Origin of the sequence: Micromonospora sp. NPDC050187 (genome assembly GCF_044459745.1) — a bacterium.
In the GTDB taxonomy this organism is placed as follows: Bacteria; Actinomycetota; Actinomycetes; order Mycobacteriales; family Micromonosporaceae; genus Micromonospora.
In genome coordinates this window covers 57,672-114,278 of sequence record NZ_JBITJH010000014.1, presented here as the reverse complement: position 1 = coordinate 114,278, position 56,607 = coordinate 57,672, and the positions used below count along the sequence as shown (strand labels likewise).

At 69.4% G+C, this 56,607-nt stretch carries 51 protein-coding genes and 4 pseudogenes (2 of these 55 running past the window's edge); 30 read left to right on the top strand and 25 right to left on the bottom strand.

Annotated elements, in window-relative coordinates; genetic code table 11:
- The 3 genes from ACIBJE_RS21385 to ACIBJE_RS21375 all read left to right on the top strand — a co-directional run.
- A protein-coding gene (locus ACIBJE_RS21385; RefSeq protein WP_396750904.1) for an ABC transporter ATP-binding protein crosses the window boundary here: on the top strand, positions 1–1,680 show its 3' portion. The gene continues 105 nt to the left of window position 1, outside the view; only the last 1,680 of its 1,785 coding nucleotides appear in the window; the start codon falls outside the window, past its left edge; its stop codon occupies positions 1,678–1,680.
- Positions 1,664–3,478: an ABC transporter ATP-binding protein gene (locus ACIBJE_RS21380; protein WP_396750902.1), complete on the top strand. Its 1,815-nt coding sequence runs from the start codon at positions 1,664–1,666 to the stop codon at positions 3,476–3,478. The genes ACIBJE_RS21385 and ACIBJE_RS21380 overlap by 17 nt, the downstream gene beginning before the upstream one ends.
- 294 nt (positions 3,479–3,772) lie before the next feature.
- Positions 3,773–5,035 carry an IS256 family transposase gene (locus tag ACIBJE_RS21375; RefSeq protein ID WP_396750900.1) on the top strand — a complete coding sequence of 421 codons (1,263 nt, stop codon included), beginning with the start codon at positions 3,773–3,775 and terminating at the stop codon, positions 5,033–5,035.
- Here the strand turns inward: ACIBJE_RS21375 and ACIBJE_RS21370 are convergent.
- The 4 genes and pseudogenes from ACIBJE_RS21370 to ACIBJE_RS21355 form a co-directional block, all read right to left on the bottom strand.
- Positions 5,025–5,503 (bottom strand): annotated as a pseudogene (locus ACIBJE_RS21370) (transposase); the annotation flags it as partial. The gene ACIBJE_RS21375 and the pseudogene ACIBJE_RS21370 sit on opposite strands and share 11 nt — an antisense overlap.
- A gap of 119 nt (positions 5,504–5,622) precedes the next feature.
- Positions 5,623–6,279 carry a response regulator gene (locus ACIBJE_RS21365; RefSeq protein ID WP_396750898.1) on the bottom strand — a complete coding sequence of 219 codons (657 nt, stop codon included), beginning with the start codon at positions 6,277–6,279 and terminating at the stop codon, positions 5,623–5,625.
- Positions 6,276–7,607 (bottom strand): sensor histidine kinase, encoded by a 1,332-nt coding sequence (locus tag ACIBJE_RS21360; RefSeq protein ID WP_396750896.1) that lies wholly within the window; start codon positions 7,605–7,607, stop codon positions 6,276–6,278. Before ACIBJE_RS21360 ends, ACIBJE_RS21365 begins: the two co-directional genes overlap by 4 nt.
- Positions 7,608–7,648: 41 nt before the next feature.
- A complete protein-coding gene (locus tag ACIBJE_RS21355) occupies positions 7,649–9,658 on the bottom strand; it encodes a serine hydrolase domain-containing protein (protein WP_396750894.1) in 2,010 nt (669 codons plus the stop codon).
- 379 nt (positions 9,659–10,037) lie between these two features.
- Between ACIBJE_RS21355 and ACIBJE_RS21350 the strand changes: the two are divergent.
- Positions 10,038–10,847: pseudogene (locus ACIBJE_RS21350) on the top strand (condensation domain-containing protein).
- Here the strand turns inward: ACIBJE_RS21350 and ACIBJE_RS21345 are convergent.
- Positions 10,814–11,710, bottom strand: a complete 897-nt coding sequence (locus ACIBJE_RS21345; protein ID WP_396750892.1) for an MBL fold metallo-hydrolase — start codon at positions 11,708–11,710, stop codon at positions 10,814–10,816. The pseudogene ACIBJE_RS21350 and the gene ACIBJE_RS21345 overlap by 34 nt on opposite strands.
- 6 nt (positions 11,711–11,716) lie before the next feature.
- Positions 11,717–12,958, bottom strand: a complete 1,242-nt coding sequence (locus ACIBJE_RS21340; RefSeq protein ID WP_396750890.1) for an MFS transporter — start codon at positions 12,956–12,958, stop codon at positions 11,717–11,719.
- Positions 12,959–13,051: 93 nt separating this feature from the next.
- Between ACIBJE_RS21340 and ACIBJE_RS21335 the strand changes: the two genes are divergently transcribed.
- The 3 genes from ACIBJE_RS21335 to ACIBJE_RS21325 are packed head-to-tail and all read left to right on the top strand — an operon-like array spanning position 13,052 to position 15,178.
- Positions 13,052–13,267, top strand: coding sequence for a hypothetical protein (locus ACIBJE_RS21335; protein ID WP_088983276.1), 216 nt, complete (start codon positions 13,052–13,054; stop codon positions 13,265–13,267).
- Positions 13,254–14,576 carry an amidase gene (locus tag ACIBJE_RS21330; protein WP_396750887.1) on the top strand — a complete coding sequence of 441 codons (1,323 nt, stop codon included), beginning with the start codon at positions 13,254–13,256 and terminating at the stop codon, positions 14,574–14,576. The genes ACIBJE_RS21335 and ACIBJE_RS21330 overlap by 14 nt, the downstream gene beginning before the upstream one ends.
- 29 nt (positions 14,577–14,605) lie before the next feature.
- Positions 14,606–15,178, top strand: coding sequence for a TetR/AcrR family transcriptional regulator (locus ACIBJE_RS21325; protein ID WP_145835978.1), 573 nt, complete (start codon positions 14,606–14,608; stop codon positions 15,176–15,178).
- A gap of 165 nt (positions 15,179–15,343) precedes the next feature.
- On the opposite strand, the gene ACIBJE_RS21320 is transcribed toward ACIBJE_RS21325, so the two are convergent.
- The 3 genes from ACIBJE_RS21320 to ACIBJE_RS21310 form a co-directional block, all read right to left on the bottom strand.
- A complete protein-coding gene (locus ACIBJE_RS21320; RefSeq protein ID WP_396750885.1) occupies positions 15,344–15,826 on the bottom strand; it encodes a hypothetical protein in 483 nt (160 codons plus the stop codon).
- Positions 15,823–15,966 carry a hypothetical protein gene (locus ACIBJE_RS21315; RefSeq protein WP_396750883.1) on the bottom strand — a complete coding sequence of 48 codons (144 nt, stop codon included), beginning with the start codon at positions 15,964–15,966 and terminating at the stop codon, positions 15,823–15,825. Before ACIBJE_RS21315 ends, ACIBJE_RS21320 begins: the two co-directional genes overlap by 4 nt.
- A 201-nt stretch (positions 15,967–16,167) precedes the next feature.
- The gene (locus ACIBJE_RS21310; protein ID WP_396750881.1) at positions 16,168–17,097 is read right to left on the bottom strand and encodes a hypothetical protein; all 930 of its coding nucleotides are present in this window, start codon (positions 17,095–17,097) and stop codon (positions 16,168–16,170) included.
- A gap of 274 nt (positions 17,098–17,371) precedes the next feature.
- On the opposite strand from ACIBJE_RS21310, the gene ACIBJE_RS21305 reads away from it, so the two are divergent.
- From ACIBJE_RS21305 to ACIBJE_RS21280, 6 genes are all read left to right on the top strand, one after another.
- On the top strand, positions 17,372–18,322 hold the full coding sequence (locus ACIBJE_RS21305; RefSeq protein ID WP_396750879.1) for a lamin tail domain-containing protein: 951 nt from the start codon (positions 17,372–17,374) through the stop codon (positions 18,320–18,322).
- Positions 18,323–18,516: 194 nt separating this feature from the next.
- Positions 18,517–18,732: a hypothetical protein gene (locus ACIBJE_RS21300; RefSeq protein ID WP_396750877.1), complete on the top strand. Its 216-nt coding sequence runs from the start codon at positions 18,517–18,519 to the stop codon at positions 18,730–18,732.
- Between the two features lie 281 nt (positions 18,733–19,013).
- Positions 19,014–20,264: a methyltransferase, FxLD system gene (gene fxlM, locus ACIBJE_RS21295; protein ID WP_396750875.1), complete on the top strand. Its 1,251-nt coding sequence runs from the start codon at positions 19,014–19,016 to the stop codon at positions 20,262–20,264.
- Positions 20,261–20,899, top strand: a complete 639-nt coding sequence (locus ACIBJE_RS21290) for an AAA family ATPase (protein ID WP_396750873.1) — start codon at positions 20,261–20,263, stop codon at positions 20,897–20,899. The genes fxlM and ACIBJE_RS21290 overlap by 4 nt, the downstream gene beginning before the upstream one ends.
- Positions 20,900–21,423: 524 nt before the next feature.
- A complete protein-coding gene (locus ACIBJE_RS21285) occupies positions 21,424–22,545 on the top strand; it encodes an IS630 family transposase (protein WP_396750871.1) in 1,122 nt (373 codons plus the stop codon).
- A gap of 148 nt (positions 22,546–22,693) precedes the next feature.
- Entirely contained in the window at positions 22,694–23,056 is a 363-nt protein-coding gene (locus ACIBJE_RS21280; protein WP_396750869.1) for a hypothetical protein, read from the top strand.
- A 92-nt stretch (positions 23,057–23,148) separates the two neighbouring features.
- Here ACIBJE_RS21280 and ACIBJE_RS21275 read toward each other — a convergent pair whose 3' ends face one another.
- Positions 23,149–23,802, bottom strand: coding sequence for a CGNR zinc finger domain-containing protein (locus tag ACIBJE_RS21275; protein ID WP_396750868.1), 654 nt, complete (start codon positions 23,800–23,802; stop codon positions 23,149–23,151).
- 91 nt (positions 23,803–23,893) lie between these two features.
- On the opposite strand from ACIBJE_RS21275, the gene ACIBJE_RS21270 reads away from it, so the two are divergent.
- The gene (locus ACIBJE_RS21270; protein WP_396750866.1) at positions 23,894–24,640 is read left to right on the top strand and encodes a metallophosphoesterase; all 747 of its coding nucleotides are present in this window, start codon (positions 23,894–23,896) and stop codon (positions 24,638–24,640) included.
- A 2-nt stretch (positions 24,641–24,642) separates the two neighbouring features.
- Positions 24,643–25,293 (top strand): LysE family translocator, encoded by a 651-nt coding sequence (locus ACIBJE_RS21265; protein ID WP_396750864.1) that lies wholly within the window; start codon positions 24,643–24,645, stop codon positions 25,291–25,293.
- 101 nt (positions 25,294–25,394) lie between these two features.
- Here the strand turns inward: ACIBJE_RS21265 and ACIBJE_RS21260 are convergent, their stop codons facing one another.
- Both ACIBJE_RS21260 and ACIBJE_RS21255 read right to left on the bottom strand, forming a co-directional pair.
- On the bottom strand, positions 25,395–26,168 hold the full coding sequence (locus ACIBJE_RS21260; RefSeq protein ID WP_396750862.1) for a hypothetical protein: 774 nt from the start codon (positions 26,166–26,168) through the stop codon (positions 25,395–25,397).
- Positions 26,169–26,210: 42 nt separating this feature from the next.
- Positions 26,211–26,741, bottom strand: coding sequence for a pyridoxamine 5'-phosphate oxidase family protein (locus ACIBJE_RS21255; protein WP_396750860.1), 531 nt, complete (start codon positions 26,739–26,741; stop codon positions 26,211–26,213).
- 337 nt (positions 26,742–27,078) lie between these two features.
- Here ACIBJE_RS21255 and ACIBJE_RS21250 point away from each other — a divergent pair, with 337 nt between their 5' ends.
- Positions 27,079–27,768 carry a hypothetical protein gene (locus ACIBJE_RS21250; protein ID WP_396750858.1) on the top strand — a complete coding sequence of 230 codons (690 nt, stop codon included), beginning with the start codon at positions 27,079–27,081 and terminating at the stop codon, positions 27,766–27,768.
- 369 nt (positions 27,769–28,137) lie between these two features.
- Here the strand turns inward: ACIBJE_RS21250 and ACIBJE_RS21245 are convergent, their stop codons facing one another.
- A complete protein-coding gene (locus ACIBJE_RS21245; protein WP_396750856.1) occupies positions 28,138–28,782 on the bottom strand; it encodes a TetR/AcrR family transcriptional regulator in 645 nt (214 codons plus the stop codon).
- A 166-nt stretch (positions 28,783–28,948) separates the two neighbouring features.
- Here ACIBJE_RS21245 and ACIBJE_RS21240 point away from each other — a divergent pair.
- Positions 28,949–29,729 (top strand): annotated as a pseudogene (locus ACIBJE_RS21240) (transposase family protein).
- Between the two features lie 48 nt (positions 29,730–29,777).
- Here ACIBJE_RS21240 and ACIBJE_RS21235 read toward each other — a convergent pair.
- On the bottom strand, positions 29,778–30,326 hold the full coding sequence (locus ACIBJE_RS21235) for a GNAT family N-acetyltransferase (RefSeq protein ID WP_396750854.1): 549 nt from the start codon (positions 30,324–30,326) through the stop codon (positions 29,778–29,780).
- 122 nt (positions 30,327–30,448) lie between these two features.
- Between ACIBJE_RS21235 and ACIBJE_RS21230 the strand changes: the two are divergent.
- The 3 genes and pseudogenes from ACIBJE_RS21230 to ACIBJE_RS21220 all read left to right on the top strand — a co-directional run.
- Positions 30,449–30,619 (top strand): annotated as a pseudogene (locus ACIBJE_RS21230) (IS5/IS1182 family transposase); the annotation flags it as partial.
- A gap of 26 nt (positions 30,620–30,645) precedes the next feature.
- Entirely contained in the window at positions 30,646–31,476 is an 831-nt protein-coding gene (locus tag ACIBJE_RS21225) for an ABC transporter ATP-binding protein (RefSeq protein WP_396750852.1), read from the top strand.
- Entirely contained in the window at positions 31,469–32,221 is a 753-nt protein-coding gene (locus ACIBJE_RS21220) for an ABC transporter permease (RefSeq protein WP_396750850.1), read from the top strand. The genes ACIBJE_RS21225 and ACIBJE_RS21220 overlap by 8 nt, the downstream gene beginning before the upstream one ends.
- A 64-nt stretch (positions 32,222–32,285) precedes the next feature.
- On the opposite strand, the gene ACIBJE_RS21215 is transcribed toward ACIBJE_RS21220, so the two are convergent.
- The 6 genes from ACIBJE_RS21215 to ACIBJE_RS21190 form a co-directional block, all read right to left on the bottom strand.
- On the bottom strand, positions 32,286–33,461 hold the full coding sequence (locus ACIBJE_RS21215; protein WP_396750848.1) for an Ldh family oxidoreductase: 1,176 nt from the start codon (positions 33,459–33,461) through the stop codon (positions 32,286–32,288).
- A 383-nt stretch (positions 33,462–33,844) separates the two neighbouring features.
- Positions 33,845–34,042, bottom strand: coding sequence for a hypothetical protein (locus ACIBJE_RS21210; RefSeq protein ID WP_396750844.1), 198 nt, complete (start codon positions 34,040–34,042; stop codon positions 33,845–33,847).
- A gap of 25 nt (positions 34,043–34,067) precedes the next feature.
- Positions 34,068–35,705 (bottom strand): ABC transporter permease, encoded by a 1,638-nt coding sequence (locus ACIBJE_RS21205; protein ID WP_396750842.1) that lies wholly within the window; start codon positions 35,703–35,705, stop codon positions 34,068–34,070.
- Positions 35,702–36,592 carry an ATP-binding cassette domain-containing protein gene (locus tag ACIBJE_RS21200; protein WP_396750840.1) on the bottom strand — a complete coding sequence of 297 codons (891 nt, stop codon included), beginning with the start codon at positions 36,590–36,592 and terminating at the stop codon, positions 35,702–35,704. The genes ACIBJE_RS21205 and ACIBJE_RS21200 overlap by 4 nt, the downstream gene beginning before the upstream one ends.
- A gap of 258 nt (positions 36,593–36,850) precedes the next feature.
- A complete protein-coding gene (locus tag ACIBJE_RS21195) occupies positions 36,851–37,630 on the bottom strand; it encodes an ABC transporter permease subunit (RefSeq protein ID WP_396750838.1) in 780 nt (259 codons plus the stop codon).
- Position 37,631: 1 nt separating this feature from the next.
- Positions 37,632–38,534 carry an ATP-binding cassette domain-containing protein gene (locus ACIBJE_RS21190; protein WP_396750836.1) on the bottom strand — a complete coding sequence of 301 codons (903 nt, stop codon included), beginning with the start codon at positions 38,532–38,534 and terminating at the stop codon, positions 37,632–37,634.
- 71 nt (positions 38,535–38,605) lie between these two features.
- Here ACIBJE_RS21190 and ACIBJE_RS21185 point away from each other — a divergent pair, with 71 nt between their 5' ends.
- On the top strand, positions 38,606–39,076 hold the full coding sequence (locus ACIBJE_RS21185) for a GbsR/MarR family transcriptional regulator (protein ID WP_396750834.1): 471 nt from the start codon (positions 38,606–38,608) through the stop codon (positions 39,074–39,076).
- 183 nt (positions 39,077–39,259) lie between these two features.
- Here the strand turns inward: ACIBJE_RS21185 and ACIBJE_RS21180 are convergent, their stop codons facing one another.
- Complete coding sequence (locus tag ACIBJE_RS21180) at positions 39,260–41,134, bottom strand: serine hydrolase (protein ID WP_396750832.1); 1,875 nt, start codon at positions 41,132–41,134, stop codon at positions 39,260–39,262.
- A 10-nt stretch (positions 41,135–41,144) separates the two neighbouring features.
- On the bottom strand, positions 41,145–42,965 hold the full coding sequence (locus ACIBJE_RS21175; RefSeq protein WP_396750830.1) for a glycoside hydrolase family 3 protein: 1,821 nt from the start codon (positions 42,963–42,965) through the stop codon (positions 41,145–41,147).
- A 230-nt stretch (positions 42,966–43,195) separates the two neighbouring features.
- On the opposite strand from ACIBJE_RS21175, the gene ACIBJE_RS21170 reads away from it, so the two are divergent.
- Both ACIBJE_RS21170 and ACIBJE_RS21165 read left to right on the top strand, forming a co-directional pair.
- Positions 43,196–44,026 (top strand): PIG-L family deacetylase, encoded by an 831-nt coding sequence (locus tag ACIBJE_RS21170; RefSeq protein ID WP_396750828.1) that lies wholly within the window; start codon positions 43,196–43,198, stop codon positions 44,024–44,026.
- Positions 44,027–44,462: 436 nt separating this feature from the next.
- Entirely contained in the window at positions 44,463–45,341 is an 879-nt protein-coding gene (locus ACIBJE_RS21165) for an endonuclease/exonuclease/phosphatase family protein (RefSeq protein WP_396750826.1), read from the top strand.
- A gap of 267 nt (positions 45,342–45,608) precedes the next feature.
- Here ACIBJE_RS21165 and ACIBJE_RS21160 read toward each other — a convergent pair whose 3' ends face one another.
- The 3 genes from ACIBJE_RS21160 to ACIBJE_RS21150 form a co-directional block, all read right to left on the bottom strand.
- Positions 45,609–46,901, bottom strand: coding sequence for an exo-beta-N-acetylmuramidase NamZ domain-containing protein (locus ACIBJE_RS21160; protein WP_396750824.1), 1,293 nt, complete (start codon positions 46,899–46,901; stop codon positions 45,609–45,611).
- A 126-nt stretch (positions 46,902–47,027) separates the two neighbouring features.
- The gene (locus ACIBJE_RS21155) at positions 47,028–47,150 is read right to left on the bottom strand and encodes a hypothetical protein (protein ID WP_396750822.1); all 123 of its coding nucleotides are present in this window, start codon (positions 47,148–47,150) and stop codon (positions 47,028–47,030) included.
- Positions 47,151–47,259: 109 nt separating this feature from the next.
- Positions 47,260–48,486, bottom strand: coding sequence for a glycosyltransferase (locus ACIBJE_RS21150; RefSeq protein ID WP_396750820.1), 1,227 nt, complete (start codon positions 48,484–48,486; stop codon positions 47,260–47,262).
- 495 nt (positions 48,487–48,981) lie between these two features.
- Between ACIBJE_RS21150 and ACIBJE_RS21145 the strand changes: the two genes are divergently transcribed.
- From ACIBJE_RS21145 to ACIBJE_RS21115, 7 genes are all read left to right on the top strand, one after another.
- Positions 48,982–49,677 carry a GntR family transcriptional regulator gene (locus tag ACIBJE_RS21145; protein ID WP_396750818.1) on the top strand — a complete coding sequence of 232 codons (696 nt, stop codon included), beginning with the start codon at positions 48,982–48,984 and terminating at the stop codon, positions 49,675–49,677.
- A 446-nt stretch (positions 49,678–50,123) separates the two neighbouring features.
- Complete coding sequence (locus ACIBJE_RS21140; protein WP_396750816.1) at positions 50,124–51,134, top strand: BMP family protein; 1,011 nt, start codon at positions 50,124–50,126, stop codon at positions 51,132–51,134.
- Positions 51,091–52,716: an ABC transporter ATP-binding protein gene (locus ACIBJE_RS21135; RefSeq protein WP_396750814.1), complete on the top strand. Its 1,626-nt coding sequence runs from the start codon at positions 51,091–51,093 to the stop codon at positions 52,714–52,716. Before ACIBJE_RS21140 ends, ACIBJE_RS21135 begins: the two co-directional genes overlap by 44 nt.
- On the top strand, positions 52,716–53,831 hold the full coding sequence (locus tag ACIBJE_RS21130) for an ABC transporter permease (RefSeq protein ID WP_396750812.1): 1,116 nt from the start codon (positions 52,716–52,718) through the stop codon (positions 53,829–53,831). The genes ACIBJE_RS21135 and ACIBJE_RS21130 overlap by 1 nt, the downstream gene beginning before the upstream one ends.
- 1 nt (position 53,832) lies before the next feature.
- Positions 53,833–54,933, top strand: a complete 1,101-nt coding sequence (locus ACIBJE_RS21125; protein ID WP_396750810.1) for an ABC transporter permease — start codon at positions 53,833–53,835, stop codon at positions 54,931–54,933.
- Between the two features lie 2 nt (positions 54,934–54,935).
- Positions 54,936–55,838, top strand: a complete 903-nt coding sequence (locus ACIBJE_RS21120) for an amidohydrolase family protein (protein ID WP_396750808.1) — start codon at positions 54,936–54,938, stop codon at positions 55,836–55,838.
- Positions 55,839–55,857: 19 nt separating this feature from the next.
- Positions 55,858–56,607, top strand: partial view of a cupin domain-containing protein gene (locus ACIBJE_RS21115; RefSeq protein ID WP_396750806.1) — the 5' portion only. The gene runs 3 nt beyond the window's last position; 750 of the gene's 753 nt are visible here — the first part of the coding sequence; it begins with the start codon at positions 55,858–55,860; its stop codon lies off the right edge, out of view.

Here is a 56,607-nt window from a genome sequence, read left to right as displayed (position 1 = left end):
GGGCTGCTGCCGGCGACCCTGGGCGTCTCCCTGGGGCTCCTGGTCGGCGCCGTGCAGCGCGACGATCCGCTGTTGACGCCCCTGCTGGTCGTCGGCACCGCTTTCGTGGTGATGCAGTTGTTGGCACCACTGCACGCCCTGGTCGGGGCCAACCTCGGTGATCAGCTCTCCTGCTGGCTGCACGATCGCCTGCTGGTCGCCACGACCAAGCCCCGGGGCATCGCCCACCTGGAGTCTCGCGAGCTGACCGACAAGCTGACCAGCGCGCGCGACTTCGATCTGGGGATGGCCGGCCCTCCGATGACGCTCTCCGTGGGTTTCATCAGCGGCGGGCTGGTGGAGGCGGTGGCCGGTCTGGCACAGGCGGCGGTGCTCGGCGCGTACCGTTGGTGGGCGCCGCTCGTGATTGGCGGCGCCTGGGCGTCCACGCACTGGCTGCTGCGCGAGAGCAGCTCGTGGGACCGCAACGCTGGCGAGGTGCTCGCCGCGCAGCGACGATCCGAGTACACGTACCGCATGGCCGTCGAGGCGTCGGCAGCCAAGGAGATCAGGGTTTTCGGGCTCAGCGACTGGGTGGTCGACCAGTTCGCAGCGAACCGGCGGCGGCTGGTCGACCTCAAGTGGAAGGCGAACCGGCTGCGGCAACGGCCGCTGAGCCGAGCCATCGCGGTGCTGCTGGTGGCCAACGGCCTCGTGCTGTGGTACCTCGCCCGCGATGCTGTCGAGGGAACCCTGAGCACCGCCGAGGTCGTGGTGTTCGCCCAGGCGATCGTCGGCGCGAGCGCGTTGGCCTTCGGCGGGCTGAACTGGGCCCTACCTCCCGCGGCCCACGCTGCCGCGACGGTGCTCGAACTGGAGTCCACGATGGGCGCGGCCGGTCGCCTGGAGTCCGGCGACCGGCCGGCGGATGGGCTTCCCGCCGCACAGATCCGGCTGCGCGGTGTCGGCTTCGCCTATCCCACCGAGGCCCGGCCGGTGCTCGACGGCCTCGACCTCACCATCGAGGCCGGCACCAGCCTGGCGATCGTCGGCCTCAACGGCGCGGGTAAGACGACGCTGGTCAAGCTCCTGTGCCGGCTCTACGACCCGACATCCGGCACCATCGAGGTCGACGGAGTGGACCTGCGCTGCCTCGACCTCGAATCCTGGCGCAGCCGGGTGACCACCGTCTTCCAGGACTTCGTCCGCTACGAGTTGCCCCTGCGGGACAACGTTGCGCCGCTGGGTGCACCCGATGACGTGATCGAGGCGGCGCTGGCCGACGCGGACGCCGCCGACATCGCCGCGCTGGGCACCGTCATGGCGCGCGGCTACGACGGCGGCACCGACCTCTCCGGGGGACAGTGGCAGCGGGTGGCCGTGGCCCGGGGCCTGTGCGCGGTCCGCCAGGGGGCCGGGGTCGTCATCCTCGACGAGCCGACCGCCCAGTTGGACGTCCGGACCGAGGCGCGCGTCTTCGAGCGCATCCTGGACGCCACGCGTGGCAGGACCACCATCCTGATCTCGCACCGCTTCGCCACCGTCCGACGAGCCGATCGGATCTGCGTGCTGGACGGGGGGCGAGTGGTGGAACTCGGCACCCACGAGGCGCTGATGGCGGCGGACGGACACTACCGGAGGATGTTCGACATGCAGGCTTCCCGCTTCGACGAGGAGGCCGACGATGTCGTCCGCTCTTGACCCGATGCCGCCGTGGCTGCCCTCACTGTGGCGGTCCCTTCGCCTGGGGTACCGGGCCAGTCCCGGCCTGATCCTCGTGGCGTTCGTTACCACGGTCGCCGCCGCCGTGCCCGACGCGCTCCTCGCGCTGGGCCTGGCGTCGCTCCTGCAGGCCGTGGTCGACGGCGACGGTCGCAGGGTCGCGCTGACGGTGCTCGTCGTGGGGGTCCTGGCGGCGGGCAGTTGGCTGTTCACGGTGGTCAGCGAACGGGCGAACCTCCGCTTCGCCGATCGCGCCGCCATCGCGGTCGAGTCACACGTCGCGCGCCTACAGTCGTCGGTGGCGACGCTTGAGCACCAGGAACGGCCCGAGGCACTCGACCGGCTGGCCGTGCTACGGACGCACGTGGCCGCGCTGAGCGGGCTCTACCAGCAGCTCTTCGCCACGATCGGTGCGCTCCTGCGGCTTGTCATCACCCTGGTGCTGCTGGTGTCGGTGCATCCCCTGCTGGGGCTGCTCGGCCTGCTGGCGCTGCCCACGGTCCTGGTCTCCAACTGGCGGGGCGGCGTGGAGAAGGCCGTGGAGGAGGGGGCCGTGCAGCACGATCGGCTGGCCCGCCACCTGTTCACCCTGGCCACGACCCCCGCTCCCGCCAAGGAATTGCGGGTCGCCCGGGTCCAGTCCCGGTTACGGCAGTTGCGACGGACGGCCTGGCATCACCGCTACCGGCAGATGTCGAGAGCCAGGACGCTCACCGCCCTGTGGCAGAGTGCCGCGCAGGTTCTCTTCGGGGTGGCCTTCGTGCTGGCAGTCCTGTTCGTGGCCGGGCGAGGGCCGACGGCGGCCGGAGACGTGCTGCTCGTGCTGACCGCGGGAAGCAGGTTGTCCCAGTACATCGGCGAGACCGTGGGCAAGATGCAGTTCTTCCGGATGATCTGGCTCGACGTCGCCCGCAGGTTGGCCTGGTTGGAGGACTTCGCGCGCAGGCAGGAGGCCGAAGCCCCGGAGCCGGCCCCGGACCGGCTGTCGGAGGGCATTCGGTTCGAGGGGGTGACCTTCCGCTACCCGGGCACCGACCGTCTCGTCCTGGACGACGTCGACCTGCACCTGCCACCTGGAGCAGTCGTCGCCGTGGTGGGCGAGAACGGCGCCGGCAAGACGACCCTGGTCAAGCTGCTGGCCAGAATGTACGACCCGGATTCAGGTCGGATCACGGTCGACGGCACGGACCTGAAGCTGATCTCCGCTCCGGCGTGGCGGAAGCGGATCTCCGGCGCGTTCCAGGACTTCTTCCAGTTCGAGTATCCGTTGCAGCACGCGGTGGGCCTGGGGGACCTGCCGAGAGTCGACGACCAGGAGGCGGTGCGTGCCGCGGTCGAGCGGGGCGGTGCGACGGACGTCGTCACCCGGCTACCCGACGGCCTACGCACGCAGCTCGGCGCCAACTGGGAAGGCGGCGTCGGGCTCTCGCACGGCCAGTGGCAGAAGGTCGCACTGGCCAGGGGATTCATGCAGGACGACCCGCTGCTGCTGGTCCTCGACGAGCCGACCTCCGCGCTCGACGCGGAGGTGGAGCACCTGCTCTTCGAGCGCTACGCGGAGGCCGCCCGTGCCGCGACAGCCACCGGGAGCGGCCGGATCACGGTGCTGGTTTCGCACCGGTTCTCGACCGTGCGGATGGCCGATGTGATCGTCGTGCTCGACGGAGCCCGGGTGGTGGAGCACGGCTCGCACGATCAGCTCATGGCACAGGACGGCCAGTACGCCGCCCTGTACCGCATCCAGGCGGCTGGCTACCGCGCCGATGCCACGCCGTGACGCGAGCAGAAGCCGCCCGCCCGCTGCGGGGGCACCGCCCCGCCCCGCAGCGGGCCGCCGGGTCACCGGCACCCGGAACCACCTCCGTCCGGTTACCGGACCCGCGATCTGATCGGTCAGCAACGGCACCAGAGCGTCAGGCAGATCGATCCGGCCACTGGTCGGCCGTGAGGCGACCGGAGCGGGACCGGTGGCCAGGCGTTCATGCTGAACCGGGACTGCGTAGATTTCCGTGTTTGACCTGGGTGTGGTCTGTTGGACAGGACGTCGATCCTGTCCAGGAAGGACCACGTCATGGCAGACAAGAAGAACGCTGCTCAGCTTCCGGAGCCGACAGCAGCGGAGGTGGAGTTCGCTCAGCAACTGGTGGAGCGGGCCAAGGCCGACGGGGTGTCGCTGGTCGGGCCGAGTGGGCTCCTGGCCGGGATCACCCGCACCGTGCTTGAGTCGGCCCTCGATGCCGAGTTGGATGCTCACCTCGACGAGGCTGGTGTCGACGAGCAGTCCGGTCGGCGGTCCAACGTCCGTAACGGGCACGGGACGAAGACGGTGCAGACCGAGGTCGGGCCGGTGCGGATCCAGGTTCCGCGGGACCGGGCCGGTTCGTTCACGCCGCGGATCGTGCCCAAGTACGTCCGCCGCCTGGATGGGTTCAACGAGGTGATCCTGTCGCTGTACGCGAAAGGGCTGACGACCGGGGAGATCTCCGCCCATCTCGCCGATGTGTACGACGCCGACGTGTCCCGGGAACTGATCAGCCGGGTCACCGACAGCGTCCTGGCCGACATGGAAGCCTGGCGACAACGGCCCCTCGACAGGATCTATCCGGTGGTGTTCATCGACGCCCTGGTGATGAAGATCCGGCAGGGGCAGGTCGCGAACCGCCCCGTCTACGTCGTGGTCGGTATCAGCCTCGACGGGGAACGCGACGTCCTCGGTATGTGGGCCGGCACCGGCGGCGAAGGCGCCAAACAGTGGGCCGGCTACCTCACCGAACTCCGCAACCGCGGCGTCGAGGACGTGTTCATGGTCTGCTCCGACGGCCTCAAGGGCATGACCGACGCGATCGAGCAGGTCTGGCCGCAGGCGGTGCACCAACAGTGCGTCGTCCACCTCGTCAGAGCGAGTCTGCGGTACACCAACCGCAAGGACTGGCAGAAGATCACCCCCGCCCTGCGGGAGATCTACACCGCCCCCACCGTCGCCGCCGCCGAGGCGCGCTTCGAGGCGTTCGCCGGCGAGTTCGGCGACCAGTACCCGGCCGTCATCCGACTGTGGCGGACATCGTGGCCGCAGTTCGTGCCGTTCCTCGACTACGACCACGAGGTCCGCAAGGTCCTCTACACCACCAACATCATCGAGAGTTTGAACGCCCGGTTCCGGCAAGCCGCCCGCCGGCGCGGGCACTTCCCGACCGAGCAGGCCGCGCTGAAGGTCCTCTACCTCGTCGTCCAACAGAAACGCCGGGGTGGTGGGAGTATCACCGGCCGGGTCTACGGTTGGGCCAAGGCCCTCAACGCCCTGATCCTCGCCTACGGCGACCGGATCACCATCTAACAACCTCGATCACACCACAGGCCCAAACACGGAAATCGACACACTCCCGGTCCAGGCTCATCACCGCGAGGTAGACGCACTTGAGTGCGGCGGCCTCGTTCGGGAAGTGGCCGCGGGCCCGGACCGCGCGGCGGATGTGGGCGTTGACGCTCTCGATGGCGTTGGTGGAGCAGACGACGGTGCGGATCTCGGCGTCGAAGCCAGGAACGGCACGAACTCCGCCCATGCCTGCTCCCACAGCCGCACGATCGCTGGATACCGGTCGCCCCAGGTTTCGGTGAACTCGGCGAAGCGGGCTCGGGCGGCGGCCTCGGTGGGGGCGGTGTAGACCGGCCGCAGGGCTTTGGCGATGGCGTCCCAGTGCTGTCGGCCGGCATGCCGGAACGACGCCCGCAGCAGATGGATCACGCAGGTCTGCACGACCGCTTCCGGCCACACCTCACCGATGGCGTCGGGCAGGCCCTTGAGCCGCAGGAGGTCGATGTGACCCCGCTTGGTCAGATAGGCACTCCGCACGCTGACGATCTTTCACCGGACCATTCCCGGATGTCAATGTGCCGCCCGTCCGCATCACACCCGTCGGCGCGTCAGCGCGGCACGACACCGTTCTGGTACGCCCAGACGACCGTCTGCAACCGGTCCCGTACACCGATCTTGGCCATCGCCCGGCCGAGGTGCGACTTGACGGTGCTGGTCTCGATGAACAGTTCGGTGGCGATCTCCACGTTCGACAGACCCTGGGCCAGCAGCCGGACGATCTCGGCCTCCCGCGCGGTGAGCTGGTGCGCGGCCACCGCGTCGGTACGCGGTGCGGCGGTTCGGCGGGCGAACTCGGTGATCACCCGGCGGGTGACCGCCTGGTCGACGAGCCCGTACCCGCCGGCCAGGCGGCGTACCGCCTCGATCAGCTCCTCGGGTTCGCAGTCCTTGAGGATGAACCCGCTGGCACCGGACTCCAGCGCGCCGAAGACGTACTCGTCGAGGTCGAACGTGGTCACCACGAGCACGGCGGGCGGCGTCTCGGTGACCTCGCCGACGATCCGGCGGGTGGCGGTGAGCCCGTCGCCGCCGGGCATCCGGACGTCCATGCAGATCACGTCCGGCCGGTGCCGGCGGGCCAGGTCGACCGCCGCGTCGCCGTTCGACGCCTCGGCCACCACCTCGATGTCCCCGGCCTGTTCCAGGATGACCCGGAACCCGGTCCGCACCACCGCCTGGTCGTCGACGAGCATAACCCTGATCATGTCGGGTCTCCCTGCGCGGTCGCCGTCACGGCGCGGGCGACCTCCGGTGCGGTCGGCAGGTGCACCGTGACCGCCCAGCCGCCGTCGGCGGTCGGCCCGGCGGTGAACTCGGCACCGATGAGCTGTGCGCGTTCCCGCATGCCCACCAGGCCCACGCCGCCGGTGGTGCGGGTGGCCGGCTCGGGCCGCCGGGGCGGCGGGTCGTTGCGTACCTGGAGCGTCACCCGGCGGTCGAGGTAGCGCAGAGCCACCCGGACCGGGGCGTCGGGGGCGTGCTGGCGGGCGTTGGAGAGCGACTCCTGCGCCACCCGGTAGAGCGCCACGTCGGCGATCGGCGGCACCTCGCGCGGTTGCCCCTCGCGGACGAACTCGACCGGGCCGCCGAGGTCAGCGGCGGTGCGGACGAGGTCGTCGAGGACGGCCAGGCCGGGCACCGGGACCGTGCCGTCGCCCGCGTCCGCCCCGGTCCGTCCGCGCAGCACTCCCACCACCAGTCGCAGGTTGTCCAGGGTCTGCTTGCCCTGGGCGCGGATCCAGGCCACCCCGGCGCGGGCCGCCGCCGGGTCGCGGTCGATCAGTCGCTCCACCGCCGCCGCCTGCACCACCATGCCGGAGAGGTGGTGGGCGGCCACGTCGTGCAGCTCCCGCGCCATCCGGGACCGTTCGGCGCCGATCGCCGCCTGCACGCCGGCCTGCTGTGCCCGGACCGCCTCCTCGGCGCGTACCCGGACCAGCTCGACGTAGCGCCGGTAGGTGGCGACGTAGCCACCGACGAAGGCCGCGCCGAGGTAGGTCAGGGCACTCGCGGTGAGGCCGCCGAGCGTGGCGAGGAGGATGTCGGGGGCGACGAGGACGGCGATGGCGACCGCGCCCGCCGTCTCCGCCAGCGTGGCGACCCCCGCGATCAGCAGCGCCGTCCGGACCGGCCGCAGCGTGCCGACGGTGTACGCGGCGACGAACGGCGCGAGGCCCCGGATCGACATCTCCGGCAGGGACAGGCCGACCACCACCAGTTGCAGGGCGACGACCAGGGCGAGGCAGAGCAGCGGACGGATCCGACGCAGGCAGAGCAGCACCGCCTGCACACCGCAGAGCACCAGCACCAGCCAGGCCCACGTCGGGTCGACGGCGATACCCTCCGCCGGTGCGACGATCCAGAACAGCATCGCCAGCAGCAGCAGGGTGGCCACGGTGACGGCCACCGCGAGCAGGCCGTCCCGGGCGAACCGGCCGGTCACGCCGAGCCGGGTGAGCCGCTCGTCAAGCCGCCTGGTCAGCCGGGGCGTCCGGGGCGTCGCCTCGGCCTGCGGATCGGGGTGGGTGCTCATGCGGTGGACTTCCTTGCTCCGGTCCGTCCCGGATCGACGCGTCAGTAGGAGATGCTAGGCGCGAGCAGCATGAACTCGACGGCGAACCAGCCCGTACCGGCCAGGGCCAGCAGGATCAGGGCGCTGGCGGCGACCCGGTGCCAGCCGCCGCGCCGCCGTACGTCGTCGACCAGCCGCACCCCTGCGGGCAGCACCCCGAGCAGGCCGATCACCTGGAGCACCTGCACGGTGCGCAGCGAAGCGGCGGAGACCTCCTGCAACCCCATGACGGCCGCGATGTTCACCGCCCAGCCGATCAGCGCGAGCAGCGCACCCGCGACCGCGACGCGGCTGAGCACCCGCGCGGTACGTCCCGCCGGATCACGGCGTGGCCGACCGAGCACGCGTCGGACGAGGGCACCGAACGGCCAGGAGAGCACGGTCAGCGCAAGCACCAGCACGGAGGCACCGAGCACCGGTACGACCACCGCCGTGGCCCGTGCCGGCTCGACCGGCAGCAGGGCGAACGCGGAGTCGTGGCTGATCGCCGTCACCCGGTCGTCGGTGACCCGCATGGCCAGCGTGCGCTGCCCGCCCACCTCGCGCCAGACCCAGGGAGCCACCTCCTCGTACAGGGCCGGGGTGGCCGACAGCGGGCCCGGCTCGAACAGCAGCCGGTGGTCGTCGGCGACGCTGACGGTGGTCCGACCGACCAGGCCCATGGTGGTCAGGAAGTTGCTGCCGAAACCGCGCGAGTCGGTGTACGTACCGGCCGCGGCGGCGGCGTGTGCGGCGCTGGTCTGCGCGTCGACGCCGGCCGGTCGCTCCGACGTGCCCGGGAAGTAGCGGTCGGCGAAGCCATTCACCACCGCCTGGCGCAGCTCGTGGCTGTCCAGCTCGCCCCGGCCGCCGCCGTTGAGCGAGAGGAAGATGCCGGCCCGCTCCCGGGGGTAGATCTGTAGGTGCGAGTGGAAGAACATGGTGTCGCCGCCGTGACCGAGGATGTGTCGGCCGTTGCGGCTCTCGTCGAACAGCCCCAGCGCCATCCGGGGGCCGTCCGCGAGGGTGCCGAGCGAGGTGGCGTCGAGCCCGGGACGCTGCATCAGCTCGCGGGTGGCGGCGTCGAGCAGCGGACCCTCGCCGACCGGTTCGCCGGTCAGCGCCAGCATGAACCGGGCCATGTCGGTGGCCGGTGCGCTCAACGCGCCCGCCGGGGGAGTGCCGACGATCTCGAACGGACCGGCGACACCGGCAGCGTCGTAGCCGCTGGCCATCCGGTCGGCCAGGGCCGGGGGCAGCGGCTGCGCGAACGTCGACGACGCCATGCCGGCCCGGGCCAGCACGTTGCGGTCGACGTACTTCTCGAACGGCGTCCCGCTGACGTGCTCGACGATGTATCCGGCCAGCGCGTTGCCGTAGTTGGAGTAGGCGGGCACGGTGCCCGGCCGGTAGATCTGCTCCGGCGGGTCGGTGGCCAACGCCGCGCGCAGGTTCGGGCTGCTGCCGTCGAGGCCGATCAACCCGGCGACGCGCTCCTCGAACCCGGCGGTGTGGGTCAGCAGGTGCCGCAGCGTGACCGCCTCGTCGTAGCGGCGGGGCAGCGTGAAGTCCAGGTACTCGTCGACGTCGGCGTCGAGGTCGAGATCGCCGCTCTGCACGAGCTGGAGGACGGCGACGGCGGTGACCAGCTTCGACACCGAGCCGACCCGGAACAGGTGCCGGTCCGGGTCGACCGGTACCGGCTGGCCGGTGCCGGTGCCGGTGTCCGCGTGGCCGTAGCCACGGGTGGTGAGGATCTCGCCGTCGCGGACGACGGCGACGGTGACGCCGGGGATGCCGGTCCGCTGGAGCGCGGCGGGCAGCAGGCCGTCGAGCCAGGCGTCGACGTCGGCCGCGTTCAGCGCGGCCGGGTCGGCCGGCGCGCCGGGAGTGGGTGGCGTGGGAACGGACATGGCGGTCGGTGCGGTGCCGCACCCGGCGGCGGTGGCGGCGACGGCGACCGTCGCCACCAGAGCCGCGCCGAGCCGTCGCAGGCGGGACGCCCGGGGCCGGGCGGGATCTTGGCGAAGCATGTCGGGCTGCTACCTTCCAGGCCGATCGGGTGTCCGGAGGGATCCGTGCGGCGTCACCCGGTGCCTGGGAAAAGCCTGCGGGACCGGGGGCGTGGTGCCATCTGGCGCAGGACGGCATTCTGCCTACGACCTTCGTCGGAAATCGAGCTCGTACCCGGCACCGCCGCGTACCTCGTGCACTCGACCGTGCGGGTGCGCGGGCCGTTGAACGTCGAGCTGCTGCGGGCCGCCGTCGACGCGACCGCCGCCCGGCACGACAGCCTCCGCATGCGGTTCACCGAGAACGCCGACGGCGAACACATCATGCACGTCGCCTCCGACGTGCGGGTGCCGGTCACCGTCAACCGCCGCACCCGGCGAGGCCGACGCCCGCGAACTGGTGGCCACCTCGGTACGCACCCCGTTCGACCTCGACCTCGACCTCGACCTCGACGTCGCGCCGCTGGTGCGGGTGCTCGTCGTCCGGCTCGCCGACCAGGAACACCTGGTGCATCTCGCCATGCACCACATCGTCAGCGACGGCTGGTCGCTGACCCTGCTGCTCGACGAGATCGCCGTCACCTACGGCGCACTGCGCGACGGCACGCCGGCACCTCCGGCACCGGCAGTCGACTAGCTGGAGTACGCCGCCTGGCAGCGGGACCGTCTCGACGGACCGGCCACCGGGGACGGGTTCGCCTACTGGACCCGGACACTGGCCGGCGTACCCGCGCTGGAACTGCCCACCGACCGGCCCCGCCCGGCCGTGCAGTCGTACGCCGGTGGCACCCACCGCTTCGCCCTCGACGCCGACCTCACCGACGGACCGCGCCGGCTCAGCCGCGCCTACCGCGCCATCCTCTACATGACCCTGCTCACCGGCCTGCAAGCGGTGCTGTTCCGTCACAGCGGCCAGCGGGACTTCGCCATCGGCTCGCCGGTCGCCGGCCGGGTGGTGCCGGAGCTGGAGAACCTCGTCGGTCTCTTCGTCAACACCCTGGCCCTGCGCGCCCACCTCTGCCCGGTCGCCGCGACCGCCGACACCGCGAGAGTTGCTCGGCGACTTCCTGTTCGGTCATGCGTCGCGTTCGCACTGGTCGCAGGAATCCGGCCGAGGGATTGCGACACCCCGCGTATGCGTGACTTACGCACAGCCGAGCCCGATCAGCCGGTGGATCAACTCGATGCCGGGACTGCCGCATTCGCCTGATGCCCGAGGCGGTAGGCGTTGCCCTCAGGCAGCACGTGTCCGCCGGTCGGAGCGGGGAAGTGGCTGCCCAGTAGGAGGGTGCCGGTGCCGGCGAGCGAGGCGAGCAGCCGTCGGCGGGTGGCCTCGGCCTGGGTTGCGTCGATGTCGACGCAGGAGCTCAGCGAGGGATGGGCCAACTGGACGGGGTGGTGGACGGCGTCGCCCGAGATCAGTGCTGTCTCTCCCGCACTGCTGAGGTGAACGGAGATATGTCCGGGGGTGTGGCCGGGGGTGGGAAGCAGCCGCAGCCCCGGGGCGATCTCGATCCCGTCGCCGGGGACCTCGACGGGCTCGAGCAGACCGGCCTGTTCCACCGGGAGCACCGAGTCCTCGAACATCTGCCGGCGCGGCGCGTCCATTGCGTACCCGGCCCAGAAGTCGCGCTCCACGCGGGAGGTGATGTGGCGGGCGTTGCCGAAGGTGGGAACCCAGGTTCCGTTGACCTCGTGGGTGTTCCAGCCGACGTGGTCGGTGTGCAGGTGGGTCAGCACGACCAGGTCGACGGAGTCCGGCGTGAACCCGATGCTACGCAGGTTGTCCCGGTAGGTGGTGTCGAGGTTGTGCCAGGCCGGGTTGGCGCGGCTCTTGCCGTTGCCGATGCCGGTGTCGACGAGCACCCGCAGTCCTTCGGTCTCGACGGCGAAGCTGTGGCTGTGCAGGCGCAGTTCGGCGTCGGGGCTGGCGAAGTCGGGGCGTAGCCAGTCCTGCCGGGCGACCAGGTCGGGGGTCGCGTCCGGCAGCAGCCACTGCCCGGTCTGTGGGGCGAGCAGCAGTTCGTCGATGCGGTGGATGGTGATGGAGCCTACGGTCCAGGTGGCGGTCATGGCGCTTCAGCGTCCTTCGGTGTTGGGGATCGAACGGGGAGCCAGGGCGAGCACCACCGAGGCGGCGAGTCCGAGCAGGACGGTGCCCACGGCGTAGACGTGCGTGGCGGTGGCGAGACCGGACGTGCGGGCGACGGCGCCCACCGCGACGGCGGGCAGGCTCATCGCCAGGTAGTTGACGATGGAGCACACGGCGACGACCGCGGCTCGGTGGCGCTCGTCGACCGGGGCGGTGATGATGCGTACGCTGCCCTGGTTGACCATGCCGAACGCGGCCCCGGCCAGTACCGCCCCGCCGAGCAGCGCGGGCGGTCCGCCGCCGTGCAGAGCGGCCACGGTCAGTACCGCGGCGAGGGGTACGGCCAGGCTGCCGACCCGAACTGCCGCGCGGGGTGCCGCTCGGGTGAGCAGCACAGCCGGTACGGCGGTGACCGTCACCGCGAGGAAGATCAGGCCGCCTGCCGCGAGGGGCAGGTCCGGGGCGATGTGCAGCAGCAGGGACGGGCCGAGCGAGGAGTAGAAGCCGCCGAGCGCCCAGACCGCCACCATCGCCGCGGCCAGGATCCGCAGTTCGCGGCGAGCCGTCGCGGGCACCCGGAGCTGACGGCGCGGTGGGGCCGAGCTGATGTGCGTTGCGCCGGTCGTCGCAGTCGCGGTGGCGGGGGTGGACGGCCGCATGGAGCCGGGCGGTCGAAGTCGCGGCTCTGGCCCTGCGAGGAGCATCGCTGCCCCGGCGATGAACAGGACCGCCAGCGCGAGGTAGATCATCACGGTGTTCTCAGGGCGGAGGTAGACGAACACGGTCGCGGCTACGACGCCGAGCGCCATCCCTGCGGGGGGTGCGACGCTGTTGGCCAGCGCACCGCGTCCCGGGCGACCGGGGGCTTCGAGGTCCAGCAGGGCGGCGCCGACCGCCCCGATGGCCACGCCGGTGGCGATTCCCTGCACGGCCCGCGCGGCGATCAGCAGGCCAGGCCCGGCGGCAACAGCCAGCAGCAGCATCGCGACCGCCTGGACGATCAGAGCGATCACGGTGGCCGGTTTACGGCCGTAGCGGTCGGACAGGGTGCCGGCGAGCAGCAGCGCCAGCAGCAACCCCACGGGGTAGACGGCGAAGACGACGCTGATCGTGAGTTCCGAGAGCGCCCATTGCTGCTGGTAGAGCGGGTAGAGCGGGGTCGGCGCGCTGGAGGCGGCCAGCAGTGCGATGAGCACCGCCGCGTACCGGGGGAACTGTCCCGCTGGCATGACACCTCCACTTAAAGCTATCCGTTTGCGTTAGTGGACCGTAGCCCCTATGGTTCCCTAACGCAAACCGTTAGCTTTAAGTGGAGGATGCGCATGACCACCCCCCTCACGCCCCCGGAGGCGGCCGCTCTCGCCGCCCGTGCCGGGCTGCTGGTCGAGGAAGCCCGGCACGCCGGGCTCGCGGCGGCAACCAACCACATCCACGACGCCGTCAACGTCCTGCGGGAGCTCGACTTCGGCGACACACCACCGGCCTTCGTGTACGAGGCCGGCACACGTCAACAAAAGGATGATCATGCAGCTGCCTGACCTGTCGCTTACCGAACTCGCCGCGGCGATCCAGGCTCGCGAACTCTCGCCCGTCGAGGTGGTCGACGCCGTGCTGGAGCGCGCCGAGCGCACGGAACCCCAGCTCAACGCGTACTCCGCGATCGACGCCGACGGAGCACGCGAGGCGGCGCACGCCGCCGAACGCGCGCTGGCCGCCGGCCGGGACGCTGGCCCGCTCGCCGGCATCCCGGTCGGCATCAAGGACCTCATCGACATCGAGGGCAGACCCACCGGTGCGGGCTCCGGGGTGCGCGACGGCCACCGCGCCGAGAAGGACAGCGCGGTGGTGTCGAGCCTGCGCGACGCTGGGGCGATCATGCTCGGCAAGACCCACACCCACGAGTTCGCCTACGGTCTGATCACGCCGCAGACGCGCAACGCCGTCAACGGCGACAGGGTGGCCGGCGGATCCAGCGGAGGGTCCGCGGCAGCCGTGGCCGCGGGCAGCGCCACCTTCGCCCTCGGCACCGACACCGGCGGCTCGATCCGCGTCCCGGCCGCCCTCAACGGCGTGGTGGGCCTCAAGCCCACGTACGACCTCGTGCCCCGCCAGGGCGTCACGTCACTGTCGTGGTCCCTGGACCACGTCGGACCGATCACGCGTACGGTCGCCGACGCCGCTCTCGCCCTCTCCGCCCTCACCGGGCGCCGCGCCGCGCTGCACACCGATCTGCGCGGAATTCGCGTGGGCGTGCCGCGAAACTACTACTTCGACCGGCTCGACCCGCAGGTCGAGAGGGCGGTGCTCGCCGCCGTCGACAAGCTCGCCGCGCTGGGCGCCACCCTCGTCGACGTGGACATCCCGATGACGCGCTACCTCGTCCCTGCGCAGTCAGTGATCATGCTGGCCGAGGCGAGCGCCTACCACGAGCACACCCTGCGCGCCGCCGCCGACCTGTACGGCGAGGACGTCCGCGGCCTGCTCGAAGCCGGCGGGCTGCTGGGCGCCGGCGAATACCTGCGCGGCCAGCGTGCCCGCACCCTGGTCCGGGAGGCATGGTCAGGGCTGTTCACCGAGGTCGACGTCCTCGTCGCTCCGACCGTGCCGGTCACTGCGGTTCCGATCGGGCAGGAGAGCATCGTCTGGCCGAACGGGGAGGTAGAGAGCGTGACGGACGCGTACGTGCGGCTCTGTGCTCCCGCGAACCTGACCGGTTTTCCGGCTCTGAGCGTTCCGGTTGGCTTCGACGAAGACGCCCTGCCGATTGGCCTGCAGCTGATCGGAGCACCCTTCACCGAGGACGTCCTGCTGCGCGTCGGTCTGGCCCACGAGGAGGCTACCGGTTAAAGCGAAACGTTTGCCTTAGGCTGGTGACCATGAGCCGCAAGCCCATGGCACGCCCCGGTGGCCGCAGCACCCGCGTCCAGAGGTCGGTACACGACGCGGTGCGCGCCCTGCTGGCCGAGACCGACCGCGACAACCTGACCGTCCCGATGATCGCCGCTCGGGCCGGTGTCACCCCCTCGACCATCTACCGGCGCTGGGGTGACCTGCAGGAACTGCTGTCGGACGTGGCCGTCGAACGGCTGCGGCCCGAGGCGGCGCCCGACGACCACGGCTCCTTCACGGAAGATCTCGCCGCCTGGGCCGAGTCCTTCCTCGACGAGATGTCCTCACCACCGGGGAAGGCCTACATCCGGGACGCACTGCTCGGCGATCCCGACGGCACCAACGCCGGGCAGTGCTCCGCCTACGCCGCAGAGCAGATCAACATCATCCTCGCCCGTGCCACCGAACGGCAGGAACCGACACCTCCCCTGGAGACGGTCATGGACCAACTGGTCGCGCCGATCATGTACCGCATCCTGTTCCGCCCCGACGGCCTCGGCGAAGCACACCTGCGCACCCTGATCGACCGGGCGACCAACGCCGGCGGTCAAGAGGGGTGAAGTGAGGTTGGGGTAGGGAAACCGACGGTGCTTCGTGACCGCGTCACGACATCGACGCTGGGGCTACCGGCCATGAACATCGGCCCTTCCAAGGGCAGCACCTTCGATCGAGTGCTGATCTTCCCGACGAAGCCCATGCTCAAGTACCTGAGGACCGCAGACCTGTCAGCTCTGCGGGCAACGGACCGGGAGCAGTTGCGCCACCGACAGGACGGTCTCTCCGCCGTTGGTGCGGTAGAGGTGGTAGCGGACGAGTCGGATGTCGATGCCGGATTCGTACAGGTAGAGGGCGGTGTTGGTGACTGTTGGCCCGAAGTCGCCGGCCATGAGGATGATCCGTGGCGTTCGCAGTGTCTCGTCGGAGACGCCTTCGGCCCATTCCTTTAGCTGTGCCAACGCCTCGTCGGTGGTCGTGTCGCCGCCGAGGTGCGCTGCGTGGACCTCGGCGAGACTGTCGAGGCTGAACAGGCGGGCCATGGCCGCGTAGTTGATCGCCTGCATCGTGACGATGTCTGGGGTGCGGTCGCGCTTGAGTTCGACGACGACGAGCCGTCCGGCCCGGTCCAGACCCAATACGTCGAGCCGGTCGGCGGCCGGCGTGCCGCCGGCTGTGATCCATCGCCCGTATTCGAAGGTGACGACCTTCATGTCGCTTCGATGAGTTCTGGATGGTCGACGACCCATTGCTGCAGGTGTTGACGTTCCAGTAGGCCGGCTTCCACCAGCGAGATCCGCTGTGCTGGTACCGCGTTGACGCCGTTTACCGTGAACACGATCTCGTCAGGCATGGGCGGTGCCTCCTTGCACTCTGCCTGCGGCACGTAACTGGCCGAGGCGCAGGTCGATGAGTTGGGTTATGGGATCGCCCCGTCCGGAGCCGGACGGAAAGTTGGGGGTTGAGCCTGGTACGTGCCGCACAACTGGTGGCAGATGCGAATCAGCCTTGGCCATTGCCCAGCTGTTGCGCGACGGTGCCCGTGTAGCAGCTTCTACCGCCGCGGCGGCCAGACAGATGTCCATGTGCCGCAGGTGTCTTCTGGATAGGTGCGGTCCGGGTTGCGTTCGGCCACGCAGACCCGGAATTCGGCGGTGGCGTCAGGGGCAAGGGGGACGGTGACGCGTTTGGGAGGGTTCTTGGTCACGGCGCTGCCGTCGGGGCTGCGAGTGGCGTGGGCTCTGCTGTTGAAGTACGGGGGCCAATCTTTGCCGTTGACCCGGACGACGAGGACTGCGGATTTGCCGTCGGGTCTGTCGTCGTACAGCAGGAACTCGAGCCGGTCGGGGCAGAACGTCGCGTGCGCACGATTCTCGTTCCTGGAAGTCGCGGTGATCGTCTGCGTTGGGCACGGTGCGGCCTCTGCCGGCAGGGTGGCGTTGGTTCGATCGGGGGAGAGTACCGGCACCGGTACCTCCGGCGACTGCTCACCGCCGGGCATCACCAAAGCCATCCCGGCGCTGGCGGCGGCGATGAGAACGACCGCCAGCGGCACCAGGTGCCAGGGACGCAGGGCTGTACGCCGCGTCTGCGTCACGGCTACAGGTTCTTGATTGGCATCACTGCTGGATGGAGGCGTGGCTGTGGGCGTGTCTTGCCCGTCGGGCTCCGGTGCATTCGAAGGCACCGCAGGGCGCTGCCTTCGGCTGGCCCGCCGCGCCGCCTGGAGCGCACCCATGAGTTCGTCGGCTCGCTCCTTACCCACGAGGAGGAGGCACATCTCGGTGAAGTCCTCGTTACTGCGAGGCAGGCCGTTGTGGTCGAGCCAACCGCGAATGGTCGAGACCGCTAGTTCGTAGTTGCTGACTTTCTGCAGTTCGAAGCTGATCTCTTCCGCTGATCGGCTACCACTGTCCCGCCAAGCCGAGTCCAGAGCCGCCCAGAAACTACGGACCGCATCTGGGTCGTGATCTTCAGTCGCCACGTCTCCATTGTGGGCGAGGTGCTGACCTCGTGGGTGCCAAGGGGGCGTATCGACGGGCGCGCGAGTCGGGCGACTCGACCGCGACTCGCTGGATCGTGGCAGGTCACGCGGCGAACGCTGGTACGGCAGGGGAGGCGGACAGCGCTTCCGACGTCACTGTCACGAAAGGCGGATCATGTATCGAGAGCGACAGCTGGCCGTTGCCGGCACTGTCCTGGCACGCATCCAGCGGGGGCTGCGCAAACGGGCGCAGCAACCGAGGGTGACGGAGCGAATGACCGTGAGGGGCCGCTTGGCGGCTGGTGTGCTGACCGGTGCACTGGCCGGCTCGCTGGCGCTGGCGGTACCCGCCTCGGCCGCCCCGGTCGACACGACGGGCACGGTGGTCCGAGTGGTCGACGGTGACACCGTCATCGCGAGAATCAAGGGGAAGAAGCACCCTGCCCGCATCCGCATCACCGGCCTGAACGCGATGGAACTGACCGACTACCGGCCGGGCCACCGGGACGGCGAATGCCACGCGCGGCAGGCCGCCCGGCGCATGGAGGAACTTGTCCTGAACAAGCGCGTCAAGATCACGGCACGGGACTCGGGCAGCGAAAGCGGCGAACGCCATCGGCTGCGCCGCAGCCTCGAGGTAAAGAAGGAGGGCAAGTGGATCGACCCGGCGGCCGAGCTGATGAAGGAGGGGCTTGCCCTGTGGCTGCCGAACAAGGTCGAGTACCTGCCCAACGCCACCTACCCGGTCCTGGCGGCGCGGGCGGCCAGGGAGGGTCGTGGACTCTGGGACACCGATGCCTGTGGTGCCGGTCCCAGCCAGAACGCCGTTCTGCGGGTCACCGCGAAGTGGCGGGGCGACGAGAGCGTATCGATCGACAACCTGGGCGCGAAGCCGGTCAGCCTCGCGAAATGGTGGCTGCGCGACAGCTCGTACCTCGGCGACCGCGCGCGTGGGTACGAGTTCCCGGCCTCGGCGGTCGTTCCTGCCGGCGGCACCATCGTGCTGCATGTCGGTAAGGGTAAGAACGGCGATGGCCACTACTACTGGAAGCCGAAGAAGCGGAAGAAAGATGACCGGGTCCTCGACAAGAAGAATGACCGGGTCTTCGACAACGTGACGGGTACGCCCGAGCACATGGCCGACGGCGCGTATCTCTTCGACCCGGACGGTGACCTGCGCGCGGCGCACCAGTACGCCCCGCACGCGTGCATCCAATTCCCCTGACCGATTCCGACCCCGTCCGGGCTGGCATGACCGAAGGCCGGTCTCTCCTGAGGGGGGACCGGCCTTCGGCCTGACCGCCCGGCCAACGTGACAGGGCGGCACCCCACCCGGGAACATCACCTCCACCAGCAAACCTCAGGAAGCTCCCGCCTGCCCCTTCTCTCGCTAACGACCTGGTGCACGGTAGCGAGCCCTTGAGCATCGATGACAACCGCTACAGCGAGGCTGAGGTTCTCGACCATCTCGGCGATGCCTACCACGCGATGGGCGACCATCGCCTGGCCGGTCGCGCCTGGCAGGGCGCGGTGCGCATCCTCGACCAGTACGGGCACGCCGCCGCCGGGCCGATCCGGATGAAGCTCGACGCACTGCGGCTGGAGGTCCCGTGCCACCACTCGGCGCAGGCGTGATCGGTGTGGTGGCCCTGTCGCGGGCCGCGCCGACGCCCCTCCGGTCATACGACCAGGCCGGCGGTACCCGGTCACCGGCGTAGGGAGGAGGTAGGGGCTGGCCCACCTCGACGACGCGGACGGGGGAGTGCCCCTGGTAGCCGCAGGCCAGGATCTCGGCAACACCCACTGCCGGTACATCGACGTGAGCGCCACAACCCGACGGACAGGCGCGTTATGTCGCATGCGTCCTATATTGTCGCGCCGTTCGCGCCGAGGCCCCACCGACCGGAGGTTTGATCATGGCTGATTCCGCGCTCGACACCGTCCCGGAAACCGACAACAGTCCGGAGGCGGCCCGAAACCGGCTGGCCGACCAGTTGCTCGCCGACGGCCGGATCACCTCACCTACGGTGGAAGCGGCGTTTCGTCGGGTGCCGCGGCACCTGTTCGCTCCCGATGGGGTCAGCGTCGACGCCGCGTACGCCGACGACGTGGTCATCACGAAACGTGGTCCGGACGGACGCGCGAGCAGTTCCATCTCCGCGCCGTGGCTGCAGGCCATGATGCTGGAAGCCGCCCGCCTACGCCCCGGCACGCGGGTGTTGGAGATCGGTTCCGGCGGCTACAACGCCGCGCTCATCGCTGAGGTCGTCGGCCCGCGCGGCACGGTCATCAGTATCGATATCGACTCCGACATCGTCGGCAACGCCCGGACCGCCCTCGACACCGCCGGGTACCCGAACGTCCGTGTGGCGCGGGCCGACGCGGCAACCGGCTGGCCGACAGGGGCACCGTACGACGCGATCATCGTCACCGTCGAGGCCAGCGACATCCCACCCGCCTGGACCGATCAGCTCGCCCCTGACGGGGTCCTCGTCGTACCTCTGCGGATGCGCGGCAACACCCGATGCCTCACCCTGACCCGCGACGGCGACCACCTTACCGCCACCGATGCGATCCTTTGCGGCTTCGTGCCCATGCAAGGCGCTGGTGCCAACCCCGTGACCCGGCGGTCGCTGCGCGGCGACGACGTGACCTTGCGCATCGACGACCCCGAGACTCGAACCCTCACCCTCGATGCCCTGGCCCCCGCGCTGGATGGTCCCCAGGTCGACGCCTGGTCCGAGGTGACCATCCCACCCGCGACGCCGTTCGAATCACTGCACCTCTGGCTGGCCAGCCAACCCCACCCGTACGGCCTCCTCGCCGTCGACCGGGACCGTGCTGCGGACATGGACCCGCAGAACTGGGTCTCCTGCCCCGCCCTTCTCACCGGCGACAGCATCGCCTACCTCGCCATTCGCCAGCTCGACGACACCACCTGGGAGTTCGGCGCCCGTGGCTACGGACCCGACGCCGCACCGCTGACCCGGCGCGTCGTCGACCTCATCACCGTCTGGGACCGTGACCACCGCAACCAGCCCGGCCCGGATGTCAGGGTGTACCCCACCGGCGTCATCATCCCGCCCACCGACCGACCACAACTACTCGTTCCCCGCCACCACACCACCACCGCGATCACCTGGACCGTCGCCGGAGACCACCGGTGACCGCCACCGAGCCGACCCTCGTCGTCGTTCGCGGGAACTCCGGTAGCGGGAAGACGACCGCCGCCCGCGAGGCCCGCCGACGCTACGGCCGCGGCATCGCACTCCTGGAACAGGACCACCTACGTCGGATCGTGCTCCGCGAACACGACAGCTCACACATCGACCCGGTCGCTCCAGCGTTCATCACCGCGACCGCCCGCACCGCCCTCGACCTCGGCTACCACGTCATCCTCGAAGGCATCCTGCACACCGAACGGTACGCCGACGTCCTGCACCAGCTCATCGAGAACCATTCAGGACCGGCCGCCGTGTTCTACCTGGATGTGTCCTTCGACGAGACCGTCCGTCGCCACCTCAGCCGGGCTGAGCCCATCCCCGTCACCCCCGACGAGATGCGCACCTGGTACGCCCACCGCGACCTGCTCGGCATCCCGGGTGAGATCGTCATCGCCGAGACCAGCACCTTCGAGCAGACCGTCACCACGATCCTGCACACCAGCGGCCTCACCAGCGCGACACCCCAGACGCCCTGTCCACGGCGCTGCCGGCACTGCGCCCGCAAATCCGAGGGATCTGCCGCCGCAGCGGCGGCTTCCATGACACCGCCCGCGGACGTCGCCGCATCGAAGCCGTGACAACCCAGACACCCACTGCCCAGTCGTGAGGCGCCCTGCGGCTCGGGGTGCACTGAACGATGGCCGAGGACGGCATCCGGGACTGTACAAATAACGGCCCTGGCTCACTTTTGGTGGTGACGTTCTGTAACGGCGGTGCGGGGTGCGCACGAGTCTTTGACGCCGGCGCTCCGGGCTGACCGCACTTCTCTGGCGAAGCCGCGCCCACGATCCGCCATCCCTTTTGGCTCGAACACGCCAATTTAGACAGCGCTGCCGTCCAGGCGCCTGACGCTACTCTCTGCTACCACCGAAAGTGAGCCAGGGCCGTTAACTTGACACTCCCCGTAGCGATGGTCAGCAGGACTCATGGCGGCACGCTAAAACCCTGACGCAGGGGAAAGGTCAAGGCAGGAGGAAGGCGTTGTGTGGCGGATCGGGGAGCTAGTGCCTCGTCTTGGAACGTTGATCGTGTAATCCGCTGGTTCTGAGGATCTGTCGGGCAGGCTGTCTCCCATCGGTTCGACCTTGGGAGGTGGTGGCCGGTGGGTAGACGGCCGGAGGTGTTCGTCCGGCAGGTGTCGATGGCCGAGGGGCAGCGGTTGCAGAAAATCACTCGCACGGCGAAGGACCCGGTGAAGCTGCGGCGGGCGATTGTGGTGCTGATGTCCGCCCAAGGGCAGCCGGCCCCGGACATCGCTCACCTGCTGAAGGTGACCGAGGACTACGTGCGGGACGTGATCCACGCGTTCAACGACAGGGGGTTCAACGCTTTGGACCCAAAATGGAGTGGGGGCGCACCGAGACGGATCGATGAGCAAACCAGAGACTGGATCTGCGTCATCGCCCGGTGCGACCCCCGCTTCCTCGGCCGACCGTTCTCCTGCTGGTCACTTGCCAAGCTGCGCGACTACCTCATCGACGCCGGCCACGTCACCACGATCAGCGTCGAGACCATCCGCCGTGTCCTGCACGAACGAGGAGTCTCCTGGCAGGCCACCAAAACATGGAAGGCCAGCACCGACCCCGACTTCACCACCAAGATGCGCCGGGTCCTGGACCTCTACGACCACCCACCCACCGATGGCCGGGTGATCTGCGTGGACGAGTTCGGGCCGCTGAACCTCCAACCCCGACCCGGCCGCGCCTGGCAGCCTGTCGGGCACCCGGTGCGACTACGCGCCACCTACCGACGTGACCAGGGCGTACGGCACATGATCGCCGCCCTGGACCTGGCCACCGGCAGGCTGCACTACCGCATCCGCGACCGCAAACGATGGGGCGAGTTCCTCGGCTTCCTCAAGACCCTGCGCCGCCGCTGGCCCGACCAGCACCTCTACCTGATCTGCGACAACTTCTCCCCGCACAGGCATCCCGAGGTCCGTACTTGGTGCGCCGCCAACCAGGTCGACCTGGTGTTCCTGCCGACGTATGCGTCCTGGCTGAACTGGATCGAGGCAGAGTTCGCCGCCGTGCGCTACTTCGCGCTCAACGGCACCGACCTCCGCAGCCACGGTGAGCAGGACGCCGCAATCGGCGCCTACATCCGCTGGCGCAACCAACACACCCGACCGAAATCCGGGTTCGCGATCAACTCCAGATCCGCCACCCGGATTACCCGTTCAAGGCTGCATGACGAGGCACTAGCGCGGATGGCCGGGGTATGAGAGGGAGGTTCGAAGGCCTTTGAGTTGATCTATGCGCTGCATCCGCTTGAGGGGTCTTCCGGTGAGTCTGTTGTGGATGGTTGCCCTTGGTGTCAGGGAATGTGAATCCTGGTCGTGCCCGTCGGGCGGCAGCGGTGTTAGGCCGGTCATGGGTGATCGAAAGCCGTATCCCAGCGATGTCACCGACACCGCACTCACCGCTGAGCTCGCCCGGGTCGACACCGAGCTGGCCGACCTGGCGACCACCCGCACCACCCTGCGCACCCTCGCCGCCGCCAAGTTCACCGCCGACGACCCGACCATCGCCAGTGCCCCCTACCAGCAGATCCTGGAAGCCCTCGCCACCACACCCACCGGCATGCGGGCGAAGGCCATCTGCCTCGCGCTCGGCGTCGAGCCCTCACCGAAGCACGTCGAAAGCACCCGCGCGAAGCTGAAACGCATGGTCAACCGCCGGATCCTGACCGAAGACGAGCCCGGCATATTCACCCTCGCCCAGAAACGGAACTAACCTTCCAAACCGCCCTCTCAGCGAAGGTGATCCGGGCGGAGGCTGGCGCCACTGCGCGATGATTACCACCGCCGGTCGTTCGCGGGGCATGATCAACGGGTCGGTCCACTTGCCGCGGAGGTGGGTAGGTTGGGGTCGTCCGATGGGTTCGCCGCGTGGCGTTGGTAGTGCCGGGACACGCGGGCGCGGTTGCCGCAGGACGGTTTGCACCACGCCTGGCGCGGATGTTCCTTGACGAAGTAACGCACGCAGCGCGGCGCCGGGCAGGCGAGCAGTTGGGCGTGGGCCGGGCTGGCGAGGAACTCGATTGCGGCCCGGGCCAGCCCCGCTGTGAGCCGCAGTCGGGCGTCGGCCGGCGCGCAGTGCCAGGCAACCGTTGGTGTCGACTCGTCCGGCCAGTCCAGCACGGGCCGGACCGGCAGCCGCCCGGCGGCCTGGTTGAGTTGCTCGATGGCGTCCGGCACGGGAAGCAGTGTTGCGGAGTCGGCCCGGCTCGGTGGTCCGGGGCGGACCGCGTGCGCGAAGAGGGTACGCACGGCGTGTCGCAGCGCGACCACGTCGAGGCGGAGTTGTTCGTCGGGCGTGCCGGCGTGCAGCCCGGGCTCGGCGGCGTACTCCCGCAGAGGTTCGGCGTGCTCCCGGAGCCAGGTTGTCAGTCCGGTGACGTCGGCTAGGTCGTCGGCGACGCCTCCGTTGCCGTCGTGTCGGATGGTGCTGGCCAGGGCGAGCACGAGCTGCTGTGACATCGGGCCTCCTCCGGTACCTGCTTGTCTGGCCCAGCTTGCCGAGTGTAGCGTCCCCTAATGCCAATGATAAGAACAACCATTAGGGAACGTCTTGCTCGTCATCGCGCACCTCAGTGACACGCACCTCGACAGCCATCCCCGGTCGGCCGAACGGACCGCCCGGGTGATGGACTACCTGCACGCCCTGCCGCGACCGGTTGACGCGATCCTGATCAGCGGGGACATCGCCGACCACGGCGAGGTGGCCGAGTACCAGACTGCCGCGAAGCTCTTCGCGTCCCCGCTGCCGGTCATGGTCTGTCCCGGCAACCACGATGTCCGCGACGCGTATCGCAAGGGTCTGCTCGGTGACGCCGCCGGCGGCAGCGGCCCGATCAACACCCGGTACGACCTCGCCGGCGCGGTCTTCCTGCTCGCGGACTCGTCGATTCCGGGTGAGGACGACGGTCACCTCGACGCGGAGACCATGGACTGGCTCGCCGATCAACTCGGCTCGGTGCCGGCCGAGACACCGGTCTTCGTCTCCTTCCATCACCCGCCGGTCGAACTGCATCACCCCGTCATCGATCCGATCCGGTTGCTTCCCGCCGAGCCGCTGGCCGCACTGATGGACGCCCATCCGCAGGTTGTCGCGGTACTCACCGGGCACTTCCATACCGCCGCCGCGAGCACCTTCGCCGGCCGGCCACTGCGGATCGCGCCCGGCGTCGTCTCCACGCTCCGGCTGCCCTGGGAGGGTGATGGGCCGCTGGTCGACGTGCGGCAGCCGCCCGGGGTGGCGTTCCACGTCTACGACGATGCGGGGCTGCTGACCACCCACTATCGGGTGGTGGTCTGAGGATGCAGGGGATCTCCGTACTCGGCTTCCTGGTCGCCCTCGCGCCGATCACCATGACGCCAGGGGCCAGTCTGACCCTGGTCGTATCGCGGGTCGCCACCGGTGGGCGCCGGCAGGGTTGGTGGGTGATCCTGGGTACGGTCACCGGGATCTACGTGCACGCGACTCTCGCAGCCGTCGGCCTCGCCGCGCTGGTGCTGCGCTCGTCGCAGGCGTTCTGGATTGTGAAGCTGATCGGCGCTGGCTATCTGGTCGGACTCGGTCTGTGGCTGCTCTGGTCGGCGACCCGTCGCCGGCACCCGACCGGCTCGGCCACACCGAAGGACCTGGCCGCCCGCCGGCCTCGGCGGCTGCCGTGGCGCGGGCACCACCCGTACCTCCAAGGGCTGCTCGGTAATGTGCTCAACCCCAAGGCTGCCGCCGTGTATCTGACCCTTGCCCCGCAGTTCCTCGACTCGTACCGCTCGGTGCTGATTCCGATGTTGGTGCTGGCCTCGGCGCACGCGGTGCTGCACACCTGCTGGCTCGCTGGCTGGACCGTCATCTCGGGTGCGGCGGCCCGGCTGCTGCGTACTCTCCGGGTGCGCCGGGCGCTCGACCGGCTGACCGGCGCGATCCTGGTCGGTCTCGGTATCCGTGCCGCAGCAGGTTGAGGGCGGATCAGGTGCGGATCAGATTCAGTGGGAACGGATCAACTGTCCCGGCTCGCTGCAGTTGATGCATAAGCGTCCTTCTGACCTGGGGTGCATCAGTTTCATTGAGCCGTCCATGCTGGGTGCGGCCCAGTGAATCTGATGTTCCTAGAAACCAGGGCGTGACCCCGGATGGGGTTCGGACGGGCGTAGGTTTCGAGCCAGTCGGCGAGCATGCTGTGGTGGTGGGGATGCCAGGTGTCGCGGGCTTTCGGACCAGTCGAGGCGGTTGCCGAACTCGGCGTAGGCGCGGGCTCGGGTCGTTTGGTAGGCGACCCGGTCTGCCAGTGCTGTCCGACGAACACGCTCGCTGCGGAGACGATCTCCGGGTAAGTCGCGGCGTGGAACGCGGGATCCTCCGCGTGGTGCCGCTCCCTGCCCGGATGCAGGATAGCCAGACGCGGGCCTTGAACGTGACCGAGGTAGCGACCGTGGATGTATTCCCAGCAGTCGAACGCGGCTCTGGTGGCGATGAGGAGGGCGACCTGGCCGTGACGGCGGACGAGCCGCCGGTGGTGGATCTGTGCTGACTTGATCTCTGGGAGGTGCCGTATGTCGATGGCGTTGTCGGTGACGGGCCAAGCGGTGGCTGCGGGTGCTCGGGTGCCGAGCCAGAGGTTGTGCTTGACGCAGGCGGCGACGTGGTGGGGGTAGTAGCGGTGGACCGGGCCGCCCCGGTGCCGGCGGACGCAGGGTGGGCAGGCTGGTCGGGGGAACGCCTGGAGCAGCCACCAGTGTGGTGCGGGTTGGCGTGGTTCGGGCAGCAGGAGCCGGAGTTGGCGGGTGGAATGGCCGGTGAGGGCACTGAGTTTGTCGAGGTTGAGGGTCCGCGTCATCTCTCATCACGTGGCTGGTCACGATGCGGCCCGTGCTGCGGATCAGGACTGGGGCGCCGCAGTGAGCTTCGCGATGTCGGGGGCGTAGACGGTCATCCAGTGCGGATGTAGCCGGTAGTAGACCACGTCGTTTTCCCAGTCGAAGAAGTCGTCGCCGTAGAAGTCCTTGAAGTACGCGAGCAGGTCGGGCCAGTCCGCGGCCGGCTCGCCGTCCTGGGGGTTGAGGATCTCCACCTTGCCGTGTGTGAACACGCCTAGGTCCTCACCGCGCATATGCGCGGCGCTGACGGCGGGCCGCGCCGCGAGATGGCGCGCCTTGGCGGCGTTGCGCGCCGTGCCGAAGTGCCACTTCCCGTGCAGGAAGTGCCCGTCCACACCGCTGATCCGTGGCTCGCCCTTCGCCGTCACGGTGGACAGGGCGAGGGTGCGCATGCCGGTGAGGACCTGGGTGAGCTGCTCCGCGGTCAGTGTGCTTTCAGTCTTGATGATCGAGCGGAGGTGCGAGGTGGAGCGGGAGAGGGAGGCGTCAAGGAGGGCCTGAAGCTCTTGGAGATCTTCTGAAGTTTCGCGCATGGAGGTCCTTATCTATCCCATATGTATTCGTGGTGCCCAGTCCGCGCCATCGACGCCGACCGGTGAAGCCATACTCGACCCAAAGTCTGACACCTTGTGTCATATTTCTTCCTCTGTCTTGCGGACATCACCGCCCCGGTAATCATCGGCAGGATGCCCGGCCATGGATCCCCTAACGGGACGCCAGCACAGACGCCGATGGCCGAGCCCCACACCACCTACCAAGATCCACTATTTGGCCCCTGGTGTCGCCGTTCTTACCAACACCCCAGTAACGCCCGTAGCGCCGCCGCCAGCCCACGCTCCACGTCGTTAACCGCCGCCGCCTCCAGACAACATGTCGCTGCCGTCGACCATCACCTACGGCACGGACAACAACGTCCGTACCCTCATCTACGACCGGCTGCAGCGCCTGACCACGGACACCTTGCGTACGGCGAACGGCACGACGACTCTCGGGTCGATCACCTACGGCTACGATCCGAACGGCAACATGAACTCCAAGGTGACCACCGGATTCGCCGGAGCGTCATCGAACACCTACGGCTACGACCTCGCCGACCGGCTGACTTCCTGGACCCGCGGCAGCACGGTCACCGCATACGCGTACGACGGCTCAGGCAACCGAACCCAGGCCGGAGCGAAAGCGTTCACCTACGACGCCCGGAACCGGCTCACCGCCCAGACCGGGGTCGGCTCGTACGTCTACACCCCACGCGGCACGCTGCGTCAGACGACATCCGGCAGCGTCATCGAGCCTTCCCTGGCCCGCTTCGCCGCGACACACGCCAGTTGGCGAGGGACCACCGTCGAACTCGAAGACCTGCTCGTCAGCCTCGCCGACAAGATCTGGAAAGCCAAGCGCGTCCCCGACCTCGAACAACTCGTCGTCGACCGGCTCGCCGCCGCTTCCGGACAGGAGCCCTGGCAGACTTTCCTCAACCTCGACGACCACCTCGACAAGATCGCGGCGGACGCGGACCATCTGCTCGCCTTCCAGAACGGCTATCCCACCGCGACCGCCTGAGACGTACCGAGCCGAGTCCGGCAACCTAAACGAACTGGCTCCGCCCCAAACGATCTTCCGTGGTCGATTTGGCGTCGGTGATTGCCCGGCACCAATTCATCCGCGATAGACAGGAGACTTTCAGAAATAGGAGCTTCGTTGGGGTGCGGTAGCTTGTCAAGGCTCGCCGGGCGATGCAGAAGCCGCTTCCTGGCCGTTCGTGCTGGCAACAAACGGCCAGCAGTGAAATGACATCGCCGCGCCACGGGTGCGGTTCGGGCGGGACGTAATCTCGGTCGCGTGCGAGGCGACGTGCGAGGTGAAGCCTCGCCCGGGACGGGCGGGCCGGGGGCCGGGGCGTCGAGGCTGCCGATCCGCGTCCCGGGGTGCTCAGCCGGCCGGGCGCGCCGCGCCGACGGTGCTGATCATCGTGATCAGGTTGTCCAGGTCCGCGTCGAACTCGGCATCCCAGTCCACGGGGGCGTCCAGGTGCTCGGCGAGCCGTTGGTGCCCGGGCAGCCGGTCGGAGGGGAGTTGCGCGCGGCGCGCGGCCGTGTCCAGCGATCCCGCGGAGAAGCGTCCGCTGACGGTCGACATGGCGAAGCCGAGGATAAATGTGCTGATCATGCGTTCCAGTCGGGGTGCCTGTTCCGGCCGGACACCGGCCCGTAGCAGCGCCTGCAACAGCACGTCGACGAATTCCACGGCCCCCGGGTCCACGGCCGGACGACTGTACAGCAGGGGAAAGACTGCGGGATGACGCCGGGCGATGTCCAGGGCGTTGTGAGCCAGCGCGCGGATCTGGTCCTGCCAGCTCAGAGTCGGGTCGGGTCGTGCGGTCTCGGTGAGCAACCGTCCGGCCAGGGCGTCGAGCAGTTCGCCCTTGCTGCGGAAATAGCCGTACAGCGCCATGGGTGTCAGGCCCATCCGTTCGGCAACGGCGCGCATGGACAGCGCTCCCAGCCCTTGTGCGTCGGCAACAGCGAGGGCTGCGTCGAGGACTTCGGCCTGACGGGTCGTCTTGAGTCGGCGCATTGCGCCAGTCTATAACGTAGACTATGGTCTACGGCATATATTGAGGTCTTTTCATCGTGATGGCCCTGATCACGGTGGGGGCGGGAAGTCATGTGTCGACATAGGACGAGGCTCCCGGTAAGACAGCAGTCGACCAAGATCCGATGCCCCAACCGGAAGCCTCGCCATGCTGTCTTACCCGTCCGCGATCGCGCTGTCCAGCCGCACCCTGAACCACCTCGCCGACCTCATCCGCGCCGAACGCGCCCGACGCCGAGGCCGGTGGCGGCGCCTCGACGCCGGCCGGCAGGCCCTGCTCGCCCTGGCCCATCTGCGTAACGGGGACACCATCACCCGTCTGGCCTGCGGCTTCGCGGTCAGCGTCACGACAGCCTGGCGGTACGTCCGGGAAGCCATCGACCTGCTCGCCGAGCACGCCGAGGACCTGAACGCAGCCGTCCGGCGTGTCGCCCGGCTCGCGTACGCGATCCTCGACGGCACCCTCATCCCCATTGACCGGGTCGCCGACCAGAAGCCGTACTACTCCGGGAAGCACAAACGCCACGGGGTCAACGTGCAGATCATCGCGGACTGCAAAGGGCGCCTCGTCTGGGCCTCGCCCGCCCTGCCCGGTGCCGTGCATGACCTGACCGCCGCCCGCACGCACGGCCTGATCGACGCCCTGGCCAGCGCCAACGTGATGACCTTCGCTGACAAGGCATACCAAGGCGCCGGCGCGGCATCCGCACGCCGTTCAAGCACCGCAGGTACCGGCCTGGACTGTCCCGCCGGCAGAAGACCGTCAACCGTCACCATGCCAAGATCCGTGCCGTCGGCGAACGCGCCGTCGCTACCCTGAAGGGCTGGAAAATCCTGGCCAACTCCGCTGCTGCCCCCGACGCGCCGCCAAGATCGTCCAGGCCATCCTTGTCCTACACCACGCCCGGACCAGCCGAAACCCACGATGAAGAGAACTCGCTTCACCGGAAACCCGGTGAACGTTAGTGGACACAGCACTAGCCGTGCCATTGCTCCGCGAGCAGTCCGTAAATCAGAGTGTCAGCCCACTCGCCTTTGATCCAGTAGTCCTGGCGCAGGTGTGCTTCCTTGACCATGCCCACACGTTGGCACAGTCGCGCCGATGCCTCGTTCCGTGCATCGAGTCGAGCAATGACTCGGTGCATGCCGCAGTGCTTGAAGGCCACGTCGACAAGGGCTCGGACTGCCTCTGCGGCAAACCCGCGTCCCGACACGGACGGATGGAAGATCCAGCCCATCTCACCTCGAGACAGCGTTTCGTCGGCCGGCCACAGAACAACATCGCCGACGACCTCGCCCTTGTGCTCAACCACCAGCGCCAGCACGGAGTCCATCCCGGTAACACCCAAGCCATGAATGCGCTTGGCCACCTGCTCAGCCGCGTGCTCACGCGACCACGGTTCCCACGGAACGTAGCGCGCAACGAGCGGGTCCCCGTAGTAGGCAAGCAAGGCATCCACATCATTCAGCCGGTACTGCCGAAGAAGCAGTCGCTCGGTACGTATCGGCAGTGCCAGCTCAGACATGTTGCCTCAGCACCTTCCTCTACTCACGGGGGTGATCGACGGCCACCATACGGATTCGTGCCAACCACGTGCCAGTAGCCGGCACCCCGGACGGTCGCCAGGCGCCCTGGACTGTCCCGCCGGCAGAAGACCGTCACCACACCAAGATCCGCGCCGTCGGCGAACGCGCCGTCGCTACCCTCAAGGGCTGGAAAATCCGGGCCAAACTCCACTGCTGCCCCCGACGCGCCACCAAGATCGTCCAGGCCATCCTCGTCCTACACCGCGCCCGGACCAGCCGAAAACCACGATGAAAAGAACTCATTGGAGAGGGTCAGCCATGTTAGAGGCAACCGACCTCGTCAAGCGGCACGGCCGTGTCCCTGCGCTCGACGGATTCACCCTGCACGTACGCCCCGGCGAAATCGTCGGTCTGGTCGGGCACAACGGCGCCGGGAAGACCACCTTCGTCGACATCGTGTCCGGCCTCGTTCGTCTCGACGCCGGACGGGTCAGGATCGGGACGAAGAGTCCCCGGGAGGCCCGGGGTGACGTCGGTACCGCCTCGCAGCAGATCGCCCTCTATCCCTCCGCCACGGTGCGCGAACACCTGCGCCTGTTCGGCCGGCTGTCCGGGCTGCGTGGCACGGCGCTGCGGGTGGCGATCGACGAGGTGGTCGCCGCCATGCGGCTCGCCCCGTTCCTGGACCGGCAGGTCGGCGTGCTCTCCGGCGGCCAGCAGCGACGGAGCCAGGCCGCAACGGCCCTGTTGCACCGACCGGGACTGCTGCTGCTCGACGAGCCGACGGCGGGAGCCGACCCCGAAACCAGGCAGGCGCTGCTCGACGTGCTGCGAGACCGTGCACGCCAGGGCGCCGCCATCGTCTACACGACCCACTACCTTCCCGAGGTCACCGAGCTGCAGGCCACGATCGGGGTGGCGCGCGAGGGCCGGATCATCGCCCGCGGCAACAGCGAGCAACTGCTGGCCGGGCTGGCCGGGGAGGTCCGACTATCGCTCCTGCAGCAGGAGATCCGGGTGAGCACGAAGAACCCCGCCCAGACGCTGGTCGAGCTACTGAGCGGCCTTCGCGAGCCGGTCCGCAGCATCGACGTGCGCAATCCCTCCCTCGACAACCTGTACCGATCCCTGGCGGTGACCGATGCGTGACTCCTTCTCCCGGGTCGCGGTGCTGGCCCGGCACAACATGATCCTGCGGCTGCGTGACCCGGGGCAGATCATCAGCTACCTGGCCATGCCCATGGTGCTCATGCTGGCGTTCAAGCCGCTCTACGTACGCACTCTGGAGCGCGGGCCGATCCAGGTGGTGACCGGGATGCTGGTCATTTTCTCGGTCCTGTCCATGGCCATCGTGGGCACGGCGATGCTCACCGAACGGACCTGGCGCACCTGGGACCGGCTCCGGTGCACCCGAGCGTCGGCGGTGGAGCTGCTACTCGGCAAGGCGCTGCCGGTCTTCGCCGTCCTCATCGTCCAGCAGGGCGTGCTGCTGGTGTACGGCATGGTCGTGATCGGCATGCCGGTGCCCGACTCCGTCGGACTGCTTCTTGCGGCGGTGATGGTCTGGGGGTTCGTGCTGCTCTCCCTGGGGTCGGCTCTGGCGGCGGTCGTCCGCAGCCACGGTGAGCTCGGCGCCATCTGCGACATCAGTGCGCTGGTGCTCAGCGCGCTGGGCGGAGCGTTCGTACCAACCAGCATGATGCCGGATTGGTTGCAGGCGGTCGCACCCGTTTCCCCCGGCTACTGGGCTCCGTCCCTGCTGGACTCCGCGATCGACGGGCGGGTGACGGGAATGCTGATGCCCGCCGCGATCCTGCTCTGCATCGGTGTGGCGGCGGCCGCCCTCGCGGTCCGGCGGCTCACCCACGGCTGGGGGCGCTCGACGGTGCTCTGACGGCGCCGGCTCCCGGAAGGGCGCGGAGCGAGGTCGCCTCGTGGATACCAGGTAGGGAGTCACTTCAGCAGGAACTCAGTGGTGCTGTACCCAGAGGTTCTGCTCGACGTAGACGCCGCGGTCTCGCTGACGGTCGATCCAGACCAGGTTCAGCGCGTCCGGTACGACGTATTCGCGCGTGACCGCGAAGACCACGCCGGTCGCCGTCACGGGGGGAGGGGGGTATGACGCCCAGCCCGGCGGCGGCCGTGCACAGGGACCGCCAGACGGCGTCGGGGAGGGTGACACCCGGGGCCGATTCGCGGGCCCGCTGTTCCGGTTCGCCCGGCACCAGCACCTCCGCCGTCTCGGCAGCACCCGGTACCGACTTGAGCCGCTGCACCGTGGAGTCCACGAACTGGTGCAACTGCGCGGGTGGTCGGATCCGGCCGGGGTCGACGGCGAGCACGAAAAGGCAGCTCGACCGCTCACCGCCACCGAACCTGTCGCCCGCGCTGAGCCCGACGGCGAGCAGTTCGGCGATCAGGGCGAGCGCGGATCCCTTGTGGCCGCCGAAGGGCAACAGGTGCCCTCCGGTGAAGAAGTCCTCCAGCCGGGTGGTCGGCTGCCCCTGCTCGTCGAGCAACCACCCCGGGGGCACGGTCTCCGCGCCGGCGGCCCGAGCGATCTGCAGCTTGCCGATCGAGACCACACTCGTCGCGTAGTCGAGCACCACCGGTGGCTCGCCGGCAGCGCGGGGGACCGCCCAGGTCACCGGGTTCGTGGCCATCGCTCCGGAGGCGCCACCGTGCGGGGCCACCTTCCACGGTCCCTGCCCTTCGCCACCGGTCAGCATCCCGATGAGGCCGGCTGCGGCGATGAGTTCGGACCAGCCGCCCAGGCGGCCCGTGTGGTGGGCGTGGGAGACCACGACGGCCGCCAGCCCGCAGTGTCCGGCCTTGTCCAGCACCAGGTCCACGGCGAGCCGGGCGGCCAGGTGTCCGTAGCCGCCGGCACCGTCGAGCACAGCGGTGGCGGGGCCGTCGTCGACGACGAACGGCCGTGCGGGGGGCTTCAGCCGGCCCAGTTCGATGTCGCGGAGATAGGAGGGGAGCTTGAGCACCCCGTGCGAGCCGTGCCCGGCGAGGTCGGCACCGATCAGGGAGTCGGCGACGACGTCGGCGATATCGTCCGGTGTGCCGGCCCGGCCCAGCAGGTCCAGGACCAGTCGACGAAGATCTTGCGCGGCGATGAGGGGCATCGATGTCCTTGTTCGATCGGTCCGACCCGGGTGGTGGCTCCTACGGCAGGCGGCGTCAGGCGATCGGCCGATGTCGGCGGCAGGGGTCCCACCACCCGTCCGGCCCCGCGCGCACCCGGCGGCGGGCATCGGTCGACCGTCGGTGACTGTTCTTAACCCATCGCCCACCCTCATGGCAATGATGGTGGCCAATATTGTGGGAATCGCTCGCCGCCGACATCGTGTCTTGCACATGGGGCGGCGGCCGGCGTCGGTCGACAAGACCATTCGGCGGGGCAGCCGCTGCCCAACTGATGCCCGAAGGGCCGGCCGCGCCCGATGAACGGCCTCGACCCCGCCTCGCCCCGCTGGCGCCACCCGGGACCGGACGTGGCGCAACCGGCTCAGCCCCGTCCGGCCGTGGCTTCGGCGGGATGGCCGGTGAGCAGCGTCTGCACGCGGTCGATGTCCAGGGCCAACAGGAGGGTCGGCAGGCGTGGGCCGGTGTCTCGGTGCACCAGCAGCCGGTAGAGCAGATTGAAGAACGCTCGCTGGGCCGCCTTTAGCTCCGGGGTGGGCTTCGTGTCCAGCGGCAATCCCAACTGCCGCTTCGGCAGATCGGGCTGTTCAGGTGCGTAGGTCGCGGTACTGGTATCCGATGGCACCCGTGACGGCGAGGGCGCCGGCGGTGATGAGCATGCCGATGGCTCCGGGCCAGTTGGGTGCTACGTCGGGCACCGAGGCGAGGTGCGTGAACGGGGACAGCGTGCCGACCCAGTGGGGGGCGCCGGTGCTGTCGGCGATGACCTGGAGGAGGAAACCGCCTGCGGCGGGTAGGGCGCCGACGAGCGGAACCGCGCGGGGGAGCCAGCCGAGAGCGAAGATCGCGGCGCCGAGACAGAGCGCCGCGATCGGCAGGATGTTCACGGCGCCGGCGAGTGCCGCCCCGAGGTGCAGGCGTGCGCCTGTGCTTGTCGCGCCGATCCAGGTGGCGAGCCCGGACGTGACGGTGATTGCTACGGCACCGGTTGCGGTGATGACGGCTTCGGCGGTGAGGAGTCGGAGCCGGGTGACGGGTCCGGCGTAGATGAGGGTGAGCTGGCGGTCGGTTTCGGCGGTGGCGGTGGCGGCAACGTGTACGGCGGCGAAGATTCCGGCGGGGATGGCGAGCAGCGCGAACATGGCCGCCGCGTAGCCCTCGACCGAGCCGAGTCCGGCGAAGCCGGCCTGTGCGGCGAGGTCGGCGAACTGCCGGTTGTCGGCGAGGAAGTCGGTCATGGAGACCGCGAGCAGTCCGATGAGGAGGTAGTAGGCGCCGACGCCGGCAGTCCAGCCGGTGAGGGGGCGTAGCAGGCGGCGGAGGGCGAACGCGGGGATCGAGCCGAGTAGGCGCAGTCGTGGCGCGCGTCCGGTGCGGGGTGCGAGCCAGCCGCCGCGGACGTCGCGGTGCGTGGCGGTCGCGGGGATGGCGGCGAGCAGGGCGGACGCGGCCAGGGCCAGCACCACCAGCGGCAGGACCCGGTTGTCGTGGTAGGGCCGGGAGAGGGCGGTGAGCCCGAACGGGGAGAGCCAGCGCAGCCATCCGAGTGCGTCGACGCCGTCACCGATCATCCGCGCGAGTAGGCCGGCGCCGAGCAGCGCGACGGTGGCTCCGCTCGCGGTGGGGCGGTTCGGGAAGATCTGCGCCGCGAGGGTGCCGGCGGCGGCGAAGAACACGCCGACCAGCGCGACGCCGGCCCCGTGGAGTGCCGCACCGGCCGGCGGGGTGCCGGTGGCGGTGAGGGCGGTCGCGGTGGCGAACCCGGCGAGCAGGGCGGCGGTGACGATCACGGTGGCGTGGCGCATCACGACGGTGGAGAGGGGGATCCTGCCGGCCAGTAGCAGGTCCCAGTGGCCGGCGTCTTCGGCGCCTCGGGTGATCCGGGTGGCGGTGAGCAGGGCCCAGACCCCGATCAGGACGGCGAGGATGGTGCCGGTGCGCCATACGGTGAAGCCGCCTGCGGAGTCGAGGGCGACCGGCTGCCCGAACAGGGTGCGGATCGCCGGGTTCTCGGCCAGTGCGGCGAGGGCGGCGGCGTCCATGCTGGTGCCGACGGTGCTGGCGTAGGTGGTGGCGACCATCGCCGACATGCCGCCGGCGAGGATGATGACGATGATCGCCCCGCGTCGGATCTGACGGACAGCCAGCCAGGTCAGGGCGTGTCTCGCGCTGGCATCCCCGGTTATCCGTGCGGCCTGCGGTGCCGGCGTGTCGACGGCGGTCACCGGGACACCTCGTTGTAGTAGTCGAGGAAGATCTCCTCGAGTGTCGGTTCGTGGATCGTCAGGGCGGTCACGTCCGCCGTGGCCAGGGTCCGCAGGGCTGGCGCGGGCGGGCCGGTGAGGGTGAACCGTAGTCGCGCGGGCCCGACCCGCTCGACCGCCTCGACACCGGGCACCCCGTTCAGCTGCGGTGCGGTGCCGGCGAAGGTGATCTCGACCTGGCTGCGGTGCAGTCGTCGGAGGTCCGCGACGTCGGCGATCTCCACGAGCTTGCCGGCGCGCAGGATCGCGACCCGGTCGCACACGGTCTCGACCTCGGCGAGTTGGTGGGAGCTGAGGAACACCGTCTGTCCCCGCTCGCGGGCCTGCGCCACCGCGCGCTGGAACTCCCGTTCCATCAACGGGTCCAGGCCGCTGGTCGGCTCGTCGAACACCAGCAGTGGGGCACGGGTGGCGAAGGCCGCCACCAGGGCCACCTTCTGCCGGTTCCCGGTCGAGTACGTCCGGCCGGGTTTCGACACGTCCAGCGCGAACCGCTCGACCAACTCGTCCCGGTAGCCCCGGTCGACACCGGGTCCGGTGCGACCCAACAGTTCCAGGGTCTCGGCGCCGGTCAGCTGCGGCCACAGCGCCACGTCGGCGGGCACGTACGCCAACGACCGGTGCGCGGTGCGCACGTCCTGGGCGTCGGTGTCGAAGATCCGGGCATGCCCTGCCGTCGGTCGGGCCATGCCGAGCAGCAGGCGGATCGTGGTGGACTTGCCGGCACCGTTCGGGCCGAGGAACCCGAACACCGACCCGGTGGGCACGGCGAGGTCGAGCGCGTCGAGCGCGAGGAGTCGCCCGTAGCGCTTGGTGAGACCTTCGGTGCGAATAGCGAACGTATCCACGGGAGCCTTCTTCGGTCGGCGCGATATGACGACTGCCGACCAGACTTCCCGGCGCTCCTTGACGGAGCGTACGCCCGAAGGCAGCCGATAGGAAGCGTGTGTCAGGTAGACGTAGGGCGGTCAGCGCCGCGGGCTGCCCGCCTCGTACGCATCGGGGGACGCCCTGACATGAGCGGATGTCGGCCGTCTTCGCCCGAGTGCGGAAGCGGCCGGCAAGCCCAACCTCACCTCGATGTTGGCGTCTGCGGCGCGGTTGCCTCAGGCGTTCAGGTCGCGGCGGTTGAACCAGACGGTGCCGACGGCTACGAGGACGAGCGCGGCGGTGAGCAGCACCGTGGCGTCGGCCCATTGGATGCCGTTCTTGAGGGGCTCCCCACTGATGTAGTAGTGGAACGGGGACAGGAACCTGCCTCCCTCGACGCCGAGTTGACCGGCGAAGGAGTGCAGCGCGTAGGCGATGACGCCGATCCCGGCGGTGGCGGTGAAGACCAGCGCCCGTTTGCCGGTGGCAGCGCCGATACCGATCGCGAGAGCACCGAACACGATTCCCAGCAGCGCCAGGTTGAGGCACTGGGCGGCGAACTCGGTGATGGTGACATCGGTCAGCTTCGCGCTGCTTCGGATGGCGAGCATGCCGAGCAGGATCGCGACGGCGATGACGAACGCGCCGACGCTGAGTGCGGCGAAACGCTGCAGGACGAGCCGTGTCCGGCTGATCGGGTGCGCGAGGATCAGGTCCAGGCGTCCGGACTCCTCGTCGCCGGCGATGGCCCGGGCGCCGGTCGCGGTGCCGTAGAACATGACGATCAGCGGCAGGATGAGCCCGAACACCGACGAGCCGAGGTAGCCCCCAGCGGAGGTCAGGTCGTCGAGGCGGAACGCCTCGCGCATTGCCTCCGGGTAGCCGGCGACGGCTTCGGCCATCTGTCCGCCGGAGACCTGGGGGTAGAAGCTGGCGTACATGACGGCGGCGAGGGTGGCACCGACCGTCCAGCCGGTGAGGACCCGTCGGTCGTCGCTCAGGGTCTTGGTCAGCACGTTAGGCAGCACGTGAGGCTCCGGTGTAGTAGCGGTGGAAGAGGTCTTCGAGCGGCGGTTCGGTGGCCAGGATCCCGGTCACGGTGTGCTCGTGGGTTGCCGCGCGCAGCAGCGCGTCGGGACTGCCGTCGAGCTGGCAGCGCAGCACGGTGCCGTGCACGCTGAGCCCGGTCACGCCCGGCACCGTGTCGAAGCTCTCCGCGGTCACTGGTTCGGCGAAGGTGATCTCGATGTTGCGGACAGCCTGACTGCGCAGTGCGGCGACCGTGTCGAGCGCGACCAACCGGCCTTCTCTGATGATCGCGACCCGGTCGGAGACCGCTTGGACCTCGGCCATGACGTGGCTCGACATGAACACCGTCTGGCCGTTCGCCGCCGCTTCGGACACCATCTGCAGGAACGTCTGCTGCACCAGCGGGTCGAGCCCGGATGTGGGTTCGTCGAGGATCAGCAACTCGGGCTCGTGCATGAACGCCTGGACCAAGCCAACCTTCTGTCGGTTGCCTTTCGAGAGACTCTTGATCCTCGCGGACAGGTCCAAGTCCAGACGCGCGGCGAGCGCGTCGATCCGCCCGGCTGGTACACCGGCGCGTAGCCCGGCGAGGAACCGTAGGCACGCACCGACCGTTTGCCGACCATCGACAACGAAATCCCCGGCGAGGTAGCCCACCCGCCGGTGCAGTGCGACCGCGTCGGTCCGCGGGTCCAGCCCAAAAACCCGGACGGTGCCGCTCGTCGGACGGATCAGGTCGAGCAGCAGACGAATCGTGGTGGACTTGCCGGCCCCGTTCGGGCCAAGGAAGCCCAGTACCTCACCGGAACATACCTGCAGGTCGAGGCCGTCCAGACCGCGGCGGCGGCCATAGGTCTTGACCAGACGGTCGAGCACGATCACGTCATCCATGCGCCGACCGTACTGAGATTTCAGAGATCTGTAAACACTCAGAATGTTCGGATGATGGTTACAGTGTGGTGATGAGCGATGATCTGACCCAGGCAGCCGAGCGTTTCGCGCTGACCCTGAGCCAGTACGGGCTGCAGCGGATGACCGCGCGGGTGATGGCGGCGTTGCTGTTCACCCAGCAGGACACGATGACCGCCGGCGAGATCGGCGAACAGCTCGGCGTCAGCTCCGGGGCGATGTCGGGCGCGTTGAGGAACCTCATCAGCATGGGGATGATCGAACGAGTGCCGGCGCCTGGTAGCCGCAGGGAGCACTTCCGCTTCCGCGATGGCGCCTGGGCCACCCTGATGTCCAGCCAGAACGACGCCCTGAACCTGATGACCCGGGCCGCCGACGAGGGCATCGCCACCGCTGGAACCGAAACCCTCGCCGGGCGTCGCCTCGTCGAGATGCGCGACTTCTACAGCTACATGCTCGGGGAGATGCCCGCGCTGATCGAACGTTGGCACGCCATGCGGCACCAACGTGCCGGCAGGTCCTGAAGCCGCCGCTGCCGAAACCACCCCTCACGCTGGCGGTGTCTGCCTCCCGTTACAGACCTGATCGCCGCTGCGTCACGTCGCGAGGGTTCAGGCGTGCAGATGGCGGCGGCGGTAGCCAACCGCGCCAGCGACCAACCCAACTTCGGCGAGGCCGGTCATCACCAGGGCTGCTGCTCCGCTACGTCAGTCGCGGGCGGGTGACCATCCGTTGGCGATGAGTCGGGAGTCGTCGCCACCCTCGCCTCGGAAGAGCACCCCGTCCCGGTCCGTTGCGAGGATCTGGTCGACGTAGACTCCGCGGCCCTGGCTGGAGCTGTCGGTCGTGCTGCTCCAGCGCAGGTGGGTCGCCTGGTCGGGCAGGTCGACCGTGACCTGCCACCAGACCCGGCCGCCGTGGCCGGTGACCGTGCCGTCGCTGGTCCACCGTCGGTCCCCTTGGTGTAGCAGCATCCGCCCCGGAGCCCAGGTGTGCCCTCCGTCCGTGGAGACCTCGAACCGGGCGCTGTCGTAGCGGGGCTCAGTGTCGTACCAGAGTAGGAACCGCGCCGTCCCGCCTCGCGCCGCCCGGCGCAGCGGTGCGGTGAGCGTGCTCGTCGCGCGGTCGCGCGGGTCGGCCCGCCAGGCCTCGCGTGACCGGGGGCGCACCGGCATCGCCTCGGCGAGGTCGCGCGCGACCGCGCGTCGGGCGAGGTTGTTGCTGCCCCAGCCGCGGTCGGGGTGCACCCGGTTGCTGAGCAGGATGACGAACGAGTGGGAGAGCGGGTCGATGACGATGGACGTGCCGGTGAAGCCGGTGTGCCCGAACGCCACGGGGGAGGAGAGCCCCATCATGTACCAGTGCTTGTTGAGCTCGAAGCCGAGTCCGCGGCGGCTTTCCGGATCGGCCGACTCCAGCCGTGCGTTGTAGTTGACCAGCATCGCCCGCACCGTGTCGTCCCGCAGGATCCGCTGCCCACGGTACGTACCACCATTGAGTAGTGCCTGGCAGAGGACGGCGAGGTCCGCCGCCGTGGAGAAGATGCCGGCATGCCCGGCCACGCCACCGAGCGACCAGGCGTTCTCGTCGTGCACCTCGCCCCAGACCATGCCGCGCCCGGCGTACGGCTGGTACTCGGTCGCGGCGATCCGCGACCGCAACTCCGGCCCCGGGTTGTAGCCGGTGTCGGTCATGCCGAGCGGCCCGGTGACGCCGTCACGGACCAGTTCGGCCAACGGTCGGCCGGTCACCCGTTCCAGCAGTACGCCGAGTGCGATCAGCCCGAGGTCGGAGTAGATGTACCGGGTGTCGGGCGGCGCCGTGAGCGGCGTGGCGAGCGTGGCGGCGAACCGCTCGGCCGGCGTCGGGTACTTGCTCCACAGCGCCGTGAATGCGGGCAGCCCCGAGGTGTGGGTGAGCAGCATGCGTACGGTGACGGCCTCCTTGCCACCGGCCGCGAACTCCGGAACGTAGTGGGCGACCGGCGCGTCCAGGTTTACCCGTCCCCGCTCGACCAGTTGCATGGTGACGATCGCGGTGAACAGCTTCGACACCGACGCCAAGTCGAAGACGGTGTCGGGCCGCATCGGGATCTGCTGGTCGGCGGGAAGCTCCACCCCGACCAGCCCGGGTGCCGGGCCGACGGCGGCGTACCGTACCGCCGTTCCCACGGCGGCGTGCTGCACGATCACACCGTCCTTGGCCGCCAGGGCCACGGCACCCGCGTACATGGGATGACCGGGATGGTCCGGGGTCGGCTGCAGATATGCCGCCAGGTCGGCGGGGAGGCGATCCACCTCCCCGGGAAGCAGGCCAACCTCGCGGGCGCTGCCGGGCCGCAGCGTGTCGTGACGGAACTGGATGTCGGCGGGGGTGACGACCGGCGGTCCGGGCTCGGCCGAGGGCGGCGCGGCGGTGACGGGCGCCCCGGTGGCTGGCATCGCCGCGCCCAGGAAGGCCACGGTCACGCCGAGCGCGACCTTGCGGAGCAGCGGGCGGGAGGACGCGGTGGCTCTCCTTCCCGCACCAGTGCCGAGCGCTCCCGCACCGACCACATCGGTGGAGAGATTCCTACGCTGCATGCGTCGCCTCCTACCAGGTCAGGCCGTGGCCGTACGGGTAGAGCACGGTTCCCGCGCCCTCGGCCGTGGGGATCGTGACGGGCAGCCGCCCGCTCGGGGACAGTTCGCCGTGCAGCGCGCGGACGAGGGCGTCCATCGCCGCAACGGTGTACGAGTAGGTCGCCAGGTAGGTGGTCACACCCGGCAGGTACGCGATGTCGTACGGGTCCCGGACCGCTACCACCACCACGGGTTTCCCGGTGTCCACCAGTGCCGCGACGAGGCGCCGCTGGGTGCCACGTGGGTCCGTGACGACGTCGTCCCACGCCTTGTTCACCAGCACAACGGTGAGATCATGGTCCGCTGCCTTGGCGGCCGTTGCGGCGATCAGCGCGTCGGACGGTAGGGTCGCGGGCTGGGCAGTGGCTCGGGCGCCGTGAGCGGTGAACCCGCCGGCGACCGCCGCGATCGGCGCGAAGGCGGCACTGTTCCAACCAGTGACCAGCACCGACCGGTTTGCGTGGGTCAGCGGCAGCAGCCCGGCGTCGTTGCGCACGGCGGTGAGGGTCGGGTCGGTCACCTGGGCGACGGCGGCGATGTGCTGGGGCGCCCCGACCGTCCGTACCGCCTCGTCGACGTCGGTCAGCGGCGACCCGGCCAGCCCTTGCCGGTACTTCATGGCGAGGATGCGCCGGACCGACTCGTCGATGCGCTGCTCGGTGAGCTCACCGGTGGTGACGGCCCGTAGCACCGCGTCCCGCGCCAGCCGGAGGTCCGGCGGCATCAGGAGCTGGTCGGCGCCGGCCTTGAGCGCCAACACCGGCACCCGGTCATCGCTGTACTTGTTTCGCACGGCGGCCATGTTCAGCGCGTCGGTGACGATGACTCCCCGGAAACCGAGTTCACCGCGCAGCACACCGGTGAGAATCGTCGGCGACAACGTCGCGGGGTTGCCGGACGGATCGAGCGCGGGCACCACGATGTGGGCGGTCATGATCGAATCGACACCCGCGGCGACCGCCCGCCGGAACGGCGGCGCGTCGATCCGGTCCCACTCCGCCCGGCTGTGGTCGATCACCGGCAGGCCGGTGTGGCTGTCGTCCGCCGTGTCGCCGTGGCCGGGGAAGTGCTTCGCCACCGATGTCACGCCGGCGCCGTTCTCAAACCCGGCGACCTGCGCGGCGGTCAGCTCAGCCACCAGGGCGGGGTCGGCGCCGAAGGACCGTACGCCGATCACCGGGTTGTCCGGGTTGATGTTGACATCGGCAATCGGTGCGTACGGCTGGCGGATGCCGACCGCCCGCAGCTCCCGCCCGGTGATCTCCGCCGCCGTGTACGCGGCTCGGGGCGACCGTCCAGCGCCGAGGGCCATCGCCCCGGGGAACTGCGCCGCGGGGGCTGGCATCCGCAGCACCACGCCCTGTTCCTGGTCGGTGGAGATGAGCAGCGGTACGCGACCCTTGGCGCCGTCACCGAGAGCGGCCCGCTGGAGCCCGTTGGAGAGTGTGGCGATCTGGCGGGGGCTATCCAGGTTGTGAGACCAGGAGAAGTAGGTGACGCCGCCGAGGTGGAACCGATCGATGACCTCGGCCGGCGTTTCGACGCCGAACGCGGCCCGGTTGGCGGCGCGGTCGGCGGCCGTGGGCTCGGCGGCGTCACCGCCGTAGACGTAGGTGGAAAAGAGCTGGCCGACCTTCTGCTCCAGGCTCATATGCCGCAACGTCGAGGTGACCCAGCCGTGCTCGGCGGCGGGCGGATTCACAGGTGCGGCGGAGGCCGGGACGGGGAGCGGCGTGACGGTGATCGCTAGCGTGGCCATCAGGACGGTCGCGGTGACGAGTCGAGCTTTCATAGACGATGGCCTTTCGGTCCGGATGGCTGGAACTTAGCTACCTATCTATGTGTCGTCAAGGAAGGTCAGCTACAGCTCGCGTCCGGTGCCGGTGCAGTGATGGTGCTCATCTCGTGAAGAGAGCGGCCGTCCGGCCGACAGGCTGGTGGCAGGACTCGGGCACCAGAACGCTTGGGCTGCGGTTCATGGGAGAAGCAACCGGTGTCGGACGTCCCTCGTATTGTGGTGGGGTGGCTGAGCGATCTCTGACGTTGATGGCGGTGCACGCGCACCCGGACGACGAGGCGACCAGTACTGGCGGCGTCCTCGCCCGGTACGCGGCGGAGGGGATCACGACGGTGCTCGTAACCTGCACGGATGGGCGGTGCGGCGACGGGCCCGGCGGAGTGAAGCCGGGCGACCCGGGGCACGACCCGGAGGCCGTGGTGGCGATGCGCCGGGCCGAGTTGGCGGCCAGTTGCGAGGCGTTGAAGGTCACGCACCTGGAGACGCTCGGCTATGCCGACTCCGGGATGATGGGTTGGGCGGCCAACGACGCGCCCGGCGCGTTCTGGAACACGCCGGTGGCGGAGGCGGTCGACCGGCTGAGCGAGTTGATCCGGCGCTATCGACCCGACGTCGTCGTCACCTATGACGAAAACGGCTTCTACGGCCATCCGGACCACATCCAGGCGCACCGCATCACGATGGCCGCCGTCGAGCGGACGGCCATCCCCGCGAAGGTGTACTGGACCACCGTGCCGCGTAGTGCGTTTCAGGAGTTCGGCCGCGTGATGAAGGAGATTGGCGTCGAGTTCCCCGAGCCGGACGGGCCGTCGGAGGCGGTGCCGCAGCTCGGCCTGCCCGACGACGAGATCACCACCTGGGTGGACACGAGCGGCTACGGCGCGCAGAAGTTCGAATCGTTGGCTGCGCACGCCAGTCAGGCCGAGAGCATCTTCTTCCTGCAACTTGGCCAGGAACGGTTCACCGAGCTGATGGGCGTGGAAACCTTCGTCCGGGTCCGCGACACCACCGATGCGCCGACGCCTGAGGACGACCTGTTCGCCGGACTGCGCTGACAGAGCACGTACGGTGGTCAGGGCCTGGTCCCTGCGGCGTCGTTGAAGTGAATTGCTCGACCAGGCAGGTGCCCATGCGCCGGGCTCGGGCCACAGCAGCACGCCCAGGAGCAACACCGCCAGGCTCGCTGCCACCGGCGGCAGCACCGGCCACCCGAATGTCGAGGCTCGCCACCACGAGCCAGGAACCTGAACCAGCACGACGCCGACCAGCGGCGGGCATCCACGTCTGGGTACTGCCTGCTGGATGTCGAGGAGGACCCGCCCGTCGATCTGGTACGGGATGAGGCGTACGCGGCGGACGTCCATGCCCTCGAACCCTCCGGCAAGCAGCCCTGCGTTCTGTAGAGAAACTTCGATATCGACTAGCATTGCGGCAATAACCTTCTCCGCCGGCCACGCTCATGTCGGCGTCACCTGACAAGAGGGGATCACCATGGCGAGTAGAAGACGATGGCCGGCGCGTAGCACGGCGATTCTGGTCGGTGCGATCGCGTTGGTGACCGGCCTGCTGCCGACCGCCCCCGCCGCCGCGGCGAACGCGGTCTTCCAGGCGGCGACGCTGAACATCTACAACGGACTCAGCCGGGCCGACTTCGTCTCCGACCTGCAACTGATCACCTCGAAGGCGGACCTGGTCGGCCTCAACGAGGTGGGGGAGCGGAAGGCACATCTGCAGGACTGGGCTGCGGCGAACGGCTGGTGGTATTACGCGCCCGAGCCGACGAGCGCCGCCCAGGAAGCCCTGCTGGCCAGGAAGAGCATGTTCGACGTGGTCGACAAGGGGTCCATCTTCGTGTGCGACACCAACGGGCCGGGGGAGGTGCCGCCCGCCCGCTACAACAACTGGGTCAGGTACCGGCACAAGGCGAGCGGCCGGAACGTCATCCACATCAACGTGCACCTGAACGCCAGCATCGAGAGCAACGGTCGGCCGGAGGATCTGCCGCGCACCCGGTGCGCCGAGGAGCAGATCCAGAACATCAAGGACCTGGCCGTCGGCAAGAAGGACGACGGCCAGATCATCGTCAGCGGTGACTTCAACATCGACTTCAGCGCCGACCGGGCGTACGGGTACGAGAAGTTCCCGTGGAAGGTCTTCGAAGCCAACTCCCTGCCGAACCTGCGCTCCGTCTACAACCTGTACGGGGAGAAGGGCACCGGAACGCACACGTCGGGACGGCACATCGACTCCATCTACTTCTGGAAGCGCGTGCCGGAGCAGCAGGTCATGTGGATGACCGACTACAGCATCGTCGGCGGCACGAAGTCCGACCACAACGGCGTCGTGGCGACGTTCGCCATCCAGATGTAGGTCGTCCCCGCGTCCACCACGGCGGGAAGCTGCGATGGGGCCGGCCTCGGCCCCGCCCCCATCGCGGCAACCGTCGCGACGTCGGCGCCGCGTGACGACCCAATGACGAGGGTCAGGGTGGCTGCCCGCCTGCCGGGTGTCGGAATCTGTCGGCGGCTGTCGACGTGGAACCTGTCCGCCCACCGGCCGGGGTGCCTTGCCCAGAGGTTCGCCATCCGGCCGGTGCCCAGTGGTGCGCGACGGGGTGACGGCCAGTACCGGTCGTGATCAGTAGAGCAGGTAGGGCCGGCGCTGCCGGTCGAAAGCGGCCAGCTCGTCGGCCCAGGCGCCCACCACGTCGTCCACGTCGGCGCCCGCGTCGATCATGGTGCGTAGCCGGGGCGACCCGGTGAGCTTGTCGATCCAGTACGGCCGAACCGCGTCCCACGTGTCCTGCCGCCAGGCGAACGCCGGATACTTCCGCGCCTCCACCAACATGGCCACCCCTGTGCGGATCGGGTCGTAGACGTGGCGGTCCACGACCTTCACCTCGACCCCGGCGCAGAGCTTGTTGAGCAGCGCCGGCTTCTGGCCGGCTGCGGTGGGCGAGAAGTACGCCTCCCGGAACCGCACTCCCGGCAGGTCACGGGCGTTGAGGCGGTCACTCCAGTGGTAGTCGAAGTCGGTGTCGAGTCCGCCGATCAGCTCGAACGGACGGCAGGTGCCGCGACCTTCGGTGATCGACGCGACGCCCTCGAAGAGGCAGGTACCCGGGTAGACGAGCGCCGTGTCGGTGGTGGGCATGTTGGGGCTGGGCATCACCCACGGCAGATCGGTGTCGGCCGCCAGCACGTTCCGCTTCCAGTGCCGGCACTGCACCACGTGCAGGTCGACCGGCCGTCCGGCCTCGGCGGGCAGGAACTCGGCGTTGAAGAGGCGAGCCAGTTCGCCGACGGTCATGCCGTGCTGCTGCACGATCTCCTTCAGCCCGACACCGGAGGTGTAGCCGGCGGTCATCATCGGGCCGTACGCCCGGCCGCCGATCGGGTTGGGCCGGTCGAGCACGACGTACCGCTTGCCGACCCGGGCTGCGGCGAGCATCGAGGTGTACATCGTCCAGATGTAGGTGTAGAACCGGGCGCCGACATCCTGGATGTCGAACACCACCGTGTCCGTCCCGGACCGGGTGAACATGCTCTCCCAGTCGGCCTGCGAGGCGCCGTACGCGTCGTAGACGGTGATGCCGGTCCGGGCGTCCGTGCCGGTGCCCTCGCTGCCGCCCGCCTGGGCCGAGCCCCGGAATCCGTGCTCGGGGCCGAACGCCGCCACCACGTTGACCTGACCCGAGCCGTGCACCAGGTCGACCAGGTGGCGGTAGGAGGAGTCGACGCCGGTGGGGTTGGAGATGATTCCCACCCGCTGTCCGCGCAGGTCCCGGAAGCCGGAGCGGACCAGCATGTCCAGGCCGGTCTCGACCCGGCGGATTCCGGGGTCGGCGCTGCCGGGTGCGCCGGCCAGGGCTCCGGCGAGGGTACCCCCGGTGACCGCGCTGGCTCCGGTGAGGAAGGTTCTGCGCTCCATCGGGTTCCTCCCAAGCCGCTCGATTCATCGAAACCTAGCTACATCCCGCAGGTCGGTCAAGGAAGGAGTCCTACATCGTCTCGCCGGTTGCCGGGAAGATGCATCACCTGCCGGTCGCCACCACCTTCAACGACCGTCAGTCGAGAAACCAGAAGTCGCGACCAGTCGGGTGGTGGCCGGCACGTCGTTGGGGACGGTGGAGGCGGTGCCGATGGCGATGACGGCAAGGCCGGCTCGGCGTGCCGTCATGTCACCCACCCGCCATCGTCCACCAGCCGCAGCGCGACGTTCGTCCCGACTCAGCCGACCAGGTCGCGCACCACAGCCGACGGCTCGACAGGCTCGTCGACGACCACGTCTACGAAACCGGCCGCCCGCCTGTCAGCTGCGTTATCAGCGACAGCACCGCAGCTGGCCCGTCGTCGGCCCGGACTCGGCGAGCGAGTTCGGCCGCGCGGTCGCGACAGGTCGATCGACCAAGGCAGGAGCGCAGCGCGTCGGTCAGGGTGTCGGTGGTCAGCTCGTGGATCGGCAGTGGGGGCGGCGCAACGCCGAGGCGGTGCAGCCGGGCTGCCCAGAAGGGCTGGTCCACCAGGACGGGCACGGGGACCGCTGGCACTCCCGCGCGTAGGCCGGCCCCGGTGGTGCCTGCTCCGGCGTGGTGGACCACGGCAGCCGTCCGGGGGAACAACCAGTCGTGTGGCAGGTCACCGACGAGCAGGGTGTCGTCACCGGCGGGTTCGAGTTCGGCCCAGCCGGACTGGACGACGGCGCGTACGCCGGCTCGTTTGACGGCGGCCGCGACGATGTCGTCGAGTCGCTCGTGGGTCGGGGTCATGCTGCCGAACCCGACGAACACCGGAGGGGGACCAGCCTGGAGGAAGTCGACCAGCAGATCCGGAGGTTGCCATCCCGGCGGCCGGGCCGGCCACCAGTATCCGGTCACGTGCACGTTCGTGGGCCAGTCCGCGGGTCGAGGGACCACTGCCGAGCTGTAGCCGTGGCAGATCGGCCAGTCGTCCGGTGGGCTGGGCGTCTCCCCGGCAGCGGGGAGGTCGAGCCGGGTGCGCAGCCGCCGCAGAACGTCGGCGTAGAGGACGCCGGTCCGGGCGAGCAGTTCGCGGCCGGCTGCGATGTTGTCAGCGGGCGACAGGTGCACGGCATCGGGCCAGCCAGGCGGTGGGAACTCCCGGGTGGGGACCCCTGGCGCGAGATAGACGCCGAGGCTCGGGATGCCGAAGCCTTCGGCGACGAGCCGGCTCAGCGGCGCCGGGCCGAATGCGGTGAGCAGAATGTCGGTGCCGGCAGCCGTGGCCGTCAGCACGCCCTCGCCCAGCTCGTCGAGGAACGCGGCGAAGACCGATCCGGCGGCCTCCGGGGAGGGAGCAGCGCTCCGTGCGCGTACGAGCTCGACCGGATCTCCGGGAAGGGCGCGATACTCCAGCCCGCAGTCTCGTACGAGATCCGCGAACCGGTCGTGCGCGGCCAACGCCACCTGATGGCCCGCTTGCTGCAGCCGCTGGCCCAGGCCCGTGAACGGTGCGACGTCACCTCGCGAGCCCGCTGTCACGATCAGAATCCGCATCGAGTATCCCCGGTCGTGCCGCTGGCTTTCGACCGCCGCCCCACCCGATCGTCGAGCCGATGTCGATTCCGGCGGGCAGGCGCGGCCTGTGCCGGGTGGCGGCGGGCGGCACCGTGCCTGACGGTGTCGACCGACCTGTCCGGGGCCCGCGTCATGCTGGCAGAGTTGCGGGCGGTTCGCCAGGTCTGCCCGGGAACACGACGGAGGCATGCCGTCACAACGTGGTCTCTACGCCGCGGCACCTTGGCGACAGGACCGCGGTCACGACCGGGCAGGCGGTGACCGCTGTTCCGGGTAATGCCAGAACCTCCCTGGGCCAGCGGCGGCCGACGTAGCGGGGTGACGATCCGATGCTCATGTGGAACGCGGTGCCACAAGATCCGGTGTTCGGCGGGCGGTCGGGCCGTCGCCGCACGTGCCGGCACGGGCACCGCAGCGGGTACCATGCATCAAGCGCAAGGGAGTTCGGTAGTGGTCTAGAGGAAGTTTGGAGCTATGTCGGCGGCGCAGAGGGCATCCGCTGGGGTCGCCGACAACGACGTCTCGAAGAAAGACGCCATCGTCCAGAGGCTTCGTGACGAGATCGTGTCCGGAGCTATCGCGCCGGGGGAGAAGCTCTCCGAGGCGCGCCTCGCCGAGCGGTTCGGGGTCAGTCGGATGCCGGTGCGTGAGGCGTTCAAGGAGCTCGAAGGCGCCGGATTTGTTTCGATCGAGCGTCGCCGTGGCACTTTCGTCAAGAGCCTCAGCCGGCACGAGATCCTCGATCTCTTCGAGGTGCGTGAGGCGGTCGAGGGGATGACCGCCCGGCTGTGCGCGAATCGCGCCAGCAACGAGTTCCTCGCGCGCATCGACGAGGTGATGGCCTCGATGCAGGACTGCGTCGAGGCTGGCGACACCGACGGCTACAGCGCAATGGACGCACGGTTGCACGAACTCATCACCGAGGGTGCTGGCAATGAACGGCTGAGTGACCATTACCGATTGCTGGTCCAGCATCTGAGCCGCGGCCTGCTGTCGTCGATCGTGACCAGGCGAGAGGGGCGGATGCAGCGGTCGCTCGCGGAGCACCGCGCCGTGGTGTACGCCATCCGCGCGCGGGACGCCGATGCGGCGGAAGAGGCCATGCGTGCCCACGTGCAACGTGGCCGCCTCGAGCTTCAGGACGAGGTCACCACCAAGTTCGGTCGCTGACCGGTCGGGCGCCTCCCGCGCTCGCCCCCGGCGCGGCCAGAAGGGGCCGTCGCCGGACCTGGGCAGTGGTCCGGCAGCGCCACCCCGCACGCGAGTCCAGCCCGGCACGTGCGCGCATCCGCTGATCGCGCCCCGGGGCGAGAGCGTACGCGCGGTCTTCTCCTCGGCCGGTGCGGTCCAGCGGCCTGGACGGCCTCGCTTCCACCGCCGTTTCTGCCGATGCCGAGTCGGCCCGGCCTGCGGCAGGCCGCCGGTGTTCAGACCGGAGCAACCTCTTGACAACTGGTATGTCAGATCAGCAGTATCTGGTTCGCACCACCACGCTCCCGCAGTACACGCGCTTGCATCTGCCATACCAGTCTCCCCCCTAGTCCGTTTCACCCCCTTGTCACCTGAACGGACAGCAGCCGACGAAAGGCCTTCGCATGCGTACCAAGATCGCGATCGTGTCAGCCGTTACCGCCATACCCCTCGCACTCTCGGCGTGTGGGTCCTCGGGCGACGGGGCGGCGGCCGACGGGACCAAGAGCATCGGCTTCATCTCCCAGGCCCCCCGCAACGACGGCGGGTTCACCCAGTTCGGGCTGGCCGGCGTGAACGCGGCGATCGAGGCCGACACGACCCTCAAGCTGTCCTCCATCGTCGACAACGCCGCCAACTCCCAGGAGCAGATCCAGGGACTCGAGTCGCTGGCCGCGAAGAACCAGATCGTGGTCGCGGACGGCGCCTCGTTCAACAAGGCCGTCGCGGTCGTGGCGCCGAAGTATCCGAAGGTGCGGTTCATCCTGGTGGCCGCCGACCTCGACGCCTACGCCGAGAACGTCACCTCGGTCACCGCCGCCGTCGGATACAACGCCATCGTCGTCGGGGCCGTCGCCTCGGCCCATTCCCGGACCAAGAAGCTCGGGATGATCGCGGGCCTTCAGGTCCCCTCCACCACCGCCTGGTACCACGGCATGGTCCAGGGTGCCGCGCTGGAGAATCCGAAGACCAAGGTCGTGGAGACCTACACCGGCGACTTCAACGATGTCGGCAAGGCCAAGCAGGCCGCCGAAGCCATGATCGCCAGTGGTGTCGACTCGATCCTCTCCGATCTCGACAGCGGCTCCGGGGGCGTCTACCAGGCCGCCGGCGGCTCCGCCAGCCCTACCGACGTGTACGACGTTTTCGCCCTGCACTGCGACTCGAGTCCCCACATCATCGGCTCCGGCGTAGTGAGCTGGTCCGACATCCTGAAGAACGCGGTCGCCGACGCCGCCGCCGGCAAGCTGCCGGCTGGCGCCATCAGCTACGGCCTGGGCACCGGCGCGCTGCGGTTCGAGTTCTGCCCGGGCAAGGGGACGGCGGCGGAGAAGGAACTCGTCGAGAAGATCACCAAGGACATCACCGACGGCAAGATCGTCGCCGACAAGGGTGTTCTTCTTCCCAAGCCGGCCTACCACTTCGAGCAGCGTTAGGTCGCCGTCGATGAGGACTCGTCCCGATTCCGGCCCCGCCGTGCGCGGCTCGGGCACCGGAGCTTCCGCTCTCCGGCTCACCGGAGTGACCAAGCGGTTCGGCTCCTTCGTCGCCAACGACGCCGTCGACCTCGACATCGCCTGGGGTGAGATCCACGCCCTCCTCGGCGAGAACGGTGCGGGCAAGACGACGCTCATGCGGATCGTCACCGGCCTCTACAACCCGGATGAGGGTGGCATCGAACTCGACGGAGAGCCGGTGCGTTTCCGCAGGCCCGAGCACGCCCTGCGGGCCGGAATCGGGATGGTCCACCAGCATTTCACGCTGGTACCGACCCTGACCGAGCTGGAGAACCTTGCCATCGCACCAGCCGCCGTTCCGTGGCGCAACGGTCTGACCGAGGCGCGCCGCCGATCGCAGGAGGTGGCTGTGGCAACCGGCCTGCGGATCACCCCCGACCGGCTGGTCGCCGACGCGTCGGTGGGGGAGCGGCAGCGACTGGAGATCGTCAAGTTGCTCTGCCGCGGCGCCCGGATCCTGATCTTCGACGAGCCGAGCGCCGCGCTGAGCCCGGGCGAGTGGGACGAACTCGCCAACCTGATGCGACGGCTTGCCGCCGCCGGTCACGCGGTCATCCTGATCTCGCACAAGCTGTCGGAGGTCTTCAGCGTCGCGGACCGGTACACGGTGCTGCGGCGCGGCGCGGTGAGCGGCTCGGGAACCATCGCGGAAGCGACTCCCGACCACCTGGTGACCCTGATGGTCGGCGAACGAATGGTCGACCGTCCGCCGCTTCCCGCCGGCACCCCGGGTCCGGCGGTCCTGACCATCCGGGGTCTCGACGTCGCTCGGGACGACAGCCAGCCGACCGGCCCGAAGGCGCTCCAGGGCATCGACCTCGAGGTGCGTCGAGGCGAGATCCTGGGGATCGCCGGAGTCGCCGGTAGCGGTCAGTCCGAACTCGTCGAGGTGCTCATGGGCATCCGGCCGGCGCTGTCGGGCGCCGTCGAGTTGGCGGGGCAACCATTTACCCACCGGTCGCCGCGCGGGTTCTTCCGAGCCGGTGGTGCGGTGATTCCGGAGGACCGGCACCACGCGGCGATCGTCCCCGGGATGACCCTCTGGGAGAACATCACCCTGCGATCGCTGCGTTCCGCGCCGTTGAACAGGCAAGGACTGCTCGATGTCCGGGCGGCGTCCGCCGAGGCGCGTCGGCTGATGGACGAGTTCGACGTACGCGCCGACAGCGAGAACCTGCCGATCGGGCGGCTCTCCGGCGGAAACCAGCAGAAGGCGGTCCTCGCCCGGGAGCTGTCGGGGAATCCGGATCTGTTGATCGCCGCACAGCCCGTGCGGGGTCTCGACGTACGGGCGGCGGACTTCGTCTACCGGAGCCTCGTCGCACACCGCGAACGCGGCGGTGCCGTGCTGCTGATCTCGATAGACCTCGACGAGGTCATCTCGATGTCCGACCGGATCGCGGTGCTTGCTCACGGGCGCATCCAGGGCGTCGTCGACGCCGCGAAGGCCACCCGCGCCAGCCTCGGCGCCCTCATGACGTCGTCCGGAGAGGCCCTGTGATGCTGTCAAAAGACCTGATCATGCGGATGCTCGTGCAGATGGGAGTGGGCTTGACGGCACTGGCCGTCGGTGCGCTCCTGTTGGTGGCGATCGGGGTGGCGCCGCCCGAGGCGTTCCATGTCTTCTGGGGCGGCACATTCGGGACGCCGACCAACGCCGGTACGACCCTGACCCAGGCTGTGCCGCTGCTCCTGGTCGCGCTCGGCTGGATCCTGACCACCCGGGCCGGACGTCTGCACGTCGGCTTTCCCGGTCAGATCCTCGTCGGTGGTTCCCTGGCCACGGCGGTCGGGCTGCAGTGCGGCGGCCTGCCGGGCCCGGTCGCGGTGGGGCTCACCGCCATCGCCGGCATCGTCGGCGGGGCACTCTGGGCAGGCCTGACCGCGTGGTTGTGGGCCTCGCGCGGGGTGCTTGAGATCGTGTCGTCGCTCCTGCTCAACCTGGTCGCGCTCCAGGTCGCGGAGTGGTTGGTCCGGGGGCCGCTGCAAGGCTCCTTGGACGGTCAACCGCAGTCGGCGAACTTCCCGGCCGAAGCACTGTGGCCGAGCGTCGGGTCGATTCCTGGCCGCACCCTCTCGTACGACGTGGTGCTCCTCCCGGTGTGCGCGATCGCCGTGGTGCTGCTGCTGTCCCGCACCGCGTTCGGCTTCCGCCTGCGGGTGGCCGGCGGCAACCAGGACGCCGCTCGGTGGTCGGGCATCGACCCGGTCCGTGAAGGGGTCGCCGCCATCATGATCTCCGGTGGGTTCGCCGGTCTCGCGGGCGCCGCGCTGCTCTTCGCCGGTTCCGCGCCCTGGATGAGTGACGGATTCGAAGCCGACGTCGGCTTCAACGGCATCGCGGTCGCCCTGCTGGCGCGCAACTCACCGGTCGGCGCGGTCGCCACCGCCGTCGTGTTCTCCGCGCTGAACGTCGGTGGGACCGCCATGCAGGCCCAGTTGGATGTGCCGTCCTCGCTGGCCTCGGTGCTCCAGGGCGCCGTCATCGTGTTGGTCCTGGTGGCGGCCGTCGTCCTGAGGGGCAGCACGAGGGCGTCCTCCACCACGAAACCCGCCCCGGCCCGTCGACGACCCGGCGTCGTCGCCCGCAGCGGTGCCCGAACCGAGGAGGCCTGAGATGGGGATCTTCGACGTCGCGTTCCTCGTCTCGGCGATCACGATCGCCGCCCCGATCCTCCTCGCGGCCACCGGGGAACTCGTCTCCGAGCGGGCCGGCGTACTGAACGTCGGGCTCGAAGGTGTGCTGCTCGTCGGCGCCTTCGGCGGCTACCTCGTGATGGCTGGCACCGGGAACATCGCGATCGGTTTCCTCGGCGGCATCGTTGGCGGTCTGCTTTTCGGGGCGCTGATGGGCGTGCTCGCGATCGAGACCAAGGTCGACCAGATCGTCTCCGGCATCGCGCTGACCCTGCTCGGCTACGGCCTGACGACGTTTCTCAACGAGGACATCTTCAGCAAGCCACGCGCCTTCGACCCGCTGCCCCGACTCGCGATCCCGCTGCTCGCGGACGTGCCCGTCCTCGGGCCCGCCCTGTTCACCCAGGATGCCTTCGTCTATGCCACGGCCGTCGTCGTCGTCCTCGTGGCCCTGGCGCTGACTCGGACGACCTGGGGCATCAACCTGAAGGCGACCGGCGAGAGCCCGGTAGCCGTCGACGCCGCCGGCGTCAGCGTCCGCGGGCTGCGCTGGGCCGGCGTCCTCTTCTCGGGGGCCTGCGCCGGCGCGGCCGGCGCGTACATCTCCATCGGCGACGTCGGTGTCTTCCGTGAGGCCATGACCGGCGGGCGCGGCTATCTGGCGATTGCCGCCGTCCTGTTCGGGGGCTGGCGGCTGAGCGGGCTGGGCCTTGCCGTCGCGATCTTCGCGGTCACCGACGCCACCCAGTTGCGGTTGCAGGCTGTCGGCGACATCCCGGGTGAGGTATGGGTCGCCGTGGCCCTGCTCATCCTGGCCGCTCTCGGTGCCGGGCGCGTCCGCCGTGCGGCGGCCACCTCCCGCCTCGACCGGCGGCGGGCCGGCGCCGTCGAGCTTGCCGGCTTGGCCGTGGTCGCGGTGCTGGTCGTACTCGCCATCGTCCGACCGGCCGTGACGTTGCCGGTGTCCCTGTGGCTCGCCATGCCGTACGTGCTGGCGCTCGTCGCCCTCGCCGCCGAGGGCAAGCGGCGGCACAAGGCGCCGGAGGCGCTTGCCGTCCCCTATCTGCGAAGTGAGGTCTGACTTTGATCACCGACGTGCACACGCACTTCTGGACCCGGGAGCACCAGCGCTCTCCCTGGACTGACGGGCTGGGACGGGTCTCGAAGACGCTGGCCTCCGACGATATCGACCTGGTCACGGTGGACTCCTACCGCCGGGGCGTCGCGCCCGCCGAGCGCACGATCGTCTTCGGACTCCAGGCACAGGCCTCCGGGATCATGGTCCCCAACGATGCCGTCGCCGCGTTCGTACGAGCAGTCGGCGGTCAGACCGTCGGCTTCATGTCGGTCGATCCGACCCGCCACGACGCGGTCGACGAGGTGGAGCGCTGTCACGCGGAACTCGGACTGGTCGGCATCAAGATGGGGCCGATCTACCAGGGCACCTCGCCGCTGCACCCGATGACGATGCGGGTCTTCAAGACCGCGGAGCGGCTCGGCCTGCCCGTGATGATCCACCAAGGCGCGATCTTCGCGAACGCCGGCCGGCTGCCCGACGCCAACCCGCTGCTGCTCGACGACGTGGCGTGCACTTTTCCCGATCTGCGGATCGTGGTCGCACACATGGGTCACCCGTGGATCTACGAAACCGTCGTCGTGATGCGCCGGCACCGCAACGTCTTCGCCGACACGTCCGCGATCGCCAGCCGTCCGACGGTGTTGGCGAACGCCTTCTCGGCCGCCAAGGAGTACGGCGTCCTCTCTAAGGTGCTCTTCGGTAGCGACTCGCCGATGGTGGCTGCGACCAGCGCCGTTGCCGCCCTCGAACGGGTCGTCGCGCGGATGCGGCAGATCGCGCACACGCCCATCACCGACGAGGAACTGCACGCCATCCTGCACCGGCCCTCGTTCGACCTGCTCGGCATCGAGGCACCTGTGGCTCTCCCGCGGAGCGTGCCGACCGAGCTGACCCGAACTGCCTGCTGACCGTCCCACGGAGAGAGCCATGACGAAGAACCAGATCACGAATCCGTCGGTGTTCCTGGCCGCCACGGCCGTACTCGACGGCCCGCTCCCCGTCGAGATCTCGATGGAGCCGATCCTTCGAGGGGCGCCTTTCGCCTACGAGAGAGTCCTGTACGACGCCGCCGGCGCGTTCTTCGCCGTCTGGGCGTGCGACGCCGGTGTCTATCCCCGCGTGAAGGACAAGCGCGGCTCGTTCATGTACATCATCTCCGGCGAGGCCACCATCACGGACGAGGACGGCACCTCCCACGAGTTGACCGCCGGCAGCGTGATCGTGCTGCCGTACGGCTGGGTCGGCACCTGGGACATCCGCGAGACCATCCGGAAGGTCTACCTGCACACGACCCCGGTGCCGCCGTACCGCGCGGGTGTGCAGCCGTCCGCCTTCCTGGCCGCGGTCGACGTGCTCGGGGGCGACCTGCACGCCCCGGTGGTGGCGCGAGTGGCCTCCTGGGCGCCGCCGGTCGCCGAGACCGTCGTGTTCGACGGACCCGACGGCCGGTGCGCCGTCCAGGAGCGCGGACCGGGGGTGTTCCGGCGAACGGCGGTCGAGGGCGCCTCCTACCTGTACGTCGTCTCCGGCGAGGCCACCATCGCCGACGAGGACGGCACCCCGCACGAGTTGACCGCCGGCAGCGCCGTCGCTCTGCCGGACGGCTGGGCCGGCACCTGGGACATCCGCACCACGATCCGCACCGTCCACGTCGACACCGTGCCGATCACCGACAAG

Bases quoted from the DNA above. Each gene is read 5' to 3' on its own strand.
- ACIBJE_RS21150 (WP_396750820.1), bottom strand. From the start codon at position 48,486: ATGCGGATTCTGATCGTGACAGCGGGCTCGCGAGGTGACGTCGCACCG.
- ACIBJE_RS21190 (WP_396750836.1), bottom strand. From the start codon at position 38,534: ATGGATGACGTGATCGTGCTCGACCGTCTGGTCAAGACCTATGGCCGC.
- ACIBJE_RS21130 (WP_396750812.1), top strand. From the start codon at position 52,716: ATGCTGTCAAAAGACCTGATCATGCGGATGCTCGTGCAGATGGGAGTG.
- ACIBJE_RS21355 (WP_396750894.1), bottom strand. From the start codon at position 9,658: ATGCTTCGCCAAGATCCCGCCCGGCCCCGGGCGTCCCGCCTGCGACGG.
- ACIBJE_RS21260 (WP_396750862.1), bottom strand. From the start codon at position 26,168: ATGACGCGGACCCTCAACCTCGACAAACTCAGTGCCCTCACCGGCCAT.
- ACIBJE_RS21275 (WP_396750868.1), bottom strand. From the start codon at position 23,802: ATGTCACAGCAGCTCGTGCTCGCCCTGGCCAGCACCATCCGACACGAC.
- ACIBJE_RS21320 (WP_396750885.1), bottom strand. From the start codon at position 15,826: ATGAAGGTCGTCACCTTCGAATACGGGCGATGGATCACAGCCGGCGGC.
- ACIBJE_RS21280 (WP_396750869.1), top strand. From the start codon at position 22,694: ATGGGTGATCGAAAGCCGTATCCCAGCGATGTCACCGACACCGCACTC.
- ACIBJE_RS21340 (WP_396750890.1), bottom strand. From the start codon at position 12,958: ATGCCAGCGGGACAGTTCCCCCGGTACGCGGCGGTGCTCATCGCACTG.
- ACIBJE_RS21345 (WP_396750892.1), bottom strand. From the start codon at position 11,710: ATGACCGCCACCTGGACCGTAGGCTCCATCACCATCCACCGCATCGAC.
- ACIBJE_RS21330 (WP_396750887.1), top strand. From the start codon at position 13,254: ATGCAGCTGCCTGACCTGTCGCTTACCGAACTCGCCGCGGCGATCCAG.
- ACIBJE_RS21360 (WP_396750896.1), bottom strand. From the start codon at position 7,607: ATGAGCACCCACCCCGATCCGCAGGCCGAGGCGACGCCCCGGACGCCC.
- ACIBJE_RS21325 (WP_145835978.1), top strand. From the start codon at position 14,606: ATGAGCCGCAAGCCCATGGCACGCCCCGGTGGCCGCAGCACCCGCGTC.
- ACIBJE_RS21225 (WP_396750852.1), top strand. From the start codon at position 30,646: ATGTTAGAGGCAACCGACCTCGTCAAGCGGCACGGCCGTGTCCCTGCG.
- ACIBJE_RS21145 (WP_396750818.1), top strand. From the start codon at position 48,982: ATGTCGGCGGCGCAGAGGGCATCCGCTGGGGTCGCCGACAACGACGTC.
- ACIBJE_RS21180 (WP_396750832.1), bottom strand. From the start codon at position 41,134: ATGCAGCGTAGGAATCTCTCCACCGATGTGGTCGGTGCGGGAGCGCTC.
- ACIBJE_RS21315 (WP_396750883.1), bottom strand. From the start codon at position 15,966: ATGCCTGACGAGATCGTGTTCACGGTAAACGGCGTCAACGCGGTACCA.
- ACIBJE_RS21215 (WP_396750848.1), bottom strand. From the start codon at position 33,461: ATGCCCCTCATCGCCGCGCAAGATCTTCGTCGACTGGTCCTGGACCTG.
- ACIBJE_RS21165 (WP_396750826.1), top strand. From the start codon at position 44,463: ATGGCGAGTAGAAGACGATGGCCGGCGCGTAGCACGGCGATTCTGGTC.
- ACIBJE_RS21175 (WP_396750830.1), bottom strand. From the start codon at position 42,965: ATGAAAGCTCGACTCGTCACCGCGACCGTCCTGATGGCCACGCTAGCG.
- ACIBJE_RS21125 (WP_396750810.1), top strand. From the start codon at position 53,833: ATGGGGATCTTCGACGTCGCGTTCCTCGTCTCGGCGATCACGATCGCC.
- ACIBJE_RS21160 (WP_396750824.1), bottom strand. From the start codon at position 46,901: ATGGAGCGCAGAACCTTCCTCACCGGAGCCAGCGCGGTCACCGGGGGT.
- ACIBJE_RS21375 (WP_396750900.1), top strand. From the start codon at position 3,773: ATGGCAGACAAGAAGAACGCTGCTCAGCTTCCGGAGCCGACAGCAGCG.
- ACIBJE_RS21335 (WP_088983276.1), top strand. From the start codon at position 13,052: ATGACCACCCCCCTCACGCCCCCGGAGGCGGCCGCTCTCGCCGCCCGT.
- ACIBJE_RS21155 (WP_396750822.1), bottom strand. From the start codon at position 47,150: ATGACGGCACGCCGAGCCGGCCTTGCCGTCATCGCCATCGGCACCGCC.
- ACIBJE_RS21380 (WP_396750902.1), top strand. From the start codon at position 1,664: ATGTCGTCCGCTCTTGACCCGATGCCGCCGTGGCTGCCCTCACTGTGG.
- ACIBJE_RS21365 (WP_396750898.1), bottom strand. From the start codon at position 6,279: ATGATCAGGGTTATGCTCGTCGACGACCAGGCGGTGGTGCGGACCGGG.
- ACIBJE_RS21305 (WP_396750879.1), top strand. From the start codon at position 17,372: ATGACCGTGAGGGGCCGCTTGGCGGCTGGTGTGCTGACCGGTGCACTG.
- ACIBJE_RS21265 (WP_396750864.1), top strand. From the start codon at position 24,643: ATGCAGGGGATCTCCGTACTCGGCTTCCTGGTCGCCCTCGCGCCGATC.
- ACIBJE_RS21250 (WP_396750858.1), top strand. From the start codon at position 27,079: ATGTCGCTGCCGTCGACCATCACCTACGGCACGGACAACAACGTCCGT.
- ACIBJE_RS21255 (WP_396750860.1), bottom strand. From the start codon at position 26,741: ATGCGCGAAACTTCAGAAGATCTCCAAGAGCTTCAGGCCCTCCTTGAC.
- ACIBJE_RS21235 (WP_396750854.1), bottom strand. From the start codon at position 30,326: ATGTCTGAGCTGGCACTGCCGATACGTACCGAGCGACTGCTTCTTCGG.
- fxlM (WP_396750875.1), top strand. From the start codon at position 19,014: ATGGCTGATTCCGCGCTCGACACCGTCCCGGAAACCGACAACAGTCCG.
- ACIBJE_RS21185 (WP_396750834.1), top strand. From the start codon at position 38,606: ATGAGCGATGATCTGACCCAGGCAGCCGAGCGTTTCGCGCTGACCCTG.
- ACIBJE_RS21245 (WP_396750856.1), bottom strand. From the start codon at position 28,782: ATGCGCCGACTCAAGACGACCCGTCAGGCCGAAGTCCTCGACGCAGCC.
- ACIBJE_RS21220 (WP_396750850.1), top strand. From the start codon at position 31,469: ATGCGTGACTCCTTCTCCCGGGTCGCGGTGCTGGCCCGGCACAACATG.